The 47,168-nt window shown below is 71.5% G+C and carries 43 protein-coding genes; 23 read left to right on the top strand and 20 right to left on the bottom strand.

Annotated features, from left to right (window positions below; genetic code table 11):
- Positions 1–524: 524 nt before the first annotated feature.
- From GVN67_RS08275 to GVN67_RS08235, 9 genes are read left to right on the top strand one after another with little or no spacing between them, the layout of a single operon-like run.
- Positions 525–1,538 carry a zinc-binding dehydrogenase gene (locus GVN67_RS08275; protein ID WP_159994688.1) on the top strand — a complete coding sequence of 338 codons (1,014 nt, stop codon included), beginning with the start codon at positions 525–527 and terminating at the stop codon, positions 1,536–1,538.
- Positions 1,535–1,954, top strand: coding sequence for a PaaI family thioesterase (locus GVN67_RS08270; protein WP_159994686.1), 420 nt, complete (start codon positions 1,535–1,537; stop codon positions 1,952–1,954). The genes GVN67_RS08275 and GVN67_RS08270 overlap by 4 nt, the downstream gene beginning before the upstream one ends.
- Before the next feature lie 15 nt (positions 1,955–1,969).
- Positions 1,970–3,556, top strand: coding sequence for an ABC transporter substrate-binding protein (locus tag GVN67_RS08265; RefSeq protein WP_159994684.1), 1,587 nt, complete (start codon positions 1,970–1,972; stop codon positions 3,554–3,556).
- Positions 3,556–4,524 carry an ABC transporter permease gene (locus tag GVN67_RS08260; protein ID WP_159994682.1) on the top strand — a complete coding sequence of 323 codons (969 nt, stop codon included), beginning with the start codon at positions 3,556–3,558 and terminating at the stop codon, positions 4,522–4,524. The genes GVN67_RS08265 and GVN67_RS08260 overlap by 1 nt, the downstream gene beginning before the upstream one ends.
- 3 nt (positions 4,525–4,527) lie before the next feature.
- Positions 4,528–5,403 carry an ABC transporter permease gene (locus GVN67_RS08255; protein ID WP_159994680.1) on the top strand — a complete coding sequence of 292 codons (876 nt, stop codon included), beginning with the start codon at positions 4,528–4,530 and terminating at the stop codon, positions 5,401–5,403.
- A 31-nt stretch (positions 5,404–5,434) separates the two neighbouring features.
- Positions 5,435–6,961, top strand: a complete 1,527-nt coding sequence (locus tag GVN67_RS08250; protein ID WP_159994678.1) for a class I adenylate-forming enzyme family protein — start codon at positions 5,435–5,437, stop codon at positions 6,959–6,961.
- A complete protein-coding gene (locus tag GVN67_RS08245; RefSeq protein WP_159994676.1) occupies positions 6,949–7,719 on the top strand; it encodes an SDR family oxidoreductase in 771 nt (256 codons plus the stop codon). Before GVN67_RS08250 ends, GVN67_RS08245 begins: the two co-directional genes overlap by 13 nt.
- 33 nt (positions 7,720–7,752) lie before the next feature.
- Positions 7,753–9,327 (top strand): ABC transporter substrate-binding protein, encoded by a 1,575-nt coding sequence (locus tag GVN67_RS08240; protein ID WP_159994674.1) that lies wholly within the window; start codon positions 7,753–7,755, stop codon positions 9,325–9,327.
- Positions 9,328–9,358: 31 nt separating this feature from the next.
- Entirely contained in the window at positions 9,359–10,450 is a 1,092-nt protein-coding gene (locus GVN67_RS08235; protein WP_159994672.1) for an LLM class flavin-dependent oxidoreductase, read from the top strand.
- 43 nt (positions 10,451–10,493) lie between these two features.
- Here the strand turns inward: GVN67_RS08235 and GVN67_RS08230 are convergent, their stop codons facing one another.
- From GVN67_RS08230 to GVN67_RS08205, 6 genes are all read right to left on the bottom strand, one after another.
- The gene (locus GVN67_RS08230; protein ID WP_159994670.1) at positions 10,494–11,573 is read right to left on the bottom strand and encodes a c-type cytochrome; all 1,080 of its coding nucleotides are present in this window, start codon (positions 11,571–11,573) and stop codon (positions 10,494–10,496) included.
- The gene (locus GVN67_RS08225; protein ID WP_235035168.1) at positions 11,570–12,169 is read right to left on the bottom strand and encodes a cytochrome c oxidase assembly protein; all 600 of its coding nucleotides are present in this window, start codon (positions 12,167–12,169) and stop codon (positions 11,570–11,572) included. Before GVN67_RS08225 ends, GVN67_RS08230 begins: the two co-directional genes overlap by 4 nt.
- Positions 12,169–12,573, bottom strand: a complete 405-nt coding sequence (locus tag GVN67_RS08220; RefSeq protein ID WP_159994668.1) for a hypothetical protein — start codon at positions 12,571–12,573, stop codon at positions 12,169–12,171. Before GVN67_RS08220 ends, GVN67_RS08225 begins: the two co-directional genes overlap by 1 nt.
- A 12-nt stretch (positions 12,574–12,585) precedes the next feature.
- Positions 12,586–15,099 carry a cytochrome c oxidase subunit I gene (ctaD, locus tag GVN67_RS08215; protein WP_159994666.1) on the bottom strand — a complete coding sequence of 838 codons (2,514 nt, stop codon included), beginning with the start codon at positions 15,097–15,099 and terminating at the stop codon, positions 12,586–12,588.
- On the bottom strand, positions 15,096–16,040 hold the full coding sequence (gene coxB / locus GVN67_RS08210; RefSeq protein ID WP_159994664.1) for a cytochrome c oxidase subunit II: 945 nt from the start codon (positions 16,038–16,040) through the stop codon (positions 15,096–15,098). Before coxB ends, ctaD begins: the two co-directional genes overlap by 4 nt.
- A 97-nt stretch (positions 16,041–16,137) precedes the next feature.
- Positions 16,138–16,968, bottom strand: a complete 831-nt coding sequence (locus tag GVN67_RS08205) for an SDR family oxidoreductase (RefSeq protein WP_159994662.1) — start codon at positions 16,966–16,968, stop codon at positions 16,138–16,140.
- 116 nt (positions 16,969–17,084) lie between these two features.
- On the opposite strand from GVN67_RS08205, the gene GVN67_RS08200 reads away from it, so the two are divergent.
- Entirely contained in the window at positions 17,085–17,975 is an 891-nt protein-coding gene (locus GVN67_RS08200) for a LysR family transcriptional regulator (protein ID WP_235035166.1), read from the top strand.
- Positions 17,976–18,183: 208 nt separating this feature from the next.
- Positions 18,184–20,949 (top strand): glycoside hydrolase family 26 protein, encoded by a 2,766-nt coding sequence (locus GVN67_RS08195; RefSeq protein WP_159994658.1) that lies wholly within the window; start codon positions 18,184–18,186, stop codon positions 20,947–20,949.
- A 57-nt stretch (positions 20,950–21,006) separates the two neighbouring features.
- On the opposite strand, the gene GVN67_RS08190 is transcribed toward GVN67_RS08195, so the two are convergent.
- Positions 21,007–21,585 carry a hypothetical protein gene (locus tag GVN67_RS08190; RefSeq protein ID WP_159994656.1) on the bottom strand — a complete coding sequence of 193 codons (579 nt, stop codon included), beginning with the start codon at positions 21,583–21,585 and terminating at the stop codon, positions 21,007–21,009.
- Positions 21,586–21,588: 3 nt separating this feature from the next.
- Complete coding sequence (locus tag GVN67_RS08185) at positions 21,589–22,284, bottom strand: FadR/GntR family transcriptional regulator (RefSeq protein WP_159994654.1); 696 nt, start codon at positions 22,282–22,284, stop codon at positions 21,589–21,591.
- Between the two features lie 148 nt (positions 22,285–22,432).
- Here GVN67_RS08185 and GVN67_RS08180 point away from each other — a divergent pair, with 148 nt between their 5' ends.
- A complete protein-coding gene (locus GVN67_RS08180; protein WP_159994652.1) occupies positions 22,433–23,407 on the top strand; it encodes a tripartite tricarboxylate transporter substrate binding protein in 975 nt (324 codons plus the stop codon).
- A gap of 12 nt (positions 23,408–23,419) precedes the next feature.
- Positions 23,420–24,625, top strand: coding sequence for a mandelate racemase/muconate lactonizing enzyme family protein (locus tag GVN67_RS08175; protein ID WP_159994650.1), 1,206 nt, complete (start codon positions 23,420–23,422; stop codon positions 24,623–24,625).
- 1 nt (position 24,626) lies between these two features.
- Here the strand turns inward: GVN67_RS08175 and GVN67_RS08170 are convergent, their stop codons facing one another.
- The 4 genes from GVN67_RS08170 to GVN67_RS08155 form a co-directional block, all read right to left on the bottom strand.
- Entirely contained in the window at positions 24,627–25,613 is a 987-nt protein-coding gene (locus tag GVN67_RS08170; protein ID WP_159994648.1) for a tripartite tricarboxylate transporter substrate binding protein, read from the bottom strand.
- Between the two features lie 106 nt (positions 25,614–25,719).
- Positions 25,720–26,826 carry a kelch repeat-containing protein gene (locus GVN67_RS08165; protein ID WP_159994646.1) on the bottom strand — a complete coding sequence of 369 codons (1,107 nt, stop codon included), beginning with the start codon at positions 26,824–26,826 and terminating at the stop codon, positions 25,720–25,722.
- A 36-nt stretch (positions 26,827–26,862) separates the two neighbouring features.
- Entirely contained in the window at positions 26,863–29,013 is a 2,151-nt protein-coding gene (locus GVN67_RS08160) for an HWE histidine kinase domain-containing protein (protein ID WP_159994643.1), read from the bottom strand.
- 180 nt (positions 29,014–29,193) lie between these two features.
- On the bottom strand, positions 29,194–30,243 hold the full coding sequence (locus GVN67_RS08155; protein ID WP_159994692.1) for a biotin/lipoate A/B protein ligase family protein: 1,050 nt from the start codon (positions 30,241–30,243) through the stop codon (positions 29,194–29,196).
- Between the two features lie 221 nt (positions 30,244–30,464).
- On the opposite strand from GVN67_RS08155, the gene GVN67_RS08150 reads away from it, so the two are divergent.
- The 4 genes from GVN67_RS08150 (at position 30,465) to GVN67_RS08135 (ending at position 33,191) form a co-directional block, all read left to right on the top strand.
- Positions 30,465–30,983: a 4-hydroxythreonine-4-phosphate dehydrogenase gene (locus GVN67_RS08150; protein WP_159994641.1), complete on the top strand. Its 519-nt coding sequence runs from the start codon at positions 30,465–30,467 to the stop codon at positions 30,981–30,983.
- 38 nt (positions 30,984–31,021) lie between these two features.
- Positions 31,022–31,954, top strand: a complete 933-nt coding sequence (gene pip, locus GVN67_RS08145; RefSeq protein WP_200845168.1) for a prolyl aminopeptidase — start codon at positions 31,022–31,024, stop codon at positions 31,952–31,954.
- A gap of 102 nt (positions 31,955–32,056) precedes the next feature.
- Positions 32,057–32,659 (top strand): YceI family protein, encoded by a 603-nt coding sequence (locus tag GVN67_RS08140; RefSeq protein ID WP_159994637.1) that lies wholly within the window; start codon positions 32,057–32,059, stop codon positions 32,657–32,659.
- Positions 32,649–33,191 carry a cytochrome b gene (locus tag GVN67_RS08135; RefSeq protein WP_159994635.1) on the top strand — a complete coding sequence of 181 codons (543 nt, stop codon included), beginning with the start codon at positions 32,649–32,651 and terminating at the stop codon, positions 33,189–33,191. The genes GVN67_RS08140 and GVN67_RS08135 overlap by 11 nt, the downstream gene beginning before the upstream one ends.
- Before the next feature lie 99 nt (positions 33,192–33,290).
- Here GVN67_RS08135 and GVN67_RS08130 read toward each other — a convergent pair whose 3' ends face one another.
- The 5 genes from GVN67_RS08130 to GVN67_RS08110 form a co-directional block, all read right to left on the bottom strand.
- On the bottom strand, positions 33,291–34,763 hold the full coding sequence (locus tag GVN67_RS08130; RefSeq protein WP_159994633.1) for a M81 family metallopeptidase: 1,473 nt from the start codon (positions 34,761–34,763) through the stop codon (positions 33,291–33,293).
- A 15-nt stretch (positions 34,764–34,778) separates the two neighbouring features.
- Complete coding sequence (locus tag GVN67_RS08125; protein ID WP_159994631.1) at positions 34,779–36,359, bottom strand: ABC transporter substrate-binding protein; 1,581 nt, start codon at positions 36,357–36,359, stop codon at positions 34,779–34,781.
- Between the two features lie 66 nt (positions 36,360–36,425).
- Positions 36,426–37,433: an amino acid ABC transporter substrate-binding protein gene (locus tag GVN67_RS08120; RefSeq protein ID WP_159994629.1), complete on the bottom strand. Its 1,008-nt coding sequence runs from the start codon at positions 37,431–37,433 to the stop codon at positions 36,426–36,428.
- A gap of 30 nt (positions 37,434–37,463) precedes the next feature.
- A complete protein-coding gene (locus GVN67_RS08115) occupies positions 37,464–38,807 on the bottom strand; it encodes an aspartate aminotransferase family protein (RefSeq protein ID WP_159994627.1) in 1,344 nt (447 codons plus the stop codon).
- A complete protein-coding gene (locus GVN67_RS08110; RefSeq protein ID WP_159994625.1) occupies positions 38,804–39,670 on the bottom strand; it encodes a MurR/RpiR family transcriptional regulator in 867 nt (288 codons plus the stop codon). Before GVN67_RS08110 ends, GVN67_RS08115 begins: the two co-directional genes overlap by 4 nt.
- A gap of 71 nt (positions 39,671–39,741) precedes the next feature.
- On the opposite strand from GVN67_RS08110, the gene GVN67_RS08105 reads away from it, so the two are divergent.
- Together GVN67_RS08105 and GVN67_RS08100 are read left to right on the top strand one after the other, a co-directional pair.
- Positions 39,742–40,374 (top strand): aspartate/glutamate racemase family protein, encoded by a 633-nt coding sequence (locus GVN67_RS08105; protein WP_159994623.1) that lies wholly within the window; start codon positions 39,742–39,744, stop codon positions 40,372–40,374.
- On the top strand, positions 40,371–40,721 hold the full coding sequence (locus GVN67_RS08100; RefSeq protein WP_235035159.1) for a cupin domain-containing protein: 351 nt from the start codon (positions 40,371–40,373) through the stop codon (positions 40,719–40,721). The genes GVN67_RS08105 and GVN67_RS08100 overlap by 4 nt, the downstream gene beginning before the upstream one ends.
- Here GVN67_RS08100 and GVN67_RS08095 read toward each other — a convergent pair.
- Positions 40,718–41,503 carry a helix-turn-helix transcriptional regulator gene (locus GVN67_RS08095; protein WP_159994621.1) on the bottom strand — a complete coding sequence of 262 codons (786 nt, stop codon included), beginning with the start codon at positions 41,501–41,503 and terminating at the stop codon, positions 40,718–40,720. The two genes, GVN67_RS08100 and GVN67_RS08095, sit on opposite strands and share 4 nt — an antisense overlap.
- Before the next feature lie 95 nt (positions 41,504–41,598).
- Between GVN67_RS08095 and GVN67_RS29965 the strand changes: the two genes are divergently transcribed.
- Entirely contained in the window at positions 41,599–41,769 is a 171-nt protein-coding gene (locus GVN67_RS29965) for a hypothetical protein (protein ID WP_235035158.1), read from the top strand.
- Positions 41,770–41,775: 6 nt separating this feature from the next.
- Positions 41,776–42,234 (top strand): pyridoxamine 5'-phosphate oxidase family protein, encoded by a 459-nt coding sequence (locus tag GVN67_RS08090; protein ID WP_255430377.1) that lies wholly within the window; start codon positions 41,776–41,778, stop codon positions 42,232–42,234.
- Here GVN67_RS08090 and GVN67_RS08085 read toward each other — a convergent pair.
- On the bottom strand, positions 42,228–42,950 hold the full coding sequence (locus GVN67_RS08085; RefSeq protein WP_159994619.1) for a GntR family transcriptional regulator: 723 nt from the start codon (positions 42,948–42,950) through the stop codon (positions 42,228–42,230). The genes GVN67_RS08090 and GVN67_RS08085 overlap by 7 nt on opposite strands.
- A 95-nt stretch (positions 42,951–43,045) precedes the next feature.
- Between GVN67_RS08085 and GVN67_RS08080 the strand changes: the two genes are divergently transcribed.
- Both GVN67_RS08080 and GVN67_RS08075 read left to right on the top strand, forming a co-directional pair.
- A complete protein-coding gene (locus GVN67_RS08080) occupies positions 43,046–44,194 on the top strand; it encodes an amidohydrolase (RefSeq protein ID WP_159994617.1) in 1,149 nt (382 codons plus the stop codon).
- A 26-nt stretch (positions 44,195–44,220) separates the two neighbouring features.
- On the top strand, positions 44,221–45,798 hold the full coding sequence (locus GVN67_RS08075) for an ABC transporter substrate-binding protein (RefSeq protein WP_159994615.1): 1,578 nt from the start codon (positions 44,221–44,223) through the stop codon (positions 45,796–45,798).
- Between the two features lie 15 nt (positions 45,799–45,813).
- Here GVN67_RS08075 and GVN67_RS08070 read toward each other — a convergent pair whose 3' ends face one another.
- Positions 45,814–46,980, bottom strand: coding sequence for an FAD-dependent monooxygenase (locus GVN67_RS08070; RefSeq protein ID WP_159994613.1), 1,167 nt, complete (start codon positions 46,978–46,980; stop codon positions 45,814–45,816).
- Positions 46,981–47,168 lie beyond the last annotated feature (188 nt).

Genomic DNA, 47,168 nt, shown 5'->3' with positions numbered 1-47,168 from the left:
CGCGGGCGGGCCGCGGCGGGGCGTCAGGGACGACAGCGCGTCCGGGTCATGCGCAGGGCCTTTCCTGGGCGGCGCGTCGCGGCCCGGGAGAAAGCCCGGGCGGGACGTCCTGGATGCGACGGGCATCGTGAAACCTATTTCAACGCATCCGGCGCGGGAGTCAATAAAGAACGATTTCTGGTAGGATATATTCCGGCGGCGTCAGCGCTGCGGCGGCCGGGGATCATGGAGATGGCCGGGCAGGGCGGCTACCACGCCCTGCGCCCCGGAGCTTTATCGGTGCCGCAAGATGCTTTCCTGAACTGCAAGGAAAGCAACCGCGCTGGGCGCGGGGCAACAAGTCCGCTGGCGGAACGGCCGCGATCGGCTATATCATTTTAGGATAGTGGATTATAGTTTGCACGGATCGGAGTCGCGCAACGCGCCCTCGCTCCTTCGAACGACACCCGAGGCCGCCTGCCCATGCCCGATCGCCTGCCACCCATCGTCCAAAACCACAGCCTGCCGGCGCAAGGCCGCGCCGCATGAAGGCCCTCGTCCTGCGCGAGCATGGCGGGCTGGAGAAGCTGCGCCTGGAGAGCGATTTCCCCGACCCCGTCGCCGGCCCGGGCGAGGTGGTGCTGCGCGTCCGCGCCGCCTCGCTGAACTACCATGACGTCTTCACCCGCCGCGGCATGCCCGGCATCCGGCTGAACTTCCCGGTGATCATCGGCCTCGACATCGCCGGCGAGGTCGCCGTGCTGGGCGAGGGCGTCGAGGGCTGGTCGATCGGCGACCGCGTGCTGGTCGACCCGATCAACCGCGTCGATGGCGGGCTGATGGGCGAGACCGAGCATGGCGGCCTGGCCGAGCTCTGCCGCGTCAAGGCGCATCAGCTGATCCGCCTGCCCGACACTGTCAGCTTCGAGCAGGCCGCCGCCCTGCCGGTCGCCTATGGCACCGCGCTGCGCATGATGCAGGATATCGGCCAGGTGAAGGCCGGCGAGCGCGTGCTGATCCTGGGCGCCAGCGGCGGCGTCGGCGTCTGCTGCGTGCAACTGGCCAAGCTCGCCGGCGCCGAGGTCATCGCCTGCGCCGGCAGCCCGGAGAAGGCCGCGCGGCTGCGCGCGCTCGGCGCCGACGATGTCATCCTCTACACCGAGGTCGATTTCCTGAAGGAGATCCAGGCGCGCTACGGCAAGCCGGCGCGCCGTCGTGGCGCGGAGGGCGGCGGCGTCGATGTCGTGGTCAACTACACCGGCGGCGACACCTGGGTGCGCTCGCTGCGTGCGCTGCGCCATGGCGGCCGGCTGCTGACCTGCGGCGCGACCGCCGGCTTCGATCCCGCCGAGGATCTTCGCTACATCTGGACCTTCGAGCTGCAGATCCGCGGCAGCAATGGCTGGGACACGCCCGACATCCATCGCCTGCTGGAGCTCGTCGGCAGCGGCCGGCTGGAGGCGGTGATCGACCGCCGCTACAGCCTGGAAGACGGCGCCGAGGCGCTGCGCCAGATCGAGGAACGCCGCGTCATCGGCAAGGTGGTGGTGACGCCATGAGCATCCTCAGCGCCGACGAGGTCCAGGCGAAGCTGGACGCCTCGCCCTTCATCGCCTTCTCCGGGTTGCGCGTGGTCAGCGCCGATGCCGAGAAGGGCGAGATCACCATGCGCGCGCCTTTCCGCCCCGAGTTCGAGCGCGCCGCCGGCAGCGGCCAGTGGCATGGCGGCCCGATCGCGGCCGTCATCGACACCGTCGGCGACTTCGCGCTCGGCATGCTGCTGGGCGGCGGCATCCCGACGGTGAATTTCCGCGTCGACTATCTGCGCCCGGCGATCCGCACCGACCTGGTCGCGACCGCGCGGGTGCGGCGCAACGGCCGCAGCTTCGGCATCGCCGATGTCGATGTCTTCGACGAGCAGGGCCGGCTGCTGGCCATCGGCCGCGCCACCTATGTCACCGCCCCCGCCGGCTGAAGGAATCTCCCGTCCATGACAAGCATCTCGCGACGCGGCCTGCTGGCGGCTTCCACCGCGCTGCTGGCGCTCCCGGTCCAGGCGCAGACGGCGCCGCGCCGCGGCGGCCAGGTCACCGCCACCTGGGGCGGGCTGGAGCCGCAGGCGCTGTTCGTCCCGGGCGGCGGCGGCTCCAGCCCCTTCATGACCTCGACCAAGGTGCTGGAGCGGCTGCTGGCCTTCACCGCCGATCTGCGCTTCGAGCCGGTGCTGGCCACCGAGATCCAGCCCGCCGAAGACTTCCTGCAATATCGCATCCTGCTGCGGCAGGGCGTCACCTGGCATGACGGCCGCCCCTTCACCGCCGAGGATGTCGTCTTCACGGTGACGCAGCTGTGGAAGCCGATCGCGCTGGGCGTCGCGCTGAAGGCGCTGGCCAGCGCCGAGGCCGACGGGCCGCATGCGGTGGTGCTGCGTTTCTCCAGCCCGGTGCCGGAATTCTTCCTGCGCTCGACGCTCGCCAGCCAGTTCGCCCAGGTGATCCCGAAGCACCTCTATGAGGGGCGCGACATCATCACCAACCCGGTGAACAACAAGCCGGTCGGCACCGGCCCCTGGGTGGTGAAGGAATGGGTGCGCGGCAGCCATGTCGAATACGCCCGCAACGACAAGTACTGGGATGCCGGCAAGCCCTATCTCGACCGGCTGTTCATCCGCTGGTGGCGCGACCCGGCGTCCCGCGCCGCCGCCTTCGAGGCCGGCGCGCTGGATCTCGGCCTGTCCAACCCGGTGCCGCCGCCGGAGATCGACCGCCTGACCCGCACCGGCCGCTTCGAGGCCAGCAGCGATGGCTACCAGACCGCCAGCTGGTGCTCGACCATCGAGTTCAACCAGCGCCGCGACCACGTCAAGCGGCGCGAGGTGCGCCAGGCGCTGCTGCATGGCATCGACCGGCAGTTCATCGCCGACACCGTCTATTACGGCCGCGCCAGGCCCGGCGTGTCGCCGATCCACAGCAGCAACGCGCTGTTCTTCTCGGGCGACGTGCCGCGCTACGACTTCGATCCGAAGAAGGCGGCGGCGCTGCTCGACCAGGCCGGGCTGCCGCGCCGCCGCGGCGGACGTTTCTCCCTCAGCCTCGTCTCGGCGGGATGGTTCGAGGAGAACGTCAAGATCGGCCAATACGTCAAGCAGGCGCTGGAGGATCTCGACATCGAGGTAACCCTGGCGGTGCCCGACCGCGCCACCTCGCTGAAGCGGATCTACAGCGACTACGACTACGACATCGCCATTTCCAACTACACCGCGCCGATCGAGCCGGTGCCGGTGATCACCCAGTATTTCACCAGCGACGGCATCGTGAAGGGCGCCGCCTTCCGCAATGCCACCGGCTTCTCCGATCCGGCGATGGACGCCATCGTGCAGCAATTCGCCGGCGAGACCAGCGAGGCGGCGCGCAAGGGCCTGGCCCGCGATTTCGCCCGCCTGGCCACCACCGAGCTGCCGCACACGCCGCTGGTGGAATTCGATTCCTTCACCGTGGCGCGCAAGGGCCTGCGCAACCATTCCCGCTACGGCAACCAGATCGGCGAGAGCTGGGCCGATCTCTGGGTGGAGGGCTGATGCTTCCCCTGCTGCTGCGCCGCCTGGCGCAGGGCCTGCCGCTGCTGCTCGGCGTCGTGGTGTTGAACTTCACGCTGATCCAGCTGGCGCCGGGCACCTTCCTCGACGTGATGACGGCGGAGCAGCAGGTGTCCGACCCGGCGCTGATCGAGCGGCTGCGCGTCACCTATGGCATGGACCAGCCGCCCTGGATGCAGCTGCTGCATTACCTGGGCAGCGTGGCGCGGCTCGATCTCGGCTTCTCCTACCGGCAGAACATGCCGGTGCTGGACGTCATCCTGGCGCATCTGCCGGCGACGCTGCTGCTGATGCTGAGCAGCCTGGCCATCGCGGCGCTGGTCGGCGTCACGGCAGGCATCGTCGCCGCCGTCCGCGTCAACACCCTGTGGGACAATGTCCTGTCGGTGGCTGCGGTGTTCTTCTTCGCGGCGCCCAGCTTCTGGGTCGGCATCATGCTGACCGTGCTCTTCTCGGTGAAGCTGGGCTGGCTGCCGGTCGGCGGCATGGGCACGCTAGGGCTGGAAGGCGGCGCCTTCGCCCGCACGCTCGACCTGCTGCGCCACCTGCTGCTGCCCTCCGTCGCGCTCGGCCTGTTCTATTCGGCGGTCTATGCCCGGGTGACGCGGGCCGCGATGCTCGAGGTGCTGGGCCAGGACTTCGTGCGCACCGCCCATGCCAAGGGGCTGGCGCCGCGCCAGGTGGTGCTGCGCCATGTGCTGCGCAACGCCGCCCTGCCGATCGTGACGCTGTTCGGCCTGCAGCTCGGCACCGTGCTCGGCGGCAGCGTGGTGGTGGAGACGGTGTTCAGCTGGCCCGGCATCGGCGCCCTGCTGCTCGACAGCGTCTCCAGCCGCAACTTCCCCGTCGTGCTCGGCGTGCTGCTGTTCAGCGCGCTGGTCGTCATCCTCGCCAATATCGGCGTCGACCTCGCCTATCGGCGGCTCGACCCGCGCATCCGGGGGCGCTGAGCCATGTCGGCAAGCCTCGTTCTCGCCACCCTGCCGCCGGTCGCGCGGCCCGGGCTGCTGCGCCGCTTCATCCGGCACCGCACGGCGCTCGTCGGCGCCGTGGTGCTGCTGCTGATCGCGGCCATCGCCCTGGCCGCGCCCTGGATCTTCCCGCGCAACCCGCTGCGCATCGTCGGCCGGCCGGAGATCTGGCCCTTCCTCGATGCGCGCTATCCGCTCGGCACCGATTCCATGGGGCGCGACATCGCGGCGATGCTGGCGCATGGCGCGCGCGCCTCGCTGCTGATCGGCCTCTTCGCCTCGGTCACCGCGACGCTGATCGGCGTCAGCATCGGCGCCGCCGCCGCCTGGTACGGCCGCTGGATCGACGAGGCGCTGATGCGCGTGACCGAGCTGTTCCAGGTCGTGCCAGGCCTGGTCTTCGTGCTGTCGATCGTCGCCATCCTCGGCGGCACCATGGCGAACATCACCCTGGCCGTCGGCCTGGTCTCCTGGACGCAGATCGCGCGGCTGACGCGGGCCGAGGTGCTGACCCTGCGCGACCGCGAATTCGTCGAGGCCTGCCGCGTGCTGGGCCTGGCGCCGTGGCGGATCCTGCTGCGCGAGATCCTGCCCAATGCGCTGCCGCCGGTGGTGGTGCTGTCCTCGCTCACCGTCGCCGCCGCCATCCTCTACGAATCCTCGGTCTCCTTCCTCGGCCTCGGCGACCCCAACGTCGCCTCCTGGGGCCGGCTGGTGGGCGAGGGCCGCACCCTGATCCGCACCGCCTGGTACATCAGCGCCCTGCCGGGCATCGCCATCATGCTGATGGTGCTGGCGCTGAACCTGGTGGGCGACGGGCTGAACGACGCGCTGAACCCGAAGCTCGGGCGCCGCTGACGATGCGCGCCCCCAAGGATTTTTTTCCGTCATGACCCAGCTGCTGGACCCCGTTCTTGTCGCGCGCTGGCGCAACCTCGGCGACCTGGTCGATCCGGCGCTGGATCGCGGCCGGCTGGCGCTGGTCGATCTTGGCGCGCCCGGCGCCCCGCGCCGCTACAGCCATGGCGAGGTCGAGGCCCTGGCCGGCGGCGTCGCGCGCCATCTGCTGGAGCGCGGCCTGGCGCGCGGCCAGCGCGTCGCCATCCTCGCGGTGAACCGCGCCGAATACATCATCGCCTATTTCGGCATCATGCGGGCCGGGCTGGTCGCCGTGCCGGTCAATATCAAGCTGCCGCGCGAGACCATCGACTATGTGCTGCGCGATGCCGGCGTGGCTCTGGCCTTCGCCGATGCGCCGCGCCGCGCGCTGCTGCCGGAGGATCTTCCCGTCATCGGCTTCGACGATGACTGGGCCAGGCTGATCCGGCCGACGGCGTTTGAGACCGTCGCCGCGACGCCGGACGAACCCGGGCAGATGCTCTACACCTCCGGCTCCACCGGGCGGCCGAAGGGCGTGCCGCTGAGCCATGCCGGGCAGCTCTGGGCGCTGTCGACGCGGCTGCAGCCCGACGGCGAGGCGCAGCGCTTCCTGCTGGCGCAGCCGCTGTTCCACATGAACGGGCTGTTTATGACGAAGACGGTCTTCGCGCTGGGCGCCAGCCTGGTGGTGCAGCCGGGCTTCGAGCCGCGCGCCTATGCCGAGGCGCTGGCCGACTGGCAGGTCACCACCGTCACCGCCGTGCCCACCATGTTCGCCCGCGTGGTGAAGGAGACGGCGCTGCTCGACGCGCTGGATTTCTCTGCGCTGAAGCGCATCGGCCTGGGCTCGGCGCCGGTGACGCTGGGGCTGATCGAGCGCATCCGCGCCGCCTTCCCCCGCGCGCGCATCGGCCACGGCTATGGCACCACCGAGGCCGGCCCCGCCGTCTTCGGCCCGCATCCCGACGGGCGCGACGCGCCGGCCCTGGCGCTGGGCTATCCGGTCGCCGGCGGCGCGGTGAAGCTGGTCGGCGGCGCGACCCCGGAGGAGGGCGTGCTGTGGATGCGCAACCCCGCCGTCATGCAGGGCTACCACAACCTGCCCGAGCGCAGCGCCCGCGCCCTGCAGGACGGCTGGTACGACAGCGGCGACGTCATGCGCCGCGACGCCGACGGCTTCTACTACTTCGTCGGCCGCGCCGACGACATGTTCGTCTGCTCCGGCGAGAACATCTATCCGGTCGAGGTGGAGAAGCTGCTGGAGGCGCATCCGGCGGTGCAGCAGGCCAGCGTCGTGCCGCTGCCCGACGAGGAGCGCGGCCAGGTGCCCGTCGCCTTCCTGGTGGTGCGCGCCGGCGCCACGCCGACGGTGGAGGCGCTGAAGCAGCATGCGCTGGCACGCGGCCCGGCCTATCAGCATCCGCGCCGCATCGCCTTCCTGCCCGACCTGCCCTGGGCCGGCACCAACAAGGTCGATCGCGCCGCGCTGATCGCCGAGGCGCGGCAGCGCGAGGAGCGCGGCGAATGGGCGCGCTGACGCTGCAGGGCCGCGTCGCGCTGGTCACCGGCGCCAGCCGCGGCATCGGCCGCGCCATCGCGCTGCGCCTGGCCGCCGGCGGCGCCCGCGTCGTGGTGCATTACGCCCGCGCCGAGGCGGAGGCGGCCGCGGTGGTGGCGCAGATCGCGGCGGAGGGCGGCGAGGCCTTCGCCTTCCGCGCCGACCTCGCCGAGCCCGCCATATTGCGCGGGTTCCACGACAAGCTGGCGCCCCGGCTGACCGCGCATTTCGGCGACGAGGCGCTGGACATCCTGGTCAACAATGCCGGCATCGGCAGCGGCGGCCGTCGCATCGGCCAGGTCACCGAGGAAGAATTCGACCGGCTGCTGCAGGTCAATCTGCGCGCGCCCTTCTTCCTGATCCAGGGCGCGCTGACGCGGCTGCGCCAGGGCGGGCGGATCATCAACATCTCCTCGATGGGCACGCGCGCGGCCTTCCCCACCATGGCCGCCTATGCCCCCGCCAAGGCCGGGCTGGAGGCGCTGACGCGGCTGCTGGCGCAGCAGCTTGGGCCGCGCGGCATCACCGTCAACGCGGTGCTGCCGGGCGCCACGGCGACCGACATGAACCCCGCCGCGCGCGACCCGGAGCAGAGCGCGGTGACCGCGCGCGGCATCGCCCTCGGCCGCGTCGGCACGCCGCAGGACATCGCCGGCGTCGTCGCCTTCCTGGCCTCGGCCGAGGGCGGCTGGGTCACCGGCCAGTGTATCGAGGCCAGCGGCGGCCAGCGTCTCTAGCCCTCCTTCCAGCCTGTCACACGGACCAACAAGATGAACCGACGCCATTTCCTGGCCGCCTCCGCCGCCGGCCTGCTGGCCCGCCCGGCGCTCGCCCAGGACAGCCGCGCCCGCGTGCTGCGCTTCGTGCCCCAGGCCAATCTGAGCTCCTTCGACCCGATCTGGACCACGGCGCATATCGCCCGCAACCATGGCTACCTGGTCTATGACACGCTCTACGCCATCGACCGGAAATTCGCCGTGCATCCGCAGATGGCCGCCGGCCATGTCGTGGAAGATGACGGCCGACGCTGGATCATCACGCTGCGCGACAATCTGCGCTTCCATGACGGCGCGCCGGTGCGCGCCCGCGACGCCGTCGCCAGCATCCGCCGCTGGGCGCAGCGCGTCGCCTATGGGCAGAAGCTGCTGAGCCTGACGGAGGAGCTGTCGGCGCTGGACGACCGCCGCCTCCAGTTCCGCCTGAAGCAGCCTTTCCCGCTGCTGCCGGCGGCGCTGGCCCTGGCCGGGCAGCCGCCCTTCATCATGCCGGAGCGCGTGGCGCAGACCGACGCCTTCCGCCAGATCACCGAGACCACCGGCTCCGGCCCCTATCGCTTCATGCCGGAGGAGTATGTCTCGGGCGATCGCGCGGTCTATGCCCGGCATGACGGCTATGTGCCGCGGCCCGACACAAGCGCCGACTTCCTCGCCGGCAGCAAGCGCGCCGTCTTCGACCGCATCGAATGGCGCATCATCGCCGATAGCGGCACCGCCGCCGCGGCGCTGCAGGCCGGCGAGGTCGACTGGTTCGAGCAGCCGGATGCCGACCTGTCGCTGTTCCTGGCGCGCAGCCGCGGCATCCGGGTCGAGGTGCTGGACCCGGCCGGCAGCAACGGCTTCCTGCGGCTGAACCATCTGCAGGCGCCCTTCGACGACAAGCGGGTGCGCCAAGCGGTGCTGCTCGCCGCGCGGCAGGAAGACTTCCTCATCTCCAACTACGGCACCGATCCGGCTTTCTGGCAGGCGGGCACAGGCGTCTTCACGCCGGGCACGCCGATGGCCAGCGATGCCGGGCTGGACTGGGTCAAGGGCGGCCAGCTGGACCGCGCCAAGGCCCTGCTGCGCGAGGCGGGCAGGGCCTCGGCCCCGGCGCGGGTGCTGGGCGCCACCGACATTCCGGCCATCGCCGCCGTGGCGCCGGTCGCCGCCGACCTGCTGCAGCGCGCCGGCTTCGAGGTCGATTTCGCGCAATCCGACTGGGGCACGCTGCTGCAGCGGCGCACCTCGCGCGAGCCGCTGGAGAAGGGCGGCTGGTCCGCCTTCATCAGCGGCTTCACCGCCTATGACTTCGCCGATCCGGCGACGCATCCGCTGCTGCGCGGCAACGGTCTCGACGGCTATCTCGGCTGGCCGACCGTGCCGGCGCTGGAGGCGTTGCGCGAGCGCTGGTTCGCCGCGCCCGACGAGGCCGGCCGCCGCGGCATCGCCGCCGAGATCCAGCGCCTGGCGCTGGAAGAGGTGATCTACGTGCCCACCGGCACCGGCCGCCCGCGCACCGCGCTGCGCGCCGAGCTGCAGGATCGCGTCCCTGGCTTCCCGCTGTTCTGGAACCTGCGGCGCGGCTGAGGCCGGCGTCGCCATCGCAAGGATCCGTTGCATGAGCCTGCACATCACCGGCATGATCTGGGCCCGGCCGACCTCCGATCTCGAGGTCCAGACCGGCGCGCCCTTCCAGCCCAACCACATCGCCGAGCTCACCCTGGCGCATGAGGCGGGCGGCTTCGACCGTGTCCTCGCCGGCTATTGGACCAATGCCGCCGACGGCTTCCTGGTGCTGGCCCAGGCGGCAGCGGTGGCCAGGAAGATCAACTTCCTGATCGCGCACCGGCCGGGCTTCGTGGCGCCGACGCTGGCGGCGCGCAAGCTGGCGACGCTGGACCACCTGACCGGCGGGCGGCTGGCGCTGCATGTCATCTCCGGCGGCGAGGATGCCGACCAGCGCAAGGATGGCGACTTCGCCGACCACGCCGCCCGCTATCGCCGCACCGACGAATTCTTGTCGGTGCTGCGCCGGACCTGGGATGCCACGGCGCCCTTCGACCATGACGGCGAGTTCTATCGCGCGCAGCAGGCCTGGTCGGATATCCGGCCGCTGCAGCCGGGCGGCATCCCGATCTTCTTCGGCGGCGCTTCGCCGGCGGCGATCGATGTCGCCGGCCGGCACGCCCATGTCTATGCGCTGTTCGGCGAGCCGCTGGCCGATACGGCGGCCGTGCTGCAGCGGGTGCGCGACGGCGTGCCGCCGGGCAAGGAGATCGCTTTCTCCTGGTCGAACCGGCCGATCATCGCGGCCACCGAGAAGCAGGCCTGGGAGAAGGCGCATGCCATCCGCGAACGCGCCCTGGCCAAGCAGCGGAGGCTGGGCACGGCCGGGCTGCAGGCCGGGCAGGCGGTGAATTCGCAGCGCCTGGTCGGGCTGTCGCAGCGCGGCGAGGTGCTGGACGAGCGGCTCTGGACCGCCATGGCCGGCGTGCTGGGCGGGCGCGGCAATTCCACCGCGCTGGTCGGCACCGCCGAGCAGGTGGCGCGCGCCATGCTGCGCTATCGCCAGATCGGCGTGTCGCACTACATCCTGCGCGGCTGGGACCCGGTGCCGGATACCGTGCAATACGGCCAGGAGCTGCTGCCCTTGCTGCGCGAGATCGCGGCGGCGGAGGATGCCGGGCGGGTCAGCGTCGCGGCCGCCTGAATTTAACATAATTTCCCTTATGCGGTAACTGGGCATCCGTCCGCTACGGCGTCTCCGCCTGGGTGGCGAACCAGGCGGCGACGGCCCGCGCCTGGCCGGCGGTCAGGCGGTCGCCGATGGCGCGCATCACCGGCTCCCGCCGCTGGCCGTCGCGGAACAGCGCCAGCTGGCCTTCCAGATAGGCGGCGTGCTGGCCGTCCAGCCGCGGCCAGGCCGGGTTGCGCGCCCGCGCCGCGCCGCCGTGGCAGGACAGGCAGGCAGGCAGCTGGGCGGCGGGCAGGCCGTCGCGGGCGATGCGCGCGCCTACCTCCAGCATGGCGGGTGGCACATCGGCGCCGGCGGGCTGCGGCGCGGCCGGCTGGGCGGCGTAATGGCGCGCCAGGGCCTGCAGCATGGCGTCGTCCAGCCCGCCCACCGGCAGCTGCATCAGCGCGCTGGGCCGATCGCCGCTGGCGAAGGCGCGCAGCGAGGACAGCAGATAATCCTCGGGCAGGCCGGCCAGGCGTGGAAAGGCGGCGCCATCGCGGCCCAGCCCATCGCGGTTGTGGCAGCGGGCGCAATCGGCCAGCGCCGCCTCCACCCCCTGCCCGCCTTGCGGCCGGCCCGCCATCTCGCCATCGGCCAGCGCGCGGTATGCCTGCGGCGACAGCGCCGGCAGCGCCTCCAGCAGCGCGACCATCGCCCAGATCTCGTCATGCCGGTCGGGCGCGATCCAGCCCGGCATGCCGGTGTAGCGCACGCCATGCTGCACGATGCGGAACAGTTCCTTCGGTTCCCACTCGTCCAGGCCTGCGGAGAAGTCGGGCGGCGGCGGGGTGCTGCGCTGCATGGCCGGGTTCTGCGGCTGGCCGGGCGCGCCGTGGCAGGGCGCGCAGCCCTCGGCGTAATGCCCGGCGCCGCGGGCCTGCAGGGCGCGGTCGTCGAGCGGCGGCGGCGCCTCGACCAGCAGCGAATAAGTGCGGACCGAGCTGCGCATGGCGCCATGCAGCAGCCAGTCGGTGACCGCCCAGTGCCCGCCGGTGGCAGCGACATTGAACAGGCCGGAGAAGACGAAGAGCAACCCGCCGAGGCCGAGCCCGATCGCCCCCGCCAGCAGCCGGCGCCAGGTGAGGCGGATCGTCATGCCGGGCGCTCCTCGCGCAGCAGCCGCGCGGCCAGGACCAGCCCGCCGGCCAGATAGGCCGCGCCGCCGACCAGCAGCATGACGACGCCGCCCAGGCTCTGGTCTTCCAGCACGGTCAGGCCGAGGCAGGCCTCGTGGTCGTAAAGCGGCCGCGGCGCCAGCGTCAGCAGCGCGCCGAGCAGCGTCATGTGCATCGAGGTCAGCAGCAGCGCGACGATGCCCCCTGCCCCACGCGCGCCCGGGCCGATGCTCGCCATCCAGAGCAGCAGCCCCGCCGCCAGGAAGGTTCCCTGCTCGAGCCCGCGAAAGCCGAGCGACGTCGAGGCCGCATTGTGCGGCCCCGGCAGATGCCAGCCCCAGACCGCCAGGAATTCGAAGACCGAGGCGGCGATCGGGCCGGCCAGGCGGGGCCAGCGGGTGGTGACGTCGAAACGCCCGCCGGACAGGCCGATGGCGATCAGCGGCCCGGCCACGGCGACCACCGCCATGTGCCGCACCATGCCGCCGGTGAAGCTGGGGCCGAGCGCGGCATAAAGCGGCCCGCCCCAGGCCAGGGCCAGCACCCCGATGCCGGCGGGCAGCGCCAGGCCGCGCATCAGCGGCAATCCCGGATCAGGAAGGCGGGCAATGCGATGAAGATGACGCTGACGAAGCTCAGGGCCGAGAGCAGCAGCGTGGCATAGCCGAGGAAGCGCTGCCGGTCCTCGGCGGTCGCGGCGTCATGCGGCAGGTCGTGCAAGCCCTGGCCCAGATGCCGCCAGGCCTGGCGCGCGCCGACCAGGATCAGCGCCAGCGCCGCCAGCGTGCCGAGGCCGACCAGCAGCGGCACCGACCCGAGCGGCGCGAAGGTCTGGCCGCCTTGCGGCGCGGTCAGGCTGATGCCGGCCTTGGCGCATTGCACGGCGGCCACGACATAGCAGTAGAGGAAATGCGACGCCCAGACCGTGGGCGGCATCAGCAGGGTCCAGAGATCGGCCCGGTCGCGCAGGCGGAGCACCATCGGCCGATCCCCTCAGCTCAGCAGCGGGAACAGCGCGGTGACCGCCAGCGTCACCGCGCCGGTGATCGCCGCGAAATGCCCGTAGAGCACGACATTGTGGATATCGATGTCGTGGCGCTGCGTCAGCTTGCCGGCCAGGCTGCGCGCCAGGCAGTAGGACTGCATGACGAAGCCGAGCAGCAGATGTAGCGCGGCCCAGCCCAGCAGCACCCAGACGGTCGCCGGATAGGCATGGCTGACCGGGTCCAGCCCGGCCTGCCAGGGCGCCCAGAGCATGGCCGCGCCGCTGGCCAGCCCCAGCGCCATGCCCGCCAGCAGGCCGAGCCGCAGCCCGCCAGGGCTGCCCGCCGCATTGCGCGACCGGGCTCGGAGCATGGCGCCCCAGGACGCCGCCAGGGTCACGGCGGCCACCGCCGGCCAGAGCAGCCCCGGGCCCATCGGGCTGCCATCCGCGAGCCGTGGCGGAAACACCTCATGGATGGTCCAGAAGTAGAAAAAACCGAAGACCAGGCTGGCGAAGGCGGTCATGTCGCCGAACATGGTGATGAACATCGCCCACCAGCCGACCGAGCGCGGCCCCGAGACATAGAGCGGCAGGCGCAGCCCGCGGCCGACCTCCTTGTCGCTGTCTTCCGGGATCACCGCGGTGCCGCGCCACAGCCAGGCCATGATGGCGAAGATGCCGGCGATGCCGATCGCCAGCGAGCTCCAGTAGTAGTGGAAGGCGGTGCCGATGAAGCTGGCGCCGATCAGCACGGCGCAGAGCATGGGCAGGAAGCTGTTGCCGGGGACGCGCAGGCATTGCTCCGGCTCGGCATCGAGCACCGAGGTGACCAGCGTCTCGCGCTTCCCCTCCTGCGCATCGGCCAGGTACCAGCGGCCTTCCTCCACCTCGCGCGGCAGTTCCGGCTGGTCCCAGAGCGGGTAGCGCGAGGAGACCGCCGGCACGCTGCGGACGCCGTAATCCGGTGCCGGCAGCGGCCCCAGCCATTCCAGCGTGCCGGATTGCCACGGGTTGCGCGGCGTCGGGGCGCGGCGCCGCACGCCGAGGAACAGGTCGATGGTGAAGACCAGCACGCCGGCGGCGAAGAGGAAGGCGCCGAGGGTGGAGACCAAGTTCAGCCAGTCCCAGCCGATCTCGGCCGGATAGGTGAAGATGCGCCGCGGCATGCCGCGCAGCCCCGTAAAGTGCATCGGCAGGAAGGCGATGTTGAATCCGGCGAACATCATCCAGAAGGCGCGCTTGCCCCAGCGGTCCGACAGCGGCCGCCCCAGCACCAGCGGCACGTAGTAATAGGCGCCGGCGAAGAGCGGGAACAGCATGCCGCCGCCCAGGGTGTAGTGCAGGTGGGCCACGACGAAATAGCTGTCATGCGCCTGCCAGTCGAAGGGCGCGATGGCGACCATCACCCCGGTCAGCCCGCCGCAGACGAAGATGGCCAGCGACCCGGCGGCGAAGAGCATCGGCACCGACATCACCACCCGCCCCGCCAGCATCGTCGCCAGGAAGACGAAGATCTGCACGCCGGTCGGGATGGCCACCGCCTCCGACGCCGCCGAGAAGAATCCCACCGAGATGGCCGGCAGGCCGGTGGTGAACATGTGGTGCACCCAGAGCCCGAAGCTCAGGAAGCCGGTGCCGATGGCGGCCAGCACGATCCAGGAATAGCCGATGATCGGGCGGCGGGCGAAGCTCGGCACCATCATCGCAAGCAGGGCGATGGAGGGCAGGAAGACGATATAGACCTCCGGATGGCCGAAGATCCAGAACAGGTGCTGCCACAGCAGCGGGTCGCCGCCGCGCGCCGGGTCGAAGAAGGGCCAGTCCGCCAGCCGCTGCAGCTCAAAGAGAATATCGCCAGCGATCAGCGGTGGAAACGCGAAGAGAATCATGCCGCCGACGATCAGCACATACCAGCAATAGAGCGGCATGGTGTTGATGCGCATGCCCGGCGGCCGGCATTTCAGCACGCCGACGATCAGCTCGACGGCGGCGGCGATCGAGGCGACCTCGATGAAGGACAGGCCGAGCAGCCAGATATCGGCGCCGATCCCGGTCAGCTTCGGGTTGGTGGTCAGCGGCGGATACATGAACCAGCCGCCATCCGGCGCCGCGTTGAAGAAGATCGAGCCGCAGACGAAGACTCCGCCGATCAGGAAGCACCAGTAGCCGAAGGCCGAGAGCCGCGGAAACGGCAGGTCGCGCGCCGCCAGCATGGTCGGCAGCAGCAGGATCGCGACGGCCTCGAAGATCGGCACGGCGAACAGGAACATCATCGCCGTGCCGTGCAGAGTGAAGAGCTGGTTGTAGCGGCCGGCCGAGACCAGGTCGTTCTCGGGGACCGCCAGCTGCGCCCGCACCAGCAGGGCCAGGACGCCGGCAAACAGGAAGAAGGCGAAGGCGGTGGCCGTGTACCAGCGGCCGACCTCGGTGTTGTTCACCGCCGACCAGTAGCGCCAGCCGGGCGGCGAGGCCCAGACGCGCTTCAGCCGCGCTTCCTGCTGCGCGCGCAGCGCCTCGCTCATCGCAGGCTCCCCAGCCAGCCGGCGATGGCGGCGGTCTCGGCCGGCGGCAGCATGGCGAAGCCGGGCATGCGGGCGCTGGGCTTGATGCGGTCGACCTCGCGGATGAAGCGGTCGATGGTGGCCGCGTCGTTCGGCAGGATGCCGGCGCCCAGGCTGTGCCGCCCGGCCAGATGCGTGAGATCCGGCCCGATGCGCCCGGCCGCCGCGGTGCCGCGCACCGTGTGGCAGGCGCCGCAGCCGCGCGCCAGGAACAGCGCCGCGCCCTCGCCGCGCGGCGTCGCGGCCGGCGCCATCTCGGCGGCCAGCCAGGCCTCGAAGGCCTCGGGCTCCATCACCTCGACGCTGAAGGCCATCAAGGCGTGGGAGGAGCCGCAGAATTCGGCGCAGACGCCGCGGAACAGCCCGGTCTTCTCCGGCTCCAGCACCAGGCGGTTGGTGGCGCCGGGGATCATGTCCATCTTGCCGCCCAGCACCGGGATCCAGAAGGAATGGATGACATCCTGCGCCGTCAGCAGGAATTCGCTGCGCTGGCCGCGCGGCAGGCGGATCTCGTTGGCGGTGGTCAGGCTGCGGCCATCGGGCAGGGCATAGCGCACGCGCCACCAGAACTGCTCGCCCTGCACCTCGATGCGCAGGCCCTGGCCGGGGGCGCGCAGCGTCGGCATCAGCCCCAGGCCGAAGACCAGCAGCGCCGCCAGGATCAGCGTCGGCACCACCGCGCCGCCCCAGAGGATCAGCCGCACAGCGCCGCGTTCCGACCAGGGCTGCGCGCGGCGGCGGGCGGCGTGGAAGGCCAGCGCCATCATCGCCAGCCAGATCGCCGTGCCGGCCAGCAGCATGACCCAGAACAGCCGGGCGACCACCCGCGCCTCCTGCCCCGCCGGGTCCAGCGCCGATTGCACGCCGCTGCAGCCCGCCAGCAGCAGCAATGGCAGAATCATCGCGCCGTGAGCACGTCCATGCCACCCGTCCCGCACCCACCCATCCCCGCTGCCCGCCGCGCGACAATGCGCGCCGGGCCGAAAGGTTGCGGGAAATTCATACGTCCGGCGCGTCGGCCCCGGCGGCGATGGCGGATTGCGTCTCCAGCTCCGCCAGCCGGGCGCGCAGGGCGGCGCCGATGCCGGCATGCGCCTGGCTGCCCAGCACCAGCCGCTTCGGTAGTCTTGTGCCCGGTGTCATCGCCGTCAGGATGGCCGCGACCGAGCGGGTCACGTCGCCGCGGATCGGGAATTTCTGCTCGGCGAAGGCGCGGGCCGGCTGGCCGACGGTGGTCTCGGCATAGGGGCCGGCGCTGTCCACCATGTCCAGCCCGGCGCCGAAGCTGGTGCGGGTGGGGCCGGGCTCGACCAGCATCATCTCGATGCCGAAGGGCGCGACTTCCTGCGCCACGGCCTCGACGAAGCCCTCGATGCCCCATTTGGTCGCGTGGTACAGCGCGAAGCCGGGATAGGCGATCTGTCCGCCCTCCGAGGACAGCTGCAGGATCCGCCCGCCGCCCTGGGCGCGCAGCCCTGGCAGCGCGGCGCGGATCACCGCGATCGAGCCCAGCAGGTTGGTCTCGATCTGCTGGCGGATCTTCTCCTCGGGCAGCAGCTCGGCCGGGCCGAACAGGCCATAGGCGGCGTTGCTGACCACCACGTCGACGCGGCCGGCGGCGAAGGCCTCCGCCATCACCCGCTGCACGGCCGCCGTGTCGGTGACGTCCAGCGTGACGATGGCCAGCCGGCCCGGATGGCGCGCGGCCAGCCCGTCCAGCGCGCCCGCCCGGCGCAGGGTCGCGGTGACGCGGTCGCCGCGGGCCAGCAATTGCTCGGTCAGTGCGAAGCCGAAGCCGGCGGAGGCGCCGGTGATGAACCAGTGCTGCATGGTCTTGTTCCCCTTCAGGCAGGGCGCAGATCTGGCAGCGTTCACCCTGCGGCACTATGCGACGGAACCGGCATGCACTATCCGGTTTCACCCATGAATGCGGCTCGGAGGCGCGCGTGAAGCCCAGGCTGGCCGACCTGACCGCCTTCGCCATGGTGGCGGAGCAGCGCAGCTTCCGCCGTGCCGCCGACGCGCTGGGCCTGGCGCCCTCCTCGCTCAGCCATGCCATTGCCGGGCTGGAGCGCCAGCTCGGCCTGCGGCTGTTCCACCGCACCACCCGCAGCGTCGGCCTGACCGAGGCCGGGGAGAGGCTGCTGGCGCGCCTGGGCCCGCTGCTGCAGGGGCTGGACGCGGCTGTTGAGGAGGTCACCGGCCTGGACGGCGCGCCGCAGGGGGTGCTGCGCCTGAACGCCCCCGAGGCCGGCGCCCGGCTGCTGCTGCGCCGCGTGGTGCCGCGCTTCCGCGCCGAGTTCCCCGGCGTGGTGCTGGACCTGGTGGTGGAGGGCCGGCTGGTCGATATCGTCGCCGAGGGCTTCGATGCCGGCATCCGCCTGGGCGAATCCCTGCCCCAGGACATGATCGCCATCCGCCTCGGCCCCGAGGAACGCTTCCTGACGATGGCCAGCCCGGCCTACCTGGCGGCGCGGGGGCGGCCGGAGACGCCGGATGCCCTGGCCGGCCATGACTGCATCGGCCACCGGATGCCCAGCGGCAAGCTCTATCGCTGGGAATTCGAGCGCCATGCCCAGGAACGCATCGTCACCATCGACAGCGGGCTGATCCTGAACCATCCGGGGCTGATGCTGGAGGCGGCGCTGGCCGGCCTGGGCATCGCCTATCTGCCGGAAAGCCTGGCGCGGCCGCATCTGGACAGCGGCGCGCTGCAGGCGGTGCTGGCGGCGTGGTGCCCGGTGATCCCGGGGCTGTTTCTCTACTATCCCGGCCACCGGCATGTGCCGGCGCCGCTGCGCGCCTTCATCGACACGCTGCGTCGCGGCGATGGCTAGGGTGATTGAGGCCGCTCGGCGATTCCACCTCAAGCCATCACGCTCTAGCTGAAACACAGCAGGAGCCCGCCCCGGTCCGCGCCCCGGCGGATGCGAATAAAATTGCCGGCACGAGAGGCCCCGCCTCCGCGGCCGGCAAGAAACGTGATCGTATTTTAAGGATCTCTCGATTTAATCTCCCAGTCTCCACCCTTGGCACGAGATCCCCATGGCAGCGCCGCTCATCAACTTCGACAGCAACACCTTCGACGGGCAGGTGGTCGACGGCGTCGTCAGCATTGTCGGCTTCGCCCAGACCTTCAACAGCACCGGCTCCGTGCAGATCTATGCCAATGGCCAGCTGATCGGCACCGCCACCTATCCGACGCCGCGGAGCGACGTGCCGAATTCCGGCTTCACCTTCGATTTCAATTCCGACCGGCTGGCCGAGGGGCCGGTTCTGCTCGAGGCCCGGGCCTTCGACGCCTCGGGCGCCCTGGTCGGCGCTGCCCAGCGGCAGCTCGTCGTCGACCGGATCGAGCAGATCGGCAATTTCGAGATCCCCGATGTGCTCGGTGCGGGCGCGGCCACGCTGGCGGGCTGGGCCCTGGCCGAGGACGGCTTCAGGAGCCTCGAGGTGCTGCTGGACGGGCACTACCTGGCCAATGCCAGCTGGCGCACCGCCGCGCGCCCCGACGTTGCCGCGGCCTTCCCGGAATATGGCGAGACCCGCGCGGGCTTCACGGCCGATGTCTCGCTGGCCGGCCAGGCTCAGGGCTATCACCGGCTGACCCTGGTGGGGGTCCAGGCGGATGGCTCGCGCCAGGAGATTTCCGAGAAGGATGTCTTCGTCCAGCGCGGCCTGCATGCCGAGGGCGTCATCGAGACACCCTCCCCCATGGTGGCGACCGAGCGCGGCGGCAGCATGACCGTCTCCGGCTGGGTGGTGGCGGATTCGGCCCCGGTGCGGGTCGAGGTCTTCCTCGACGATCGCCTGGCTGTCAGCTCGACCAGCTTCGCTGACCGCGCCGATGTCGCCGCGGCCGTCGGCGGCTACGGCTTCCAGAAGGGGTGGAGCGCGGCGATTCCCGATTTCCTGCTGGGGACCGGCACCCATGACCTGCGCGTGGTCGCCACCCTGGCCAATGGTGCCAAGGTCGGGCTCGACAGGGGGCAGGACGGCTTGCGCGACGTCAGCCTGCTGGCCACCGGCCAGCAGGTCGGGGCGCATCTGAACCCGCAGAACGACTATTCCACCGTGATCCGCAGCTTCGAGGCGCAGACCGGGACCAACCTCGACATCGTCATGTACTATGTCAGCTGGAACGCCCAGGGCTTCACCGGCTATCCGAACCTGGCGCTGCAGACCCGCAACGAGGGCGCGGTGCCGATGATCACCTGGGAGAGCCTCAACCTCTCCCTGGAGCAGATCGCCAACGGCTCCCAGGACAACTACATCCGCGGCTGGGCCAACCAGATCTCGTCCTATGGCAGCACCGTGCTGCTGCGCCTGAACCACGAGTTCAACGGCGACTACTACCCCTGGTCCGGCGCGCAGAACGGCAATGATCCGGCCGCCTATGTCGCGGCATGGCGCCATGTCGTCGATGTCTTCAACGCGCAGGGCGTGACGAATGCGCGCTTCGTCTGGTCGCCGAACTACAAGGGCACGCCGAGCACGCCCGAGCCGTCGCGCGACATGGTCAACTACTACCCCGGCGACGCCTATGTCGATTTCGTCGGGGTCTCCGGCTACAACTGGGGCAACGACCCGCAGAACGGCACCGGCTGGACCGATGCGGCGGCCATCTACACCACCTTCCTGCAGCAGGTCTCCGCCCTGGCGCCGGACAAGCCCGTGCTGGTCAGCGAGATCGGCACCTCCCCCGATTATGACGGCAACAGCGCGGCGCAATGGATCCGCGACGCCTTCGATGTGCTGGATGGCTTCGACCAGGTGAAGGGCGTCGTCTGGTTCAACGACCTCGCCTATCACCGGGCCGATGGCATGGATTTCCGGGTGGCTGCCTCGCCCGGCGAATGGGGCGTCGTCCCGGGCTCGCGCAGCGTCGCCTTCGGCGAATCCGCCGCCGACTGGGTCGAGCAGCCCGGGCTGCATGTCTTCACGCAGAGCCTGAACGGCGTCAGGGTGGACAGCGCCGGCTCCCGCGTCACGCTCACCGGCGCCGGGCTGGACACCACCCTGGAGGGCCAGGGCCTGCGCCTGGTCTTCGCCAATGGCACGCTGCAGGACCGCGACGGCGATCCCCTGATCGACAGCATCCATTATGCGGCGACCTATCGCGACATCTTCGTCGCGGGCGTCGACCCGGCCTCGCATTTCCGCAGCTATGGCTGGCATGAGGGCAAGGACCCCAACGCCTACTTCTCGACGCTGGGCTATCTGTCGGCCAATGCCGATGTCAGGGCCGCCGGGGTGAACCCGCTGGACCATTACCGCGCGAATGGCGCGGCCGAGGGGCGCGACCCTTCAGCCGGCTTCGACCTCCGCCTCTACAAGATCTACAACCCGGATGTCGCGGCCGCCCGGCTCGATCCCCTGCAGCACTATCTGACGGCCGGGGCCGCCGAGGGCCGCCGCACCCATGCCGCCATCGGCGATGACATCCGCGACGGGCTGGACATCCAGTATTATCGCCTGTCGCAAGCCGATGTCGGCCTGGCCGGCGTGGACCCCGTGGCGCATTTCCACACGGCCGGCTGGCGGGAAGGCCGCGACCCCAATGCCTATTTCGACACCAGCGGCTATCTGGCCACCTATGCCGATGTCCGCTCCGCCGGCATCGATCCCCTGGCCCACTACATGGCCAATGGCTGGCGCGAGGGGCGCGACCCTTCCACCGCCTTCGATACCTCGGCCTATCTGGCGGCCAACAGCGATGTGGCAGCCGCCGGCATCAATCCGCTGCAGCACTTCCTGACGGCGGGCATCTTCGAGGGTCGCTCGGCGCAATCGGACGACACCTGGGGGTAGCCATCGCCCGCAGCCGCCGGCGCGCTGCACGGCAGGCCCCCGGGGGCCGCGATCGTCTCAGCCCAGCGCGTCGATCGCCGCCCGCAGGTTTTTCCGTGCGACCGCCTCGGCCTCGGGCCCGAGCGCGTCGCTGAAGAAGATCCGCTCCCGGTCGAGGAATTTCTGCAGCACCGCGCGGCGGCCGGCACGGTAGTCGGCCTCCGGCACATGCGCGTATTCGCGGCGGATGGCGGCGTCATAGGTGGAAAAAGCCGCCGGATCGCCGGCCAGGATCGCCAGGTCCAGGTCGAGGAACAGCGCGGCATCGGCGACCAGCGCGGCATCGCCCGGCGGCAGGCGATGCGTCTCGGTGGCCAGGATCAGCGCGTCCGCACGATCCAGCAGCGCCGCGTCGACATACCCGGCCAGGACATGCCGCATCAGCGCCGCGCTCTGCCGTTCATTGTCCCGCGCGCGGGGATCGTAGACGGCGTCGTGGAACAGGATCGCCAGGGTGAAGGACAGCGGCTCGGCGGGGGACAGCATCGCCGCCCGTGCCAGCATCCCCTCGATATGCGGCCAGGCGTGGTAGGCACGGCCGGGCCTGGCATAGCGGGCGCGCAGATCGGCGAGAATCGCGTCGGGAATGCCGAGCAAAGCCTATCCTCCGAACAGCCGGCGGATGCCGTTCTGCAGATGCTGCTCCATCGCGGCGCGGGCGGCCTCGGCGGCGCCGCGCAGGATGGCATCGGCGATGCGGCCATGCTCGCGGCGCATCGTCGCGAACCGATCGGCATCGGGCATCGGGGCGAGCTCCCGCGTCAGGCGGATGCCGAAGCGGGTCTGCTCCACCAGCGCCTGCATCACCGCCTGGTAGAAGCGGTTGCCGCTGGCCTCGGCGACCGCCTGGTGGAAGGCGACATCGGCCTCGATCGAGGGGCGGCCGGCGCGGGTCTCGGCCTCCAGCCCCGCGCGCGCCTCGGCCAGGCGGGCCAGCGCCCCGGGCTCGGCGCGGCGGGCCGCCTCGGCCGCCATGGCGCTTTCCAGCCCGCAGCGGAATTCCAGGAAGGCGCGGACATCGGGGATATTGCCCAGCGGCCCGAAATGGATCGGCGGCAATTCGGGCGGCGCCAGCGCGCGAATATAGGTGCCGGAGCCTTTGCGCGATTCCAGCCTTCCCTCGGCGCGCAGCCGGGCCAGGGCCTGGCGCAGCACCGGGCGAGACACCGAGAAACGCTCGGCCAGGGCGTTCTCGCCGGGCAGCCGCGCGCCCTCCGGCAGGGCATCGGCGCGCAGCCAGGTGGCCAGCCGGTCATAGACGGTGTCGCTCAGCGAAGGGGCGCTTTCGGGCGGCATGGTCGGGTTATGCCGCCGCCCGGCCCTGTCCCGCAAGATGTAAAAACCTGTCGCCAATTGGCACGGCTATGCGAATCTGTTTGACAAATTCCCGCGCCGGCCGAAGCTGCGCCGCAACCCCGCGCAACGGGGACCCGAGGAGAACGTCATGCCCGAGCCCCGCCGCGGCCCTGTCGCCGCCATCCTGGCCGCCGCGCTCAGCCTGGTTGCGGCCCCTGCTCTGGCGCAGATGCCGGAGCGGCCGGTGCGCATCGTCGTGCCCTTCGCCCCCGGCGGCACCAGCGACATCGTCGCGCGGCTGCTGGCCCAGGGCGCCGGGCCGCATCTGCCGGCGGGCGCCGTGGTGGAGAACAAGACGGGCGCCGCCGGCAATATCGGCACCGCCGAGGTCGCCCGCGCCCAGCCCGACGGCACCACGCTGGTGCAATGCACGATCGGCACCTGCGCCGCCAATCCGGCGCTGTACCGCAACCCGGGCTACGACCTCGACCGCAGTTTTGCCCCGGTGATCCTGACCGGCGCGGTGCGCAACGTCATGGCGGTGCGCCCCGGCCTGCCGGCGCGCGACCTGGCGGGGGTGATGGAACTGGCCAAGAAGCCGGACGGGCTGAGCTTCGGCTCCTCGGGCGTCGGCGCCTCGAACCACCTGACGCCGGAGCTGCTGCGCGGGCGGCTGGGGCTGAAATGGGTGCATGTGCCCTATCGCGGCAGCGGCCCGGCCATCACCGACCTGATCGGCGGGCGGATCGATGTCTTCTTCGACAACCTGCCCTCGATCCTGCCGCATATCCGCTCCGGCGCGGTGCGGGCGGTGGCCGCCGTCTCGGAGCAGCGCATCCCCGAGCTGCCCGATGTGCCGACCTTCGCCGAGGCCGGCATCCCCGGGATCGTCATCGACAGCTGGTTCGGCTTCATGGCGCCGGCCGGCACGCCGCCGGCGACCATCGCCCGGCTGAACGCCGCCTTCAACAAGGCGCTCGAGGACCCGGTGATCCGCCGCCGGCTGGAGGAGGCCGCGGTGGTGCCGCTGGGCGGCAGCCCCGAACGCATGGCGGACCACATCCGCAGCGAATCCGCCCGCTGGGGCGAAGTGATCCGCGCCAACAACATCAGCGGCGAGTGAACGGAAAAAAAGATGTCGAAGATCACGGGCCTGCGCACGCTGCGCATCGCCGAGCGGCCCAACCTGATCTGGCTGGAGCTCGAGACCGACGAAGGCCTCACCGGCCTCGGCGAAAGTTTTCGGGGTGCCGAGGCGGTGGAGGCGGTCATCCACGAGCAGGTCGCGCCCTGGCTGCTCGGCCGCGACGCGCGGCGGATCGAGGCGGTGTCGCGGCATCTGATGACGCCCTATCTTGGCTTCCACAGCGCCGGCGCAGAAATCCGCGCGGCGAGCGCCGTCGACCTGGCGCTGTGGGATCTGGCCGGCCAGCGCCACGGCATCCCGGTGCATGAGGCGCTGGGCGGCGCGTGCCGGACAGAGATCCGCGCCTACAACACCTGCGCCGGCTATGCCTACAACACCAGCGGCGTGGCGCGGCGCGACATCGGCGCCGGCGATGCGGCGATCGGCCCCTATGACGACCAGGTGGCCTTCATGCGCGATGCCGGCGCGCTGGCCGAAAGCCTTCTCTCCGAAGGCTATGCGGCAATGAAGATCTGGCCTTTCGACGTGCATGCGACGGCCTCCGGCGGCCATCTGATCACGCTGGAGCAGCTCAAGATCGGCCTGGAGCCGTTCAAGAAGATCCGTGCCGCCGTCGGCGATCGCATCGAGATCATGTGCGAGCTGCACAGCCTCTGGGGCGCCCAGGCGGCCGAGCGGATCTGCCGGGGCCTGGAAGACTACGGCGTCTTCTGGGCGGAAGACCCGCTGAACAAGATGGACGATGCCGGCGCGCTGGCCGCCCTTCGCCGCAAGACCGCGACACCGATCTGCGGCAGCGAGACGCTGGCCGGCACCGTGCCCTTCCGGCAATTGCTGGCGGCGGATGCGATCGACGTGGTGATGCTCGACCTCGCCTGGTGCGGCGGGCTGACCGAGGGCCGCAAGATCGCAGCCCTGGCCGAAAGCCATGCCAAGCCGCTGGCGCCGCATGACTGCACCGGGCCGGTGACGCTGATGGCCGGGCTGCACCTGGCGCTGCATGCGCCGACCGCCATCTTCCAGGAGGTGGTGCGCGCGACGCTCGCCACCTGGTATCGCGACCTGGTCACCGACCTGCCGGTGATCCGCCAGGGCATGGTGCAGGCGCCGACCGCGCCGGGGCTGGGCACCGCGCTGTCGCCGGCGCTGCGGGCGCGGCCCGACCTGAAGGTCAGGGAGAGCCGCGCCGGGTAGCTCAGGGCTGCAGCTGCACCCCCGTCCGCGCCACCACCGCGCGGAACTTCTCCACCTCCCGCGCCATGAAGGCGCGGGCATCGGCGGGGGTGTTGGATTGCTGCCAGGGGGCGACGCCGGCATTGACCAGGCGGTCGCGCAGGGTCGGCTCGGCCAGCGATTCCTGGATGGCGCGGTTCAGCACGGCGACCACCTCGGCCGGCATGTCGGCCGGGCCCAGGATGACGTTCCAGGTCTGCAGGTCGAAGCCGGGCACGCCGCTTTCGGCCAGCGTCGGGATATTGGGGAAGGTCGGGAAGCGCTCGGGCCCGGTCAGCGCCACGCCGCGCACCAGCCCGTCGCGGATCTGCGCAGCCGCCGAGGCCAGCACCGCCACCCCGAACTGCCCCTGTCCCTGGTGGATCGCCTGCACCTGCTGCCCGCCCGAGCGATAGGCGACATGGACCCAGCGCGTGTCCAGCATCGAGGCCAGCATCTCGGTCGCCAAGTGGTTCGGCGTGCCGGCGCCGGAGGAGGCATAGGCGTATTTGTCGGCCGTCGCGCCGCGCATCAGCTCGGTGAACTGCGCCGCCGTGCGCACCGGGAAATCATTGTTGGTGATCAGCACCAGCGGCCCCGTGCCCACGACGGCGATATGGGTATAGTCCTCGACCGGGCGATAGCGGGTGCCACCGATCAGCGCGCTGGGGGCGATGCCATGCGAGCCGCTTTCCACCAGCATGATGGTGTAGCCATCGGCCGCCTGGCGGCGCAGCCATTCGCTGGCGACCACGCCCGCGGCGCCGGCGCGGTTCTCCACCACGATGCGGGCATTGGGCAAATGCGCCTGCATGCGGTCGGCCAGCAGCCGCGCGGCGATGTCGGTCGAGCCGCCGGGGGCATAGCCGGTGACCAGGGTGATCGGCCGGTCGGGAAAGGCGGCCCAGGCACCCGTGGCGGCCAGCAAGGGGATGCAGGCCAGCAACGCCCGCAGCAGCGGCTTCAGCATGATCGAACCTCCCGTTTTTTCCAGTCGTGCCGGCCTCGTTGGGCCGGCACCCGGGGAGGATAGACGCAAGCCGCACGCGGCGTCGCGGTTTCGTTACGGTCCGGCCTCAGCCCGGTGCGAAAGCCTCATGCGTCGAGGTCTGGATGCCGCCCCCCACCACCGGCCCGCCGCCGGCGACATGGATGCGATCCCCCAGCGCGACGGCGCCCAGGCCATGGCGCGGGGTGGGCATCGGCGCATGGCTCTGCCAGCTGTCGGTCGCCGGGTCGTAGCTTTCCATCTGGCCATGCACGGTGCCGGTCAGCACGCCCTGCTCGAAGCGGCCGGTCTCGCCGCCCATGGCCCAGAAGCGTCCCTGCAGCAGCACGAGGCCATGGCCGGAGCGGGTGGTGGGCAGGGGCGCGCGCTCGAACCACAGGTCGCGGGCCGGGTCGTAGAAGTGGTGCAGGGCGGTGTTGTATTCGAAGGTGTTGAAGCGGCCGCCCACCACATGGATGCCGCCGCCGAAAGCGACCACCCCGGCATGGTCGCGCGCCCCGGGCAGCGGGCGGCGCTGCGCCCAGCGGTCGGCTTGCGGGTCGTAGACCTCGTGCCAGGCGATGCTGGCGCGCTCGCCGGCCGGGTCGGTGGCGCCGCCGATCAGATGCACCTGGCCGCCCAGCACCGCGATGGCCGCCGCCCCGCGCGCCCGCGGCAAAGGCGCGATCGCCGTCCAGCGGTCGGCGGCGACATCGTACAGGAAGGCGCCGTCATGCGCGGCGCGGTTCTGGTCGGTGAAGCCGCCGAGCGCAAAGATCTTCCCGGCATCGGCGGCGACGGCCACGTGGTTGGCGCCGCGTGGCAGCGGCGCGAGCAGGCTCCAGCGGTCGGCGGCGGGGTCGTAGACATGGTGATAGGGGCGGTCGACCCGCTGCTCGGCATAGCCGCCGAGGATATGCATGCGGCCCGCCCAGGCGGTGGCCCAGGCCATCTCGCTGCGCGGCAGGGGCAGCGGCGCGCGGGCTTCCCAGCGCCCGGCCGGACCCGGCGGCGCGGCGCTGGCCACCGCGCGCTGGGCCAGCTGCGCCGGGGTCAGGGTCACCGGCCCCTCGCCGCGCAAGGGCGCCATCTGCTCGGGCGGGATGGGAATGCCGTGATGCGGGTGCTGGGCCCGCAGCCGCGAGGGCGCGGCCAGCGTCGCCGCCGCCGCCCCGAGCATCAACCGACGTCGCATGGCTTTCCGTTCCTTCCCCGAGCGGAAAGAACAGTGTCAGGCGCGGCCCCGCCCCTGCAAGGCCAGAACGCGGCCGATGGCGGTCTGCAGCTCGCGCGGGTCGACGGGCTTGCGCAGCATGCCCGCGGCCAGCGCCAGCCGCTCCTCCGGCAGCTCGGCATAGCCGGTCAGGTAGATCACCGGCACGCCGCGCCCGGCCAGCAGCTCGGCCACGGGGAAGGATTCGCGGCCGTTCAGGTTGACGTCGACCAGCGCCAGGTCGAAGGGCTCGGTCGCCTCCAGCACCCGCTTCAGCGCCGTCTCCAGCCCGGTCACCGGGCCGGCGACGCTGCAGCCGAACTGCACCAGCATGGCGGTCAGCGCGGCGCCGATCATCGGCTCGTCCTCCACCACCAGGATGCGCGCGCCCTGCAGCACGGCGCGGGCCAGCGCCGGCGGCGTCGCCGGGCGCGGCGCCGGGGCGGGCGCGGGCTCGGCCGCCTGCCAGGGCAGCTCGAAGCGGGCGGCCGGCAGGGTGATGCGGCTGGTCAGGCCGGCCGGCTCCCAGTTGTGGCCGATCTGGCCCTCCAGCTGGTCGGCGACCGTGGAATCGATCACCCGGCGGCCCAGCCCCTTGCGCGCCGGCGCCCCGGCCAGCACCGGCCCGCCGCGCTCCTGCCAGGTCAGCAGCAGCGCGCCCTCCGGCTGCGGCGCCCAGCGCAGCGTCACCGACCCGCCCGGCCGCGACAGCGCGCCATGCGCGACGGCATTGACCGCCAGCTCGTGCAGCACGACGGCCAGCGGCTGCACGGCCACCGGCGCCACCAGCACCGAAGGCCCGGCAAGATCGATGGCGGCATCGGGACCACAGACAGAAAGCTCGCCCAGCGCCAGGTCGCGCAGCGAGACGGCGCTCCACCCCTCCCGCGCCAGCAGCTGGTGGGCGCGTGCCAGGGCGGCGATGCGGCCGTCGACGGCGGTGGCGAAGCGCTCCGGGTCCTGCTTCGGCGTCAGCCGGATGATCGCCTGGATGGTGAACAGCACGTTCTTGGCGCGGTGGTCGATCTCGCGCGACAGCTGGTGCAGCCGCTCCTCCGCCTGCTGCCGGGCGGTGACGTCATGCACCACCCCCATGAAGCGGCCGCGCGCCGCATCGCCGGTGATCGAGCCATAGGCCTCGAGCCAGCGCTGCTCGCCGTCGCGGCGCAGCACGCGGTGCAGGCTGCGGAAGCGGGCGGCGTTGCGATGCGCGCCGAACCAGCCTTCCTTGACGGCGGCGGCATCCTTCGGATGCACCAGCGCCAGCCAGTCCTCGACATGGCCCAGCAGCCCGGCCGAGCGCGGCAGGCCGAGCAGGTCGAACAGCCGCGGCGTCCAGCGCATCTCGCCGCTGGCGATGTCGAGGTCCCAGCTGGCCATGCCGGCGCCTTCCAGCGCCATCTGCAGCTTGGCCTCCGCCGCCTTCAGCGCGGCCTCGGCGGCGCGCAGCCGGGCCAGGTCGCGGAAGCGCACGGTGACGCCGCCGGGGGCCGGCGCCAGGCCCAGCAGCACGTCGCCGCCGAAGGGCGCCAGCACCGCCTCCAGCCGCCGCGGCTGCTGCTGCGCGACGACTTCCTTCAGCGCCTCCGACAGCGGCGAATCCCGCAGCGAAGGAAACAGCACGAAAAGCGGCTGGCCGGAGACCGCCTCGGCCGGGCGGGCCCAGACGGCGAGCGCCGCCGGGTTGGCGAAGCGCAGCACGGCCTCGGCATCGAGGGCGAAGACGCCGTCATCCAGCCCCTCGACCAGGGCGGCCTCGCCGCGCAGCCGGTCGACCTGGGACTGGGCGGCGGTGACGGCGTCGATCAACCCGCGCGCCGCCTCGACCCGGGCCGGCGGCGCGGCGGCGGGCAGCGGCGGCGGCGCCTCCTCGGGCGGGGCTTCCACCGGCGGCGGGGCCGCGCGCGGCATGGCGCGGACATCGAGCAGCACCGCGGCCAGCCCGCCGGCGGCCATGGTCATCAGCCCGGTGAAGCCGGCATAGAGGAAGGGCCCGGCGGCGCCGGCGAGCGCCGGGGCGGCGGCCACGCCGCGCGCCTGCAGCCCGAGCAGGAAGCCGGCCGCCGCCCCCGGCGCCGCGGCGGCGGCCAGCGTCGCCAGCAGCCGCCAGCGGGGGCGCGGCGGGGTGCTGGCCGGCGGTTCAGACGGCGTCTCGAGGGAGCGAGGCATGGTCTTGCTATTGACGGTTTTTTTACTTCCGCGCAACGCAAGCGAAGGCTTGAGAGAGGGAAGGCGAGGCTGGACGCGGGATCGTGATGATGCAGTGCAGCATGCGGCTGGCCGGGGCGGCCAATCACCCGCCGCACGCGGCGCCGGACGGCTGCCCGGCAGCGCCGCGCCGACAGGCCATCAGGGGATGTGGCGCAGCCAGGCCTCGGTCGAGAACTTCTTCGCGGCGAGCTCCTCGGCGGCGGCGTATTCCTCTGTGGTGATGGCGCCGGCGACGCCGCCATGCATCTGGAAGAAGGTGTCGCGCATGCGCTGGATGATCTCCTCGCGCGGCAGGCCGGTCTGGCTCTTCAGCGGGTCGACGCGCTTCTGGGCGCTGGTGGTGCCCTTGTCGCTCAGCTTCTCGCGGCCGATGCGCAGCACCTGCACCATCTTCTCGGCGTCCATGTCATAGGCCATGGTCACGTGGTGCAGCACGGTGCCGCGCGAGAACCGCTTCTGCGCCGCGCCGCCGATCTTGCCCTTGCTGCTGCTGATGTCGTTCAGCGGCTTGTAGAAGGCGTCGATGCCCAGCGAGATCAGCGCCTTCAGCACCCAGTCGTCGAGGAAGGCGTAGCTGTCGGCGAAGTTCATGTCGCGCACCAGCTCGCCGGGCGCGTAGAGCGAATAGGTCACCGCGCTGCCGGGCTCGACATACATGGCGCCGCCGCCGGTGACGCGGCGCACCGTCTCGACGCCCAGCGCCGTCGCGGCCTCCAGGTCCACCTCGTTGCGCAGCGACTGGAAGTTGCCGATGATGATGGCCGGCCGCTCCCATTCCCAGAAGCGCAGGGTCGGCGCGCGGCGGCCGGCGGCCACCGCCTGCGCCAGCACCTCGTCCAGCGCCAGGTGCATCGCCGGGGTCTGCGGCGGCGCCTGGATGATCTGCCATTCGAAGTCGCGCCAGGTCATGCTGCGCCCCAGCGCGCGGCGCACGGCGATGGCCACCGCCTCCGGGCTGAAGCCGATCATGGCGGCGTCGGGGCGCAGGCCTGCGCGGACGGCCGCGGCGATGGCGGCGGCATCGGCATCCGAAGAAAGGCCTTCGAGCGACGCGCAGATGTCCGCGAGGGCCTCCTCGGGCTCCAGGAAGAAATCGCCGGCGACCTGGACCGCGGCCAGGCGGCCGTCGCGCTCCTCCAGGTCGACCACCACCAGCTTGCCGCCGGGCACCTTGTATTCGCCATGCATCACGGTGGTCCTCCCTCGATTGCGGTGGCCGGCAACCTGCGTCAGGGCGGGTCGAAAGAAAAGGGCCGCGCCACGTCAGCCAGCCATGCGCCGAGCAGCGCCAGCGGCGCGCAGGTCGTCGAGGCAGGGGATATCGCCACGATCCATCGGTGATCCTCTATCACCGGTACCCGTCAGATCATATCGCTGCCGCGGCGCGACCGGTTGGCTATGCTCACGCGATGCCCGACTTCATCTTCATGCTGACCCGCCAGGACCGCACGGTCGCCGATGCCGCGGCGCATTGCGCGACGGCGCTGGCCTGCGGGGTGCGGCATATCGGCTTCAAGGATATCGGCCTGCCGGTCGAGGCGCTGCACGCGCTCGCCGCGCAGATCCGCGCCGGCGGCGCCACCAGCTACCTGGAGGTGGTCTCGCGCGACCCCGACAGCGAGCGCCGCTCGGTCGAGGCCGGCCGGGCGCTCGGCGTCGACGTGCTGCTGGGCGGCACGGAGGTGGCGGGGCTCGACCTTCTCGCCTGGCGGGCGGCCGGCGACGTGCCGGCGCTGATCTCGGCGGCCTGCGCGGCGGTGGAGAAGCCGGTGATCGTGGCGGGGTCGATCGACAGCCCAGGGCAGATCGCGACGCTGCGGCAGGCGGGGGCCGCCGGCTTCACCATCGGCACCGCGGCGCTGGAGGGGCGCTTCCCGGCCGAGGGCCCTGCCCTGCCCGAGCAGCTGCGCGCCATCGCCGCCGCCTGAGTTTTTCGCCCGCCCCGCGGTGGGCTATGCTGCGCGGCATGTTCCCGCCGATCGAACCCCATGCCGCCGGCCATCTCCCCCTCGGCGACGGTTTTTTTCTGTATTGGGAGGCCTGCGGCAATCCGGCGGGACGCCCCGCGCTGGTGCTGCATGGCGGGCCGGGCTCCGGGCGGTCGGAGCGGGCGCGGCGCTGGTTCGACCCGGCGCGGTTCAACGTCATCCTGTTCGACCAGCGCGGCGCCGGGCGCAGCACCGGGCCCGATGATCTGTCGGCCAACACCACGCCGCATCTGATCGGCGATATCGAGGCGCTGCGGCGGCATCTCGGCGTCGAGGACTGGCTGCTGCTCGGCGGCTCCTGGGGCGCGACCCTGGCGCTGGCCTATGCGCAGCAGCACCCTGGCCGCGTGACAGGGCTGGTGCTGCATGCGGTGGCCACCACCACCCGGCGCGAGATCGACTGGATCACCCGCGGCGTCGGCCGCCTCTTCCCGCGCGAATGGGCGCGTTTTGCCGCCGGCGTGCCGGAGGCCGAACGGGGCGGCTGCCTGGCCACCGCCTACAACCGCCTGCTGCTGCATCCCGACCCGGCGATCCACCACCAGGCGGCGCGCGACTGGTGCGACTGGGAGGCCGCCATCCTCGATATCGGCCCCGGCAGCGCGGCGCAGAGCCGCTTCGACGATGCCGATTTCCGCCTGCGCTTCGCCCGGCTGGTGACGCATTACTGGCGCCACGCCGCCTGGCTGCAGGAAGACCAGCTGCTGGACGGCATGGCGACGCTGGCCGGCATCCCGGGGCAGCTGGTGCATGGCCGGCTGGACCTGGGCAGCCCGCTGGTCACCGCCTGGCAGATCCATCGCGCCTGGCCCGGCAGCCGGCTGACCGTGGTCGAGCCCGCCGGCCATGATTCCCGCGACCCCGGCATGGCCGAGGCCATCGCGGCCGCCATCGCCGCCCTGGCCGGGTGAATTCTCGGCCATCCGGCCGCGCGCGCCCTTCCCTGGCGCGGGCCGCCGCCCACCTGCCAGCAGAGCCGCCGCTTCCCGCGCCGGCCGGCGAGGGCGACCCCCATGATCCGCGATGCGACGCGCCGCCTGGCGCTGGCCTCCCTGCTGCTGCCGCTGCTGCCGCTGCTGCCGGGGCGGGCGCGGGCCGGGTCGGTCTATGATTTCGACCAGCGGCATGGGCGGGTGAATTTCTCGGTCGGCGTGCTCGGCATGTTCGACGTCAAGGGCAGCTTCGACCGCTTCATGGGGCGGCTCGACCTCGACCTGGCGCAGCCCGAGCGCAGCAGCGTCAGCGTCGAGTTCCAGACCGCCTCGGTCAGCCTGCCGGCGCCGGACCAGATCGAGCTGCTGCGCTCGGCCGCCTATCTGGACGCGCCGCGCCACCCGGTCGGGCGGTTCTCCAGCACGGCGATCACCGCGCTGTCGCCGACGCGATACCGGCTGGACGGCGTGGTCGAGCTGCGTGGCACCCGCCAGCCGCTGCAATTCGACGCCGAGCTGCGCGACCGCCATGTCGACGCCGCCCGCGGCATCGAGGTGGCCGACCTGGTGCTGACCGGCGCGGTGATGCGCTCGGCCTTCGGCATGGTGGCGGACCGGCCGCTGCTGTCGGACACGGTGCAGCTGTCGATCCTGATGCATCTGGAAGTGCCGCATGCCCCCTGACGGCTGGAGCCGCGGCCAGCGCCGGCTGCATGGCGCCATCGCCCTGCTGGTGCTGGCGGCGCTGGCCATCGCCCCGGTGATGGTGGGGCTGGGCTATGACCGGCTGCTGCTGAAGTTCCTGCTCTACCAGGCGCACAAGTCGATCGGGCTGCTGGTGCTGCTGCTGGCGGTGACGCAGCTCGCCCTGCATGCGCGGCGCGGACGGCCAGCGTCGGAGGACGACCTGCCGCCCTGGCAGCGCCGCGCGGCCCGCGCGATGCATGCGGCGCTGTTCGCGCTGCTGCTGGCCATGCCGGCGCTGGGCTACCTGACCGCGGCCTCGGCGCCGATCGCCATCCCGACCTTCTTCCTGGGCGTCATCCCGGTGCCGCATCTGCTGGACCCGGATGCGGCCCGCTTCGCCTGGCTGCGCGGACTGCATGAATGGGCGGGCTGGCTACTGGCGCTGCTGGTCGCCGGCCATGCCGGGATGGCGATCCGCCATCACTGGCAGGGCCGGCCGACGCTGCGGCGGATGTGGCGCGGCGGCTAGACCGAGTTGCCTTCGGAAGGACGAAGCCAACTCGGTCTAGCTATTTGTTTGATCGCGTGATTCAGGCTTTTCGGTGATTCCACCTCAAGCCATCACGCTCTAGGAAGCCCGCGCGTTGAAGGGGAAGATGGCGGCGCGGTCGATCTGGCGATAGGGCAGCGTGGTCAGGTCGGCCGGGCCCCAGTCGGGGGTGTCGACGATGATGATGGCCTCGGCCAGGGTTTCGTAGACCGCGCGGAAATGCGTCTTCGAGCGCAGCACGATGATCCGGTAGTCCAGCGTGCGCAGGCCGAACTGGATGAACAGATCCTCGTCCACGGTCAGCGTCGGCCGGCTGACCAGGCTGACCATCAGCCCGCCGACATCGAGCACCGCGGCGACGCCGAGCTTCACCAGCCGCCCCTGCATATAGGGGCCGGTGGTGTGGTATTCCTTCTCGCCGGCGAAGAGCACGCGGCCGGTGATGCGCACCGGCCCGCCGGCGCGCGGCGAGGAATGGCCGCCGACCTCCAGCGTCACCATGGCGCCGACCCCGGCGGCGGCGGCCTCGGCGGCGGCGCGGGCGTCCCAGATATAGGGGACGGCGGCCTGGGTGACGCCGCGCTCCAGCAGGGCGCGCAGCAGATAGGTGCTGTCGTTGCAGCGATCGGCATGCTCCAGCAGCACGATCGGCCGGGTTGCCGTCTTCGCCAGCGCGATGGCGCGGTCGACGCCTTCCTCCATGCCGAGCACCAGCCCGTCATGCAGCAGTTTTTTCCGACTTTCCCGCAGCCGCTGCATCAGGCTCGCGACGGCGCGTTCGGCCCGGGCGGCATCGTCGGACACCGCCAGCACCGAAAAGCCGCCATTCGGCACGTCGGCGTAGGAAAAGCCGGCAAAGACAGAAACGTCGAGATAGCCGGGAGAATCCTCGGCCATGGCGACGGATTCCGCGACGATCTCGGACAGCGGCGCCAGGCCGGTGGCGCTGAAGATGCTGGGCACCATGATGCCGGGCTTGTCGAAGGCCATGACCGGGCGCAGCCCGTCGCGCAGCATCCGCAGCAGGCAGCGCGCCGCCCGCGCCCCGGTCGCGCCGATATCGGTATGCGGCGAATAGTGATAGCCGAAGATGGCATCAGCCAGCTCGACCACGTGGCGGTCGATATTGGCGTGGTAGTCGAGGCCGACGACCACCGGCACGTCGCGCCCGACCACGGCGCGCACCCGCTCGACGATCTCGCGGTCGGGGTCGAGCCGGGTCGGCGTGGTCATGGCGCCATGCAGCGCCAGCAGCACGCCATCCACCGGCCCCGCCTGCTGCAGCGCGGCGACGATGCGGTCGGCATAATGCAGGAAGGCTTCGTCGGAGGCCGGGCCGGCTGCGCCGCCATCGGCATAGACGATCGGCAGGATTTCCACGCCGGCCCCCTCGAGCACCTCGATGAAGCCGCCGCAGAGCGTGTTGGTGCCGCGGAAGCGGGTGATGAGCTCCGCCCCCGCCGCCTCGATCGCCAGAAATTCCTCCAGCGTGGTCAGCAGCGACAGAAAGCTGACCGATTCCTGCATGATGCCGCCGATGGCGATGCGCATGATGGAAAAAAACCTTCAGCCGCGGCGGATGTTCCAGGGGAAGGCGGCCGGGCCCGGCAGCACGCCGGTCAGGTCGGCGCGCAAGGCGGTCTTCTGCTGGAACTGGCCGAGCGGCACCACCGGCACCTGCTCGAAGGCCTCGCGCTGGAGGGCGTCGAACAGGCGCTGCTGCTCGGCCTCGCTGGCGGCGTCGAGCCATTCGCGGGTCAGCGCCTCGATCGGCGCGTTGTCGAACCAGCCGAACCAGCCGGTGGCGCCCTGGCCGCGGATATTGGTGTTCAGCGCCGGATTGGCGATGGAGCTGCTCTTCCAGGTGGTGTGGAAGATGTTCCAGCCGCCCTTCTCCACCGGCTCGCGCGAGGTGCGGCGCTGCACCACCGAGCCCCAATCCATCACCTGCAGGTCGACATTCATGCCGAGGCGCCGCAGCAGCTCCGCCGTCACCTCGCCGAAGGGCGCGATGGAGGGCAGGTCGCTCGGGCTGAGGATGACGATCTTCTCGCCCTTGTAGCCGGCATCCTTCACCGCCTGGCGGAGGCGGGCCATGTCCTTGACGCCGCTCATCGCGCCGCTGCCGGCATCGCGCACGAAGGGCAGGCCGGGCGGGAACATGCTATAGGCATTGCTCCAGGCGCGGGCATCGCCGCCGGTGATCAGCGCCATGTAGTCGCCCTGGATCACCGCCGACAGGATGACGCGCTTCAGCGCCGCGTTGTTGAAGGGCGGCACCAGCGAGTTGAACCGAAGAAAGCCCATGAAGCCGAGCGGGTCGTAGGACTGCACGCGCACGCGGCGGTCACGCTCCAGCAAGGGTGCGAGGTCGGCATCGGCATATTCCCACCAATCGACCTCGCCGGTCTGCAGCGCATTGGCCGCCGTCGAGGAGTCGGGAATGATCTTCCATTCCAGCCGCTCGAAATGCGCCTGCTTGCCGCCGCCATTCAGCACCGCGGCCTCGGTGCGCGGGCGGTAGCGGTCGAAGCGCGTGTAGGTGACATGGGCGCCGGAGACGAATTCCTCCGGCACGAAGCGATAGGGGCCGGAGCCGATCATCTCCGGGATCGCCTTGTAGGGATCGGTCTTCGCCAGCCGCTCCGGCATGATGAAGGCGGGGATGGGGCCGACGAAGGACAGCGCGTCCAGCAGCCGCGGGAATTTCCTTTTCAGGCGGATGACGATGTCGCGGTCGTTGGGCGATTCCCAGGCCTCGACGGCGGCGCCTAGCGTCTGGCCGAAGGTGTCGCGCTTCGCCCAGCGCGCCAGGCTGGCGGCGGCATCCACCGCGCGCACCGGCGCGCCATCGTGGAAGAACAGCCCCTCGCGCAGGCGGATGGTCCAGCGCAGGCCGTCGTCGGACACCGTGTGGCCCTCGGCCATCTGCGGCGTCGGGCGGAATTTCTCGTCGACGCCATAGAGCGTGTCGAAGACGGCATAGCCGTGGTTCAGCGTCACCCCCGCCGTGGTCAGGATCGGGTCCAGCACCGCCAGGTTGGCCTGCGGCACGAAGCGCAGCGTGGAACTGCGACGATCCTGGGCGAGCGCCGGCCGCGCCAGCGGCAGCAGGGAGGCGGTGAGAAGAAGGTGGCGACGCTGCATCAGACACTCCTGGGGGCCAGCAAGGACGTGGCCGGCAGCGCGCGGCTGCCGGCGGTCAGTCAGCTTTCAGCGATAGGGGACGGCGTACATCAGCCCGCCGCGGTTCCACAGCCCGTTCAGCCCGCGCTGCAGCTTCAGCGCGCTGGTGGCGCCGACATTGCGCTCGAAGAGCTCGCCGTAATTGCCGACGGCCTTCACCGCCTGCAGCATCCAGTCGTTGGGCAGGCCCAGGCGGCCACCGAATTCGCCGGCGCTGCCCAGCAGGCGCTGCGCCACGGGGTTGTTGCCCTTGGCCTCGGCATCGGCGGTGGCGGCGGTGACGCCCACCTCCTCGGCTTCGATCAGGCCGTAATGCACCCAGGCGACGATGTTCGACCACTGGTCGTCACCGTTGCGGGTGAAGGGGCCGAGCGGCTCCTTCGAGATGGTCTCGGCGAGAACCATGTAGGCGGCAGGGTTCGGCGCGACCGAGATGGCGCCGGCGAGCGCCGAGGCGTCCTGCGTCATGGCGTCGCAGCGGCCGGAGAAGAAGGCCTGGTACATGGTGTCCGGCCGCTCGAAGACCACCGGCTGGAAGGTGATCTTGTTGGCGCGGGCGAAGTCGCCCAGCGTCACCTCATGCGTCGTGCCCTGGGCCACGCAGACCGAGGCGCCGTTCAGGTCGGCGACCTTGGTGACGCCGGCATCGCGCTTCACCGCGAAGCCCTGGCCGTCATAGAAGTTCACTGGACCCGCGCGCAGGCCGATGCTGGTGGCGCGCAGGAAGGTCTGGGTGGAATTGCGCATCAGCACATCCACCTCGCCCGATTGCAGCGCGGTGAAGCGGTTCTGCGCGGTGAGGCCGACGAAACGCAGCTTGTTGGCGTCGCCCAGCACGGCGGCGGCGATGGCGCGACAGTAATCGGCGTCGATGCCGCGATACTGGCCCTGGCTGTCCGGCGTCGAGAAGCCGGCGAAGCCGGTGCTGACGCCGCAGACCAGCTGGCCGCGCTGCTTCACCGTGTCGAGGGTCGCGGCCGAGGCCGCGGTGGCGCCGGCGAGCAGCAGCCCGGCGGCGAGGAAAAGCTTTTTCATGGACGTCGTCCCGAGGAGGTCAGAGGGGGTTCAGGCGAGGGCAGCGTCGACGGCGTCGCCGAGCCGCTCGACGATCAGCGCGATCTCGGCCGCGCTGACGATATAGGGCGGCGCCAGCAGGACATGGTCGCCCGCGCGGCCATCCGCCGTGCCGCCGCCAGGATAGCAGGCCAGGCCGCGCGCGAAGCTTTCTTTCTTGATGCGCTGGTGCAGGCCGCGCGCCGGATCGAAGGGCGCGCGGCTGGCGCGGTCGGCCACCAGCTCGATGGCGCGGAACAGCCCGCGGCCGCGGATATCGCCGATATGCGGATGGTCGCCGAAGCGTTCTTCCAGCCGCTGCTGCAGCAGCGCGCCCATCGCCTTGACGTTGTCGAGAAGACGATCCTCGCGGATGACGTTCTGCACCTCGAGCGCGGCGGCGGCGGCGATCGGATGCGCCAGGTAGGTGTGGCCGTGCTGGAAGGCGCCCGAGCCCTGCTCCACCGCATCGGCGACGCGGCCCGAGACCAGCACCGCGCCGATCGCCTGATAGCCGCCGCCAAGACCCTTGGCGATGGCCTGCAAATCGGGAGAAATGCCTTCCTGCTCCCAGGCATGGCGGGTGCCGCTGCGGCCCATGCCGGACATCACCTCGTCGAGGATCAGCAGCGCGCCATGCCGGTCGCAGATTTCTCGCACCGCGCGGAAATAGCCGTCGGGCGCAGGCACGCAGCCGGCCGTGGCGCCGACGACGGTCTCGGCCACGAAGGCCGCGACGGTGTCAGGGCCGAGCCGCTGGAATTCCGCTTCCAGCTCTGCAGCGAGACGCGCGGTGAAGCCCGCCTCGTCCTCGTCGGCGCGCTGCTCGCGATAGGCGAAGGCCGGAGAGACATGGCTGAAGGCATCGGTCAGCAGCGGCGCATAGGGCGCGCGCCGCGCCGCATTGCCGCCGGCGGCCAGCGCGCCCAGCGTGTTGCCGTGATAGCTCTGCCGGCGGGCAATGAATTTCGTCCGGTTCGGCTGGCCGACTTCCAAAAAGTATTGGCGCGCCAGCTTCAGCGAGGCCTCGACCGCTTCCGAGCCACCGGAGACGAAATACGCCAGGGACAGGCCGCCGGGCTCGTGGCCGACCAGCTCCTCCGCCAGCGCCTCGGCGGGGGCATTGGAGAAGAAGCCGGTATGCGCGTAGCACAGCGTGTCGGCCTGGCGCTTGATCGCCTCGATGATGCGCGGATGCTGGTGGCCCAGGCAGGAGACGGCGGCGCCGCCCGAGGCGTCGAGCACCTCGCGCCCGCCCTGCTCGACCAGCCAGACGCCATGCCCGCCCACCGCCAGCGGCGGCGTCACGCGCGAGGAACGATGCAGCACCCGGCTGCGATTGGCGACGGCACTCATGCGGGAAGTTCCTTGTCGGGGACGTATTCGGCCAGGGCGGCCAGCCGCGCCTCGGTCTCGCGCAGGCGGACCAGCGCCGCCTCGCCGCCCAGGGAAAAGGTCTCGGCCGCCAGCGCCTGGGCGATGGCCATGGCGCCGGTCAGGCTGGGGAAGAAGCCGGGGCCGGTGGCGGCGTCGAAGCGCAGCAGATGCGCGGCGCCCTCGGCGATCGGCGCCTGCGGCGTGTCGGCGATGGCGATCACCGTGCAGCCGGTGGCCTGCGCCATGCGCGCGGTCAGCACGATCGAGCGCGAATAGGGCGCGAAGCTGACCAGCACCACGGCGTCGCGCGGCAGCAGCGCGCCGATGTCGAGGTCCTCCGGCGCCGCGCCGCCGACCAGCCGCACGCCGTCGGGGCGGAACAGCCGCAACTGGTAGTGCAGCAATTGCGCGACGCCGCGGCAGGAGCGGAAGCCGGCGACCCAGATGCGCGGCGCCGCCTGCAAGGCGCGCGCCGCTTCAGCGATGGCGCGCGGCTCGACATGGCCGAGGCCGGCGGCGTCGGCCGCCAGCATGCCGGCGGCCAACCCGCTCGGGGCCGGGCGGACGCGGCCGGAGAACGGCGTCTCGCTGCCGCCGCGCTTCAGCTCGATCAGCGCGTCGCGCAGCGCTTCCCAGCCAGCATAGCCCAGCGCCTGGGCCAGCCGCGTGAAGGTCGCCGGATGGGTGCCGGCCGCCGCGGCCAGGTCGCGCATCGAGCGGGTGACGGCGTCGAAGTCATGCTGCGCCAGGAACCGCCCGGCCGCCTGCAGCCGCGGCGGCAACCCGGGCAGGGCGCGGCGCAGGGCGTCGATCGGGGTTTCGGCGGCGGGGGCGCGCGGCATGGGACGAACGTTGCAGGCTTTGCCCGCTCATGCAACACTTGTCGCATCGACGACAGAGGGATGCCCCGAGAATGCGGATTGCCCTGATCCACGCGCTGCGCCATTCGCCGCCGCCCATCGAGGCCGCCTTCGCCCGGCTCTGGCCGGAAGCGCGGCTGATGAACCTGCTGGATGACAGCCTGTCGGCCGACCTGGCGCGCGAGGGGTCGCTGACCCCGGCGATGACCGAGCGTTTCCTGACGCTGGCGCGCTATGCGCTGGGCACCGGGGCGGATGGCATCCTCTTCACCTGCTCGGCCTTCGGCCCCTGCATCGAGGCGGTGCAGCGCGAATTCTCGCAGATCCCCGTGCTGAAGCCGAACGAGGCGATGATCGAGGAAGCGGCCTCGGCCGGCACGCGCATCGGGCTGCTGGCCAGCTTCGCCCCCGCGCTGGATTCCATGCCGCGCGAGTTTCCCGCCAGCATCACGCTGCGGACCCAGGTCGCCGACGGCGCGCTGGACGCGCTGAACCGCGGCGATGGCGCGGCGCATGACCGGCTGGCGGCCGAGGCCTCGAAGGCGCTGGCTGAATGCGACGCCATCGCCTTGGCGCAGTTCAGCCTGGCCTCGGCGGCGCCGCTGGTGGCGGCAGCGACCGGCAAGCGGGTGCTGACCACGCCGGACAGCGCCGTGCGCAAGCTGCGCGGATTGCTGCGCGCGTGACCGACCCCGCGCCCCGCTTCGGCCGCCTTGCCGAGGCGGGCGCGCGTCCGTCGCCGGGCGGCGAGGAATTTCTGGACCTGCTCACCGCCCCCGGCGGCGCGCGGGTCGAGAGAATCCTGTCGCGCGGCGCCGCCAGCCCGCCGGATTTCTGGTACGCGCAGGACTGGGACGAATTTGTCTTCCTGGTCGCCGGCGCCGCGATCCTCGGCTTTCCGGACGGCAGCGAACACCGGCTGCAACAGGGCGACTACGCCATCCTTCCCGCCGGCTGCCGGCACCGCGTCGCCTGGACCGATCCCGACCAGGAGACTCTCTGGCTGGCGGTGCACATGCCGCGGAGCAGCTAGCCGGGCTCGTCCTCCGGCGGCAGCTGGCCATAGGCATGCGGCGTGCGGCCGAAGCTGCGGCGGAACAGCGCGATGAAGAAGCTGACATTGCTGTAGCCGAGGTCGAGCGCCACGCTGGTCACCGAGGCCCCCTCGGCCAGCAGTTCCAGCGCGCGCATCAGCCGCAGCCGCTGCCCCCATTCGGTGAAGCTGAAGCCGGTCTCCTGCACGAAGCGGCGGCTCAGGCTGCGCGGCGCGATGCCGGCCCAGGCCGCCCAATCCTCCATCCGCTGCCGCGCGGCGGGGTCGGCGGCGAGCGCCTGAGCAATGCGCAGCAGTCGGGCATCCTGCGGCATCGGCAGGCCGAAGGGGGCCGCGGGCGCATGGGCGATCTCGTCCAGGATGACGGCGGCCAGATGCGCCCGCGCGCCCTCGGGTGGCGCGGCCTCCCATTCGGCGGCGCGCAGCGCTGCGGCCTGCAGCAGCGGCGAGACGCGGATGATGCGCGGCATCGCCGGCAGTTCCGCGCAGGCGGGTTCGGCGACATAGAGGCTCCAGCCCTGGTAGTCGCCATGCGACTGCACCGAATGCGGGTGGTGCGGCGGCAGCCAGACGGCATGCGCCGCCGGCACGCACCAACTGCCGGCGCCGGTGCCGACGGTGATCAGCCCGCGGCCGCAGCCCAGCAATTGCCCCTTGGCGTGATGATGCGTGGGCGTGACGCGGGCCGGGCCATGGCCGCCGGCGGCGGCGGCCAGCAGCGCCTGGCCCTCGATGGCGCGCCGCAGCTTCTCCTTCAGCATGGCGCCATCCGGCTATCTTCTGGCGGCAACCGCCAAGCGCGGCGGGCCGCCGCCATGCCATCGTCAAGCACCGAGCCGCAGGGAGCGATGCCGCCATGGATGCCAGCCTGACCCGGGACGTCTTGGACGCCGCGCCCGCCGATCTCGGCACGCTCTACGCGCCGCCCGATCCGCGCATCCTGAAGAACGTCAAGCCAGAGCTCACGCCTTTCCATGCCGAGTACCTGAAGCTTGCCACCTTCTTCGTGCTGGCGACGGGGCGGTAGGGCGGGCTGGACGCCTCGCCGCGCGGCGGGCCGCCGGGCTTCGTCCGCATGCTGGACAGCAAGACCCTCGCCTTCGCCGATTGGAGCGGCAACAACCGCATCGAATCGCTGCGCAACCTGGCCGAGGACACGCGGCTGGGGATGCTGTTCATCTTCCCGGGCCTCGAGGTCTTCCTGCGCATCAACGGCCGCGGCCGGCTCTGCACCGCGCCCGGGCTGCTGGCGCAGCTGGAGGAAGACGGCCACAGCCCGAAGGCCGCGACCCTGGTCGCCATCGACGAGGTGCTGTTCCATTGCGGCAAGGCGGTGAACCGCGCCCGGCTGTGGGAGCCGCAGTCGATCATCGCCCGCGACCAGGTGCCCAGCATGGGCCAGGTCTCGGCCGGGCTGAACGGCCTGCCCGCCGCGGCGGCGGCGACGATCGACGAGCGCTATGACCATGCGATGAAGCATCATCTCTATTGAGCCGCCACGGCCGGGCGGCGCCGGGCGCGGTTGGCGGGGGCGGGCTCGGCGAAGCGGGCGGGCAGGTCCGCCAGCCAATGCGCCGTGTCCTCGGCCAGGATCGCGCGCGCCGCCCCAGTGTCGCTGTCGATCATCGCCGTCCAGAAGCGCTGCTGCACGCCGAGGATCCAGGCCTGGCGGTCGCCGCTGTCGGGCACCGGCACCACCGCGCCGATGATCGCGAATTTCCGGTACAAGGCGGCCATCATCTCGGCCAGGAAGCGGTTCTGCAGGCTGGCGCAGAGCTCCAGCCGGAAGCGCAGCAGCGCCTCGGTGAAGGCGATGCGGTCGGGATGGGCGGTGGCCAGCAGCTGCGCCAGGAAACCGCGCCGGCGCTCGACCGGGCAATGCGCCTGCAGGTCGTCGATCAGCGCCTGCTCCAGCCAGGTCTTGGCGGCATAGACGCCACGGATCTCCTCGGGGCTGAAGCTGACGACATAGAAGCCGAGGCGCGGCCGGCTGACCAGCACGCCCTCCCCCTCCAGGGCGCGGGCCGCCTCGCGCAAAGGGCCGCGGCTGATGCCGAAATTTTCCGCCAGCGCCACCTCGTTGAGACGGTCGCCGGGGCGCAGGCTGCCGCGATGGATCAGCTGCATCAGCCCAAGCCGGGCGGCGCCCGCCAGGTTCGTCGCAACCAGGCTGGTGGTCATCAGCGGGGCGGCGGCGACAGCGTCCATGCGCGCCTCGCTAGCCTTTTTGGCCGCCCCCGGTCAACTGTTGACAGTTCGGTGACCGCATGGCTCGCTGCGGCCCGACCCGTGGAGCGCCTCTCGTGACCCTGACCCGCCAGGACCTTCTGGACATCGCCGCCTGGCGCCAGCGTCTGCACCGCCGCCCCGAGCTGTCGGGGGCCGAGGTCGAGACGGCGGCGATGGCCGCTGGCTTCCTGCGGGAGGCCGGCGCGGCCGAGGTGATCACCGGCCTCGGCGGCCATGGCGTCGCCGGCATCTTCCCCGGCGCCGCCCCCGGCCCCACCGTGCTGTTCCGCGCCGAGCTGGACGGGCTGCCGATCCTGGAAGCCTCCGGTGTGCCCCATGCCTCCGAGATCGCCGGCCGCGCCCATTCCTGCGGCCATGACGGGCATATGGCGATCCTGGCCGGGCTGGCCCGCGCGCTCGGCCGCCAGGCGCCCGCCCGCGGCCGCGCCGTGATCCTGTACCAGCCGGCCGAGGAGGATGGCAGCGGCGCCGCCGCCGTCATCGCCGATCCGCGCTTTTCCGCCATCGCCCCGGACCTGGCCTTCGCCTGCCACAACATGCCGGGCATCGCGCTGGGCGCGGCGGCCATCGCCGAGGGGCCGGCCAATTGCGCCTCGGCGGGCCTGCGCATCGTGCTGTCGGGCCGCACCGCCCATGCCTCGGCGCCCGAGACCGGGACCTCGCCGATGCAGGCGCTGGCCAGGCTGATGCCGGGGCTGACGGCGCTGGGCCGCGGCGGGCCGCTCGATGCCGAATTCTCCCTCGTCACCGTCACCCACGCGACATTGGGCGAAGCCTGCTTCGGCGTGGCGCCGGGCCAGGCCGAGCTCTGGTGCACGCTGCGCACGCTGACCGACAACCGCATGGCAGCCCTTCGCGCCGCCGCCGAGGCCCTGGCGCGCGAGGCCGCCGAGGATGCCGGCCTCGGCCTGGCCATCGACTATCGCGACGTCTTCGACCATTGCGACAACGCGCCCGAGGCCACCGCCCATTGGAAGCGCGCCCTCGACGCCGAGGGCGTGCCGCATGACACCGCGCTGTTCCCGATGCGGGCGTCGGAGGATTTCGGCCGCTTCGGCCAGCGCGCGCCCGCCGCCATGGTGCTGCTGGGATCGGGGATTGGCGGGCCGGCGCTGCACAATCCGGAATTCGACTATCCCGACGCGCTGACCGACACCGGCGCGCGGGTCTTCATCCGCCTCGCCCGCGACCTGCTGGGCTGACCGCCCGTCTCGAGAAGGAGCTTCGCATGACCGCCCTGCCCCGTCGCCTGCTGCTCGGCGCCGCCCTGGCCCCCACGCTTGCCGGCCTGCGTGCCGCCCAGGCGCAGGAGGCCGTGCTGGACCTGGCGGTCGGCGCGCCGCCCAGCTCGGTCGACCCGCATTTCTACACGCTGACGCCGAACATCGCGCTGTCGGCGCATCTGTTCGACACGCTGATCCAGCGCGACGCGCAGGGGCGGATGGTGCCGGGGCTGGCGGAATCCTGGAAACGTCTCGACGACACCAGCTGGGAGTTTTCCCTGCGCCGCGGCGTGCGCTTCCACAACGGCGAGGAATTCTCCGCGCGCGACGTGGCCTACACGCTGGACCGCGTGCCGAAGGTGGTGAACAGCCCGGGCTCCTTCGCCGTCTACACCAAGGCGATCACCCGGGTGGAGGTGGTGGACCCGCACACCATCCGCTTCCACACGGCGGGGATCTATCCGCTGCTGCCGGGCGACCTGTCGCAGGTCTCGATCATCTGGCACGGGCTGGGCGAGGCGCCGTCGACCGGCGACTTCAACAATGGCCGCAACGCCATCGGCACCGGGCCCTTCCGCCTGGTCGCCTTCCGCTCCGGCGACCGGGTGGAGCTGGCGCGCAACGACGCCTATTGGGGCGCCAAGCCGGCCTGGGCGCGGGTGAACTACCGCATCATCCCGAACAACGGCGCGCGTGTCGCAGCCCTCCAGGCGGGCGATGTCGGCTTCATCGACAATGTGCCGACCTCCGACCGCGCCCGGCTGCGGGGCGAGACGCGGCTGCGGCTGTCGGAGATCACCAGCCTGCGCTCGGTCTATCTGCGCACCGATTTCCGCGCTGAATCGCCCTATATCTCGGGCCCGAATGGCGAGCCGATCCGCAACCCGATGACCGACATCCGCGTCCGCCGCGCGCTGTCCATCGCCATCAACCGCGCCGGCATCACCGAGCGCATCATGTCCGGCGCCGCGACGCCGACCGGCCAGGTGATGCCGGAGGGCACCTATGGCTACGTCCCCGACATCGCCGTGCCGACCTTCGACGTCGATGCCGCGAAGAAGCTGCTGGCCGAGGCCGGGGTGGGCGACGGCTTCACGGTGACGCTGCTGGCCTCGAACGACCGCTATATCAACGACGCCCAAATCGCCCAGAGCATCGGCCAGATGTGGTCGCGCATCGGCGTGAAGACCAATGTGGAGACCATGCCCTTCGCCGTGGTGGCGCAGCGCGGGGCGCGGCAGGACACCAGCATCTCGATGGGCGGCTGGGCCAATTCGGCGGGCGAGCCCTCGGCCGGCCTGCGCGGGCTGTTCGGCACGCGCGACATGCAGCGCGGCTGGGGCACGGTGAACAACACCGGCTTTTCCAACGCCGATTACGACCGGGTGCTGGGCGACGCGCTCACCACCGCCGACGATGCCGCGCGGGAAAAGAAGTTCCAGGAGGCGACGCGGATCGCGGTGCGCGAGGCCGCCTGGATCCCGCTGCATATCCAGAAATGCACCTGGGGCATGCGCCAGGCGCTGCAGCACACGCCGCGCGCCGACGAGATGACGCTGGCGATGGATATCCGCCCGGCGTGACGTTGCCGGGGGGCGTCACAGCCCCCCGACCAGCGCCTGCTCGCGGCGGATCGCCGCGATGAATTGCCGCGCCAGCAGCCAGCGCGGCATGCGGCGGACGAGGGCGTTGCGCATCGCGAAGGCGAAGGGCGAGGCCGGCACGAACCATTTCGACATGCGCTGGCTATGCGCCTGCAGCCGGCGGATCGGCGGACGCAGCCGGGCCTCGTGCCGGGCCAGCGCCGCGGGGATGTCGCCGCCGCGGCCGATCTCCTCCGCCAGCAGGCAGGCCGAGGCCATGGCCATCCCCGCCCCCTGCCCCGAGACCAGCGTCAGGCAATGCGCCGCATCGCCCAGCAGCGCCACGCGGCCGGTCGACCAGGCGGGGCGGTCCAGCATGGTCAGCGCGTCGAGATAGAGCGGCGCGGCGGGCGGCAATTCCTCGATCCAGCCCAGCGCCGCGGGATGCGTGCCGGCGAAGTTTTTCCTCAACAGGTCGCGGCGCTGTTCCAGCGGCACGAAATCGGTTTCCTGCGTGCGCCAGACATAGAGCGTCGCCAGCTCGCCATCCGCCAGCACATAGGTTTCCGCCAGCCGCCCCGGCTCGGCATAGGACAGAAAATCCTCGCCGAGGTTGAGCTGGTCGGGGACGCGGAAGGCGGCGGCGCGGTAGCCGAGCGGGCGCTCGGCCGGCGCCGGATCGCCGAACAACAGCCGCCCCATCGCCGAGCGCGCGCCATCGGCGCCGATCAGCAGATCGGCGCGCTCGGTGCTGCCGTCGGACAGGGTCGCGGTGACGCCCCCGGCATCCTGGGTGAAGCCGGTCACCGTCACGCCGAAGCGGATTTTTGTGAATCGCGCGGCGGCCTGGCGCAGCACGGCGACCAGCTCGGTGCGCGGCAGGGTGATCCAGGGGAAGCCTTGCAGCAGCTCGCGGTAGCGCAGCCGCAGCAGCTCCTTCCCGTTCCGGTCGCGATAGACGTTCTCGCCGACGTCGCGCAGATGCGGCTGCAGCGCGGGCAGCAGGCCGAGGCGAGTCGCCGCCGCATGGCCGGGGCCGGACAGGCCGATCATATAGCCATCGGCGCGCAGGTCGGGGGCGCGTTCGACGATGGTGGCGCGCCAGCCGAGCCGGCCGAGGGTCAGCGCCGCGGCCAGGCCAGCGATGCCGGCCCCCGCGATCAGCACATGGGGGGAGGACATCAGCCAGGGTCTCGCGAGGTCGTCCTGAGGAAAGCCGCGCCGCCCACGGCCAGCAGCGCGGCCAGGCCGAAGCAGGGCGCATAGCCCAGATGCTGGCCAAGGAAGCCCGCCGCCATCCTGGCCCTGGCCGGTCGGGTCGCGGTAGCGGACGAATTCGGCGTGGTGCAGGCCAAGCCCCGCGCTCAGCC

Origin of the sequence: Roseomonas sp. 18066, from assembly GCF_902706185.1 — a bacterium.
Lineage (GTDB): Bacteria > Pseudomonadota > Alphaproteobacteria > Acetobacterales > Acetobacteraceae > Pseudoroseomonas.
Note: the sequence above shows the minus strand (reverse complement) of the source record. Positions and strands in the feature narration are given on the sequence as shown.

What these genes read in the sequence shown, in the direction of transcription:
- GVN67_RS08275 (WP_159994688.1), top strand. Translation starts at nt 525, where the DNA reads ATGAAGGCCCTCGTCCTGCGCGAGCATGGCGGGCTGGAGAAGCTGCGC.
- GVN67_RS08270 (WP_159994686.1), top strand. Translation starts at nt 1,535, where the DNA reads ATGAGCATCCTCAGCGCCGACGAGGTCCAGGCGAAGCTGGACGCCTCG.
- GVN67_RS08265 (WP_159994684.1), top strand. Translation starts at nt 1,970, where the DNA reads ATGACAAGCATCTCGCGACGCGGCCTGCTGGCGGCTTCCACCGCGCTG.
- GVN67_RS08260 (WP_159994682.1), top strand. Translation starts at nt 3,556, where the DNA reads ATGCTTCCCCTGCTGCTGCGCCGCCTGGCGCAGGGCCTGCCGCTGCTG.
- GVN67_RS08255 (WP_159994680.1), top strand. Translation starts at nt 4,528, where the DNA reads ATGTCGGCAAGCCTCGTTCTCGCCACCCTGCCGCCGGTCGCGCGGCCC.
- GVN67_RS08250 (WP_159994678.1), top strand. Translation starts at nt 5,435, where the DNA reads ATGACCCAGCTGCTGGACCCCGTTCTTGTCGCGCGCTGGCGCAACCTC.
- GVN67_RS08245 (WP_159994676.1), top strand. Translation starts at nt 6,949, where the DNA reads ATGGGCGCGCTGACGCTGCAGGGCCGCGTCGCGCTGGTCACCGGCGCC.
- GVN67_RS08240 (WP_159994674.1), top strand. Translation starts at nt 7,753, where the DNA reads ATGAACCGACGCCATTTCCTGGCCGCCTCCGCCGCCGGCCTGCTGGCC.
- GVN67_RS08235 (WP_159994672.1), top strand. Translation starts at nt 9,359, where the DNA reads ATGAGCCTGCACATCACCGGCATGATCTGGGCCCGGCCGACCTCCGAT.
- GVN67_RS08230 (WP_159994670.1), bottom strand. Translation starts at nt 11,573, where the DNA reads ATGACGATCCGCCTCACCTGGCGCCGGCTGCTGGCGGGGGCGATCGGG.
- GVN67_RS08225 (WP_235035168.1), bottom strand. Translation starts at nt 12,169, where the DNA reads ATGCGCGGCCTGGCGCTGCCCGCCGGCATCGGGGTGCTGGCCCTGGCC.
- GVN67_RS08220 (WP_159994668.1), bottom strand. Translation starts at nt 12,573, where the DNA reads ATGGTGCTCCGCCTGCGCGACCGGGCCGATCTCTGGACCCTGCTGATG.
- ctaD (WP_159994666.1), bottom strand. Translation starts at nt 15,099, where the DNA reads ATGAGCGAGGCGCTGCGCGCGCAGCAGGAAGCGCGGCTGAAGCGCGTC.
- coxB (WP_159994664.1), bottom strand. Translation starts at nt 16,040, where the DNA reads ATGATTCTGCCATTGCTGCTGCTGGCGGGCTGCAGCGGCGTGCAATCG.
- GVN67_RS08205 (WP_159994662.1), bottom strand. Translation starts at nt 16,968, where the DNA reads ATGCAGCACTGGTTCATCACCGGCGCCTCCGCCGGCTTCGGCTTCGCA.
- GVN67_RS08195 (WP_159994658.1), top strand. Translation starts at nt 18,184, where the DNA reads ATGGCAGCGCCGCTCATCAACTTCGACAGCAACACCTTCGACGGGCAG.
- GVN67_RS08185 (WP_159994654.1), bottom strand. Translation starts at nt 22,284, where the DNA reads ATGCCGCCCGAAAGCGCCCCTTCGCTGAGCGACACCGTCTATGACCGG.
- GVN67_RS08180 (WP_159994652.1), top strand. Translation starts at nt 22,433, where the DNA reads ATGCCCGAGCCCCGCCGCGGCCCTGTCGCCGCCATCCTGGCCGCCGCG.
- GVN67_RS08175 (WP_159994650.1), top strand. Translation starts at nt 23,420, where the DNA reads ATGTCGAAGATCACGGGCCTGCGCACGCTGCGCATCGCCGAGCGGCCC.
- GVN67_RS08170 (WP_159994648.1), bottom strand. Translation starts at nt 25,613, where the DNA reads ATGCTGAAGCCGCTGCTGCGGGCGTTGCTGGCCTGCATCCCCTTGCTG.
- GVN67_RS08165 (WP_159994646.1), bottom strand. Translation starts at nt 26,826, where the DNA reads ATGCGACGTCGGTTGATGCTCGGGGCGGCGGCGGCGACGCTGGCCGCG.
- GVN67_RS08160 (WP_159994643.1), bottom strand. Translation starts at nt 29,013, where the DNA reads ATGCCTCGCTCCCTCGAGACGCCGTCTGAACCGCCGGCCAGCACCCCG.
- GVN67_RS08155 (WP_159994692.1), bottom strand. Translation starts at nt 30,243, where the DNA reads ATGCATGGCGAATACAAGGTGCCCGGCGGCAAGCTGGTGGTGGTCGAC.
- GVN67_RS08150 (WP_159994641.1), top strand. Translation starts at nt 30,465, where the DNA reads ATGCCCGACTTCATCTTCATGCTGACCCGCCAGGACCGCACGGTCGCC.
- pip (WP_200845168.1), top strand. Translation starts at nt 31,022, where the DNA reads ATGTTCCCGCCGATCGAACCCCATGCCGCCGGCCATCTCCCCCTCGGC.
- GVN67_RS08140 (WP_159994637.1), top strand. Translation starts at nt 32,057, where the DNA reads ATGATCCGCGATGCGACGCGCCGCCTGGCGCTGGCCTCCCTGCTGCTG.
- GVN67_RS08135 (WP_159994635.1), top strand. Translation starts at nt 32,649, where the DNA reads ATGCCCCCTGACGGCTGGAGCCGCGGCCAGCGCCGGCTGCATGGCGCC.
- GVN67_RS08130 (WP_159994633.1), bottom strand. Translation starts at nt 34,763, where the DNA reads ATGCGCATCGCCATCGGCGGCATCATGCAGGAATCGGTCAGCTTTCTG.
- GVN67_RS08125 (WP_159994631.1), bottom strand. Translation starts at nt 36,359, where the DNA reads ATGCAGCGTCGCCACCTTCTTCTCACCGCCTCCCTGCTGCCGCTGGCG.
- GVN67_RS08120 (WP_159994629.1), bottom strand. Translation starts at nt 37,433, where the DNA reads ATGAAAAAGCTTTTCCTCGCCGCCGGGCTGCTGCTCGCCGGCGCCACC.
- GVN67_RS08115 (WP_159994627.1), bottom strand. Translation starts at nt 38,807, where the DNA reads ATGAGTGCCGTCGCCAATCGCAGCCGGGTGCTGCATCGTTCCTCGCGC.
- GVN67_RS08110 (WP_159994625.1), bottom strand. Translation starts at nt 39,670, where the DNA reads ATGCCGCGCGCCCCCGCCGCCGAAACCCCGATCGACGCCCTGCGCCGC.
- GVN67_RS08105 (WP_159994623.1), top strand. Translation starts at nt 39,742, where the DNA reads ATGCGGATTGCCCTGATCCACGCGCTGCGCCATTCGCCGCCGCCCATC.
- GVN67_RS08095 (WP_159994621.1), bottom strand. Translation starts at nt 41,503, where the DNA reads ATGCTGAAGGAGAAGCTGCGGCGCGCCATCGAGGGCCAGGCGCTGCTG.
- GVN67_RS29965 (WP_235035158.1), top strand. Translation starts at nt 41,599, where the DNA reads ATGGATGCCAGCCTGACCCGGGACGTCTTGGACGCCGCGCCCGCCGAT.
- GVN67_RS08085 (WP_159994619.1), bottom strand. Translation starts at nt 42,950, where the DNA reads ATGGACGCTGTCGCCGCCGCCCCGCTGATGACCACCAGCCTGGTTGCG.
- GVN67_RS08075 (WP_159994615.1), top strand. Translation starts at nt 44,221, where the DNA reads ATGACCGCCCTGCCCCGTCGCCTGCTGCTCGGCGCCGCCCTGGCCCCC.
- GVN67_RS08070 (WP_159994613.1), bottom strand. Translation starts at nt 46,980, where the DNA reads ATGTCCTCCCCCCATGTGCTGATCGCGGGGGCCGGCATCGCTGGCCTG.